Annotated in this window: 53 protein-coding genes and 1 tRNA gene (1 of these 54 only partly in view); 25 read left to right on the plus strand and 29 right to left on the minus strand. The window is 61.1% G+C overall.

Annotated elements, in window-relative coordinates; all coding sequences use genetic code 11:
* Positions 1–719: 719 nt before the first annotated feature.
* A complete protein-coding gene (locus MOV80_RS18975) occupies positions 720–1,139 on the plus strand; it encodes a hypothetical protein (protein ID WP_249605387.1) in 420 nt (139 codons plus the stop codon).
* A gap of 344 nt (positions 1,140–1,483) precedes the next feature.
* Here MOV80_RS18975 and MOV80_RS18980 read toward each other — a convergent pair whose 3' ends face one another.
* From MOV80_RS18980 to ispB, 15 genes are all read right to left on the minus strand, one after another.
* Positions 1,484–1,918 (minus strand): hypothetical protein, encoded by a 435-nt coding sequence (locus MOV80_RS18980; protein ID WP_249605388.1) that lies wholly within the window; start codon positions 1,916–1,918, stop codon positions 1,484–1,486.
* A 106-nt stretch (positions 1,919–2,024) separates the two neighbouring features.
* Positions 2,025–2,573: a hypothetical protein gene (locus MOV80_RS18985; protein ID WP_249605389.1), complete on the minus strand. Its 549-nt coding sequence runs from the start codon at positions 2,571–2,573 to the stop codon at positions 2,025–2,027.
* A 369-nt stretch (positions 2,574–2,942) separates the two neighbouring features.
* A complete protein-coding gene (locus MOV80_RS23570; RefSeq protein WP_249605390.1) occupies positions 2,943–4,556 on the minus strand; it encodes a sensor domain-containing diguanylate cyclase in 1,614 nt (537 codons plus the stop codon).
* 572 nt (positions 4,557–5,128) lie between these two features.
* Positions 5,129–6,898 (minus strand): retron Ec67 family RNA-directed DNA polymerase/endonuclease, encoded by a 1,770-nt coding sequence (locus tag MOV80_RS18995; RefSeq protein WP_249605391.1) that lies wholly within the window; start codon positions 6,896–6,898, stop codon positions 5,129–5,131.
* A gap of 1,019 nt (positions 6,899–7,917) precedes the next feature.
* The gene (locus tag MOV80_RS19000) at positions 7,918–10,719 is read right to left on the minus strand and encodes a toprim domain-containing protein (RefSeq protein WP_249605392.1); all 2,802 of its coding nucleotides are present in this window, start codon (positions 10,717–10,719) and stop codon (positions 7,918–7,920) included.
* 10 nt (positions 10,720–10,729) lie between these two features.
* Positions 10,730–11,038 carry a DUF1484 family protein gene (locus MOV80_RS19005; RefSeq protein WP_118268187.1) on the minus strand — a complete coding sequence of 103 codons (309 nt, stop codon included), beginning with the start codon at positions 11,036–11,038 and terminating at the stop codon, positions 10,730–10,732.
* Positions 11,035–11,208 (minus strand): hypothetical protein, encoded by a 174-nt coding sequence (locus tag MOV80_RS19010; RefSeq protein WP_249605393.1) that lies wholly within the window; start codon positions 11,206–11,208, stop codon positions 11,035–11,037. Before MOV80_RS19010 ends, MOV80_RS19005 begins: the two co-directional genes overlap by 4 nt.
* A gap of 548 nt (positions 11,209–11,756) precedes the next feature.
* On the minus strand, positions 11,757–12,035 hold the full coding sequence (locus tag MOV80_RS19015; protein WP_249605394.1) for an ogr/Delta-like zinc finger family protein: 279 nt from the start codon (positions 12,033–12,035) through the stop codon (positions 11,757–11,759).
* A gap of 13 nt (positions 12,036–12,048) precedes the next feature.
* Positions 12,049–13,026 carry a P2 family phage major capsid protein gene (locus MOV80_RS19020; RefSeq protein WP_249605395.1) on the minus strand — a complete coding sequence of 326 codons (978 nt, stop codon included), beginning with the start codon at positions 13,024–13,026 and terminating at the stop codon, positions 12,049–12,051.
* A 12-nt stretch (positions 13,027–13,038) separates the two neighbouring features.
* Positions 13,039–13,764, minus strand: a complete 726-nt coding sequence (locus tag MOV80_RS19025) for a hypothetical protein (RefSeq protein WP_249605396.1) — start codon at positions 13,762–13,764, stop codon at positions 13,039–13,041.
* A 25-nt stretch (positions 13,765–13,789) separates the two neighbouring features.
* Positions 13,790–14,008, minus strand: a complete 219-nt coding sequence (locus MOV80_RS19030; protein ID WP_019100960.1) for an AlpA family transcriptional regulator — start codon at positions 14,006–14,008, stop codon at positions 13,790–13,792.
* Between the two features lie 645 nt (positions 14,009–14,653).
* Positions 14,654–15,445 (minus strand): hypothetical protein, encoded by a 792-nt coding sequence (locus MOV80_RS19035; protein ID WP_249605397.1) that lies wholly within the window; start codon positions 15,443–15,445, stop codon positions 14,654–14,656.
* Between the two features lie 98 nt (positions 15,446–15,543).
* Positions 15,544–16,746, minus strand: coding sequence for an integrase arm-type DNA-binding domain-containing protein (locus MOV80_RS19040; RefSeq protein WP_249605398.1), 1,203 nt, complete (start codon positions 16,744–16,746; stop codon positions 15,544–15,546).
* Positions 16,747–16,931: 185 nt separating this feature from the next.
* Positions 16,932–17,006: transfer RNA gene (locus MOV80_RS19045), tRNA-Arg, on the minus strand.
* 19 nt (positions 17,007–17,025) lie between these two features.
* On the minus strand, positions 17,026–17,994 hold the full coding sequence (gene ispB, locus MOV80_RS19050) for an octaprenyl diphosphate synthase (RefSeq protein WP_039753140.1): 969 nt from the start codon (positions 17,992–17,994) through the stop codon (positions 17,026–17,028).
* A 191-nt stretch (positions 17,995–18,185) separates the two neighbouring features.
* On the opposite strand from ispB, the gene rplU reads away from it, so the two are divergent.
* From rplU to MOV80_RS19090, 8 genes are all read left to right on the plus strand, one after another.
* Positions 18,186–18,497 (plus strand): 50S ribosomal protein L21, encoded by a 312-nt coding sequence (gene rplU, locus MOV80_RS19055; RefSeq protein ID WP_039753142.1) that lies wholly within the window; start codon positions 18,186–18,188, stop codon positions 18,495–18,497.
* A 12-nt stretch (positions 18,498–18,509) separates the two neighbouring features.
* Positions 18,510–18,785 (plus strand): 50S ribosomal protein L27, encoded by a 276-nt coding sequence (rpmA, locus tag MOV80_RS19060; RefSeq protein WP_019099926.1) that lies wholly within the window; start codon positions 18,510–18,512, stop codon positions 18,783–18,785.
* Between the two features lie 130 nt (positions 18,786–18,915).
* Entirely contained in the window at positions 18,916–20,076 is a 1,161-nt protein-coding gene (gene obgE / locus MOV80_RS19065; protein WP_019099927.1) for a GTPase ObgE, read from the plus strand.
* Positions 20,077–20,528: 452 nt separating this feature from the next.
* Positions 20,529–21,308, plus strand: a complete 780-nt coding sequence (locus MOV80_RS19070) for an ABC transporter substrate-binding protein (RefSeq protein WP_081575147.1) — start codon at positions 20,529–20,531, stop codon at positions 21,306–21,308.
* A 204-nt stretch (positions 21,309–21,512) separates the two neighbouring features.
* On the plus strand, positions 21,513–22,202 hold the full coding sequence (gene hisQ, locus MOV80_RS19075) for a histidine ABC transporter permease HisQ (protein WP_039755483.1): 690 nt from the start codon (positions 21,513–21,515) through the stop codon (positions 22,200–22,202).
* Positions 22,199–22,912, plus strand: coding sequence for an ABC transporter permease (locus MOV80_RS19080; RefSeq protein WP_019102446.1), 714 nt, complete (start codon positions 22,199–22,201; stop codon positions 22,910–22,912). Before hisQ ends, MOV80_RS19080 begins: the two co-directional genes overlap by 4 nt.
* A 16-nt stretch (positions 22,913–22,928) precedes the next feature.
* Positions 22,929–23,696: an ATP-binding cassette domain-containing protein gene (locus tag MOV80_RS19085; RefSeq protein ID WP_019102445.1), complete on the plus strand. Its 768-nt coding sequence runs from the start codon at positions 22,929–22,931 to the stop codon at positions 23,694–23,696.
* A gap of 91 nt (positions 23,697–23,787) precedes the next feature.
* On the plus strand, positions 23,788–23,946 hold the full coding sequence (locus MOV80_RS19090) for a hypothetical protein (RefSeq protein WP_176218461.1): 159 nt from the start codon (positions 23,788–23,790) through the stop codon (positions 23,944–23,946).
* Between the two features lie 27 nt (positions 23,947–23,973).
* Here MOV80_RS19090 and MOV80_RS19095 read toward each other — a convergent pair whose 3' ends face one another.
* Together MOV80_RS19095 and MOV80_RS19100 are read right to left on the minus strand one after the other, a co-directional pair.
* Complete coding sequence (locus tag MOV80_RS19095; RefSeq protein ID WP_019104223.1) at positions 23,974–24,210, minus strand: DUF333 domain-containing protein; 237 nt, start codon at positions 24,208–24,210, stop codon at positions 23,974–23,976.
* A gap of 17 nt (positions 24,211–24,227) precedes the next feature.
* Positions 24,228–25,355 carry a succinylglutamate desuccinylase/aspartoacylase family protein gene (locus tag MOV80_RS19100; RefSeq protein WP_249605399.1) on the minus strand — a complete coding sequence of 376 codons (1,128 nt, stop codon included), beginning with the start codon at positions 25,353–25,355 and terminating at the stop codon, positions 24,228–24,230.
* Positions 25,356–25,509: 154 nt separating this feature from the next.
* On the opposite strand from MOV80_RS19100, the gene MOV80_RS19105 reads away from it, so the two are divergent.
* Genes MOV80_RS19105 through MOV80_RS19115 form a run of 3 tightly spaced genes read left to right on the plus strand, consistent with a single transcriptional unit; the run spans position 25,510 to position 30,361 of the window.
* Positions 25,510–26,787, plus strand: a complete 1,278-nt coding sequence (locus MOV80_RS19105) for a hypothetical protein (protein WP_232060427.1) — start codon at positions 25,510–25,512, stop codon at positions 26,785–26,787.
* Complete coding sequence (locus tag MOV80_RS19110) at positions 26,787–27,551, plus strand: hypothetical protein (RefSeq protein ID WP_019104220.1); 765 nt, start codon at positions 26,787–26,789, stop codon at positions 27,549–27,551. Before MOV80_RS19105 ends, MOV80_RS19110 begins: the two co-directional genes overlap by 1 nt.
* A complete protein-coding gene (locus MOV80_RS19115; protein WP_043589832.1) occupies positions 27,551–30,361 on the plus strand; it encodes an AAA family ATPase in 2,811 nt (936 codons plus the stop codon). Before MOV80_RS19110 ends, MOV80_RS19115 begins: the two co-directional genes overlap by 1 nt.
* Before the next feature lie 58 nt (positions 30,362–30,419).
* Here the strand turns inward: MOV80_RS19115 and MOV80_RS19120 are convergent, their stop codons facing one another.
* Positions 30,420–30,827, minus strand: a complete 408-nt coding sequence (locus tag MOV80_RS19120) for a hypothetical protein (protein ID WP_019104218.1) — start codon at positions 30,825–30,827, stop codon at positions 30,420–30,422.
* Between the two features lie 316 nt (positions 30,828–31,143).
* Here MOV80_RS19120 and MOV80_RS19125 point away from each other — a divergent pair, with 316 nt between their 5' ends.
* Both MOV80_RS19125 and MOV80_RS19130 read left to right on the plus strand, forming a co-directional pair.
* Positions 31,144–31,413 (plus strand): hypothetical protein, encoded by a 270-nt coding sequence (locus MOV80_RS19125; protein ID WP_019104217.1) that lies wholly within the window; start codon positions 31,144–31,146, stop codon positions 31,411–31,413.
* Between the two features lie 693 nt (positions 31,414–32,106).
* Entirely contained in the window at positions 32,107–32,445 is a 339-nt protein-coding gene (locus MOV80_RS19130; protein WP_019104215.1) for a DUF1484 family protein, read from the plus strand.
* Between the two features lie 229 nt (positions 32,446–32,674).
* Here the strand turns inward: MOV80_RS19130 and MOV80_RS19135 are convergent, their stop codons facing one another.
* The 3 genes from MOV80_RS19135 to MOV80_RS19145 form a co-directional block, all read right to left on the minus strand.
* Complete coding sequence (locus tag MOV80_RS19135; protein ID WP_043589836.1) at positions 32,675–33,142, minus strand: DUF1842 domain-containing protein; 468 nt, start codon at positions 33,140–33,142, stop codon at positions 32,675–32,677.
* A 247-nt stretch (positions 33,143–33,389) separates the two neighbouring features.
* The gene (locus MOV80_RS19140; RefSeq protein WP_019104213.1) at positions 33,390–33,917 is read right to left on the minus strand and encodes an RDD family protein; all 528 of its coding nucleotides are present in this window, start codon (positions 33,915–33,917) and stop codon (positions 33,390–33,392) included.
* A gap of 2 nt (positions 33,918–33,919) precedes the next feature.
* The gene (locus MOV80_RS19145; RefSeq protein WP_019104212.1) at positions 33,920–34,465 is read right to left on the minus strand and encodes a gamma carbonic anhydrase family protein; all 546 of its coding nucleotides are present in this window, start codon (positions 34,463–34,465) and stop codon (positions 33,920–33,922) included.
* Positions 34,466–34,524: 59 nt separating this feature from the next.
* Between MOV80_RS19145 and MOV80_RS19150 the strand changes: the two genes are divergently transcribed.
* A complete protein-coding gene (locus tag MOV80_RS19150; protein ID WP_107732902.1) occupies positions 34,525–36,558 on the plus strand; it encodes a M3 family metallopeptidase in 2,034 nt (677 codons plus the stop codon).
* Positions 36,559–36,767: 209 nt separating this feature from the next.
* Here MOV80_RS19150 and MOV80_RS19155 read toward each other — a convergent pair whose 3' ends face one another.
* On the minus strand, positions 36,768–36,944 hold the full coding sequence (locus tag MOV80_RS19155; RefSeq protein WP_156038958.1) for a hypothetical protein: 177 nt from the start codon (positions 36,942–36,944) through the stop codon (positions 36,768–36,770).
* 220 nt (positions 36,945–37,164) lie between these two features.
* Here MOV80_RS19155 and xth point away from each other — a divergent pair, with 220 nt between their 5' ends.
* The 4 genes from xth (at position 37,165) to MOV80_RS19175 (ending at position 40,785) form a co-directional block, all read left to right on the plus strand.
* The gene (gene xth / locus MOV80_RS19160; protein WP_107732901.1) at positions 37,165–37,938 is read left to right on the plus strand and encodes an exodeoxyribonuclease III; all 774 of its coding nucleotides are present in this window, start codon (positions 37,165–37,167) and stop codon (positions 37,936–37,938) included.
* 124 nt (positions 37,939–38,062) lie between these two features.
* A complete protein-coding gene (gene rquA / locus MOV80_RS19165; protein WP_019104209.1) occupies positions 38,063–38,770 on the plus strand; it encodes a rhodoquinone biosynthesis methyltransferase RquA in 708 nt (235 codons plus the stop codon).
* Between the two features lie 155 nt (positions 38,771–38,925).
* The gene (locus MOV80_RS19170) at positions 38,926–39,444 is read left to right on the plus strand and encodes an acid shock protein (RefSeq protein ID WP_161524307.1); all 519 of its coding nucleotides are present in this window, start codon (positions 38,926–38,928) and stop codon (positions 39,442–39,444) included.
* Between the two features lie 213 nt (positions 39,445–39,657).
* Positions 39,658–40,785 carry an alanine--glyoxylate aminotransferase family protein gene (locus MOV80_RS19175; RefSeq protein ID WP_249605400.1) on the plus strand — a complete coding sequence of 376 codons (1,128 nt, stop codon included), beginning with the start codon at positions 39,658–39,660 and terminating at the stop codon, positions 40,783–40,785.
* A 79-nt stretch (positions 40,786–40,864) separates the two neighbouring features.
* Here MOV80_RS19175 and MOV80_RS19180 read toward each other — a convergent pair whose 3' ends face one another.
* The 3 genes from MOV80_RS19180 to MOV80_RS19190 form a co-directional block, all read right to left on the minus strand.
* Entirely contained in the window at positions 40,865–41,647 is a 783-nt protein-coding gene (locus MOV80_RS19180) for a ferredoxin--NADP reductase (RefSeq protein WP_019104206.1), read from the minus strand.
* Positions 41,648–42,366: 719 nt separating this feature from the next.
* Entirely contained in the window at positions 42,367–43,407 is a 1,041-nt protein-coding gene (locus MOV80_RS19185; protein WP_249605401.1) for a glycosyltransferase family 1 protein, read from the minus strand.
* Complete coding sequence (locus MOV80_RS19190; protein WP_118268352.1) at positions 43,395–44,225, minus strand: UDP-2,3-diacylglucosamine diphosphatase; 831 nt, start codon at positions 44,223–44,225, stop codon at positions 43,395–43,397. Before MOV80_RS19190 ends, MOV80_RS19185 begins: the two co-directional genes overlap by 13 nt.
* A 221-nt stretch (positions 44,226–44,446) precedes the next feature.
* Between MOV80_RS19190 and MOV80_RS19195 the strand changes: the two genes are divergently transcribed.
* Both MOV80_RS19195 and MOV80_RS19200 read left to right on the plus strand, forming a co-directional pair.
* Positions 44,447–45,109 carry a response regulator gene (locus MOV80_RS19195; RefSeq protein ID WP_019104203.1) on the plus strand — a complete coding sequence of 221 codons (663 nt, stop codon included), beginning with the start codon at positions 44,447–44,449 and terminating at the stop codon, positions 45,107–45,109.
* Positions 45,106–46,458, plus strand: a complete 1,353-nt coding sequence (locus MOV80_RS19200) for an ATP-binding protein (RefSeq protein WP_081575138.1) — start codon at positions 45,106–45,108, stop codon at positions 46,456–46,458. Before MOV80_RS19195 ends, MOV80_RS19200 begins: the two co-directional genes overlap by 4 nt.
* 125 nt (positions 46,459–46,583) lie before the next feature.
* Here the strand turns inward: MOV80_RS19200 and MOV80_RS19205 are convergent, their stop codons facing one another.
* Both MOV80_RS19205 and MOV80_RS19210 read right to left on the minus strand, forming a co-directional pair.
* On the minus strand, positions 46,584–47,009 hold the full coding sequence (locus tag MOV80_RS19205) for a hypothetical protein (RefSeq protein WP_143330345.1): 426 nt from the start codon (positions 47,007–47,009) through the stop codon (positions 46,584–46,586).
* A gap of 50 nt (positions 47,010–47,059) precedes the next feature.
* A complete protein-coding gene (locus tag MOV80_RS19210) occupies positions 47,060–49,036 on the minus strand; it encodes a TonB-dependent copper receptor (RefSeq protein ID WP_249605402.1) in 1,977 nt (658 codons plus the stop codon).
* A gap of 120 nt (positions 49,037–49,156) precedes the next feature.
* Here MOV80_RS19210 and MOV80_RS19215 point away from each other — a divergent pair, with 120 nt between their 5' ends.
* The 4 genes from MOV80_RS19215 (at position 49,157) to MOV80_RS19230 (ending at position 55,071) form a co-directional block, all read left to right on the plus strand.
* A complete protein-coding gene (locus tag MOV80_RS19215) occupies positions 49,157–50,434 on the plus strand; it encodes an ATP-binding protein (protein WP_043589859.1) in 1,278 nt (425 codons plus the stop codon).
* Positions 50,434–50,958 (plus strand): response regulator, encoded by a 525-nt coding sequence (locus MOV80_RS19220; RefSeq protein WP_019104198.1) that lies wholly within the window; start codon positions 50,434–50,436, stop codon positions 50,956–50,958. The genes MOV80_RS19215 and MOV80_RS19220 overlap by 1 nt, the downstream gene beginning before the upstream one ends.
* 205 nt (positions 50,959–51,163) lie before the next feature.
* Entirely contained in the window at positions 51,164–52,792 is a 1,629-nt protein-coding gene (locus tag MOV80_RS19225) for a 3-(methylthio)propionyl-CoA ligase (RefSeq protein WP_081950259.1), read from the plus strand.
* 401 nt (positions 52,793–53,193) lie between these two features.
* Positions 53,194–55,071, plus strand: coding sequence for a methyl-accepting chemotaxis protein (locus MOV80_RS19230; protein WP_107732898.1), 1,878 nt, complete (start codon positions 53,194–53,196; stop codon positions 55,069–55,071).
* 77 nt (positions 55,072–55,148) lie between these two features.
* Here MOV80_RS19230 and MOV80_RS19235 read toward each other — a convergent pair whose 3' ends face one another.
* Together MOV80_RS19235 and MOV80_RS19240 are read right to left on the minus strand one after the other, a co-directional pair.
* Positions 55,149–55,520 (minus strand): CesT family type III secretion system chaperone, encoded by a 372-nt coding sequence (locus tag MOV80_RS19235; RefSeq protein WP_019104498.1) that lies wholly within the window; start codon positions 55,518–55,520, stop codon positions 55,149–55,151.
* Between the two features lie 11 nt (positions 55,521–55,531).
* Positions 55,532–55,860, minus strand: partial view of an inositol phosphate phosphatase SopB gene (locus MOV80_RS19240; RefSeq protein ID WP_198001607.1) — the 3' end only. It continues 1,369 nt past the right edge of the window; 329 of the gene's 1,698 nt are visible here — the last part of the coding sequence; its start codon lies beyond the right edge, outside the window — the gene reads right to left on this strand; the stop codon is at positions 55,532–55,534.

A 55,860-nucleotide genomic window follows, 5' to 3' on the forward strand; every position in this document is an offset into this window, starting at 1 on the left:
GTGGTGCAGCTGCTCCATCACCGGTACAGCGGCGGGTGCGACAGTTTGGCCTGCGCAGTGAGGACAGGCGGGCGGCGGCATGGCGGGGGGAAAGGTAGAGAAGGTCATCACGGTCTCCATGTCATCTGTGGAAACCTGCCCAGGCGAGGCTGGGGCAGGCACATGACAAGGTGGCAAGACCGGCTAGCTTCTTCCAAAGAACCGGCAACCCTAACGGGTTCCCTGCCACGGCCCGCCCCGAATGGGTACGGCGTGGCAACAGACGTAACGGTGCCAAAGCGGACCGTTGTGTCTGCGGGAGAAGCTAGTTTGGGCTTGCCAGCCCTGCGCTGTGTGATTGAGCACGGCGCGGAACCAAGCCTAAACAGGCTGGGAGGGGGCGTCAAGGGTGGGGGATTCAATTTAGGTCGTGTCTCTCAGACCAAGTTTTGAGTATTGCAGTACCTTTAGCATTATGAGGGCAACGACACATCTATCCATGGCGGTAAAATTAGCGGTCTTTCATTCGGCTATTGCTTATGGGTTGTGATTTAATGGCCATGTTATGGAGGGTGTATGCATTGTTCAGCCTTCGGCTCAGAAAAAACTGTTGGACCATATGAATGATGGTTCGGATGAGGGTGCTAAAAGCTAGCTTAGCGAGAGACTCCGATTTCTCCGCTCACAATGATTATTGAAGGAAAGCTGGGCTTGTTATTTCAAAGGGATAAGGGGGGGGCATGAAGCAGTATGAATATCTATGGGATGGAACAGCTCCTGGTTGGGTGGTGATCTGCGTTCGAAAACAGGAGCTTGCTCTTTCTCTTGTCTTTTCAAGAGAGGGGCCTTCTGTGCAAGATATCAAAGCCATAAGATCAGTGCTGCCAGAATATTCCTTGCTGTCAGCAACCGCGGTGATGTCTCGCTTACGGGGGAAGGCTCTTGTAGATTTGGGTAGCTTCGAGAGCAGAGAAGGACGCCGCATCGTGGCTGCTTGTAGAGAAAAAGGCTTGGCGGTGCAGGAGCTTGTTCAGGATGGGCCGGTTTATCACCTATTTAATGAGCAGACAAAGCGTGCCTTGATCATTGAAGATGATTTGTTGGCTAAGGAAGTGCTTGAGGCTGCACTCAATTTTGGGATGCCTGTTAAGGAGCTGTAAGCATAAGTGGCGTGGTTGGCAACTATATGTAGCCGGTATTAAAAATTAGGTGTTGATTTTATGACCTTGCTGCAAAGTGTTTGGGGCTTTTTTTCTAAACAGATATGCAGTGTGATAGTTTTTGAGTCAAGTAGAGGTTTTTTTTGACAATAAATATGATTATTGAATAGGGCGCTCTACTTGGTTGTGGGCCTGGTTTTTGGCCGAAATAAACGGTAAAGTTGAGGTGTGGGTGTGGCGGTTTACGACCCTATGTGGTGCCTGGATAATTGGGGGCGGATGTTTGGGAACGTAAAAGTAACTGGGTTGCGTGCTTTGGCGCGCAGGCCCGGAGAAATAATTGGTTAGCTGTATGGTGGTTTTATGGAAAATAAAAGTTGCGAAACTTCTGCACTAATAAATTCCTTGTCCTTTAGTCCGAGAGACTTGCGTATATCAAGAGTAAAACGCGTAAATGCAAGAATCTCCGACTCGGTTTCGAGCGTTGCGCCAGCCTCCCAGAAAACTGCGAGCCGTTTGACAACGTGCTCTTCACCGAACATGCAGATGCGCGCTTTTGCGTGAGTAAGCTTAGCAAGCTGCTCTAACTCCTGTTCTCTTTTTCCAAGGCGTTGAGCCGAAGCCACAAGAGAAATGGCCTCAAAGAAATCAATATAAGCTTGGTTACGAGATTCGAGAAGCTGCTTTACCTCATTATTCTGTCGAGCAAGGTAATTCTGCAAGAACGCACCGATGACGACACCAAAAATTGATAGCAGTGAAGCAATCGCAACAGTCATGAATACTCCGTAAGTGGCTAAGATGGAAGTCACCGGCGTTGTGCGGATTTATCGCACAGCGTCCGGTAGGCCGAAGGATTGGACATCACTGTCAAAAAGCGCATGGTCATTTTTGCAAGATGGTCCATATTCCCGAGGCTACAAGTGATGATGCAACTCCCGATGCAAATGCAAATCCCGTTCGCCAATATTCCTGTCTGCGACTTACAAGAGAAATTGCATCAAGCTTCTTTCGTAGATCTTCGGTACTTTCTTTCGATGCAGACTGGAGTGCTTCGACTTGTGCCTCCAATTCGGCCTGTCGTTTTTCGCTCCTTTCGATTGTCTCTGAAATCTGCTCAAGAAACTGAGTTGAGCTAAGCAGTGCCTGTTTGGCTGCTTGTATTTGATTGAGTTGATTTCGAATGTTGCTGTATTTATCTTGGCGTTTCCTGTACCAACGCTCATACAGTCGATCAATAACGAGGGCAATGATAGGTGGTACTACAGATAATGCATATTGAGTTGCTTTTCGGTATGTGTCATCGAGGCCACTTTTATATAGGGGTAAGATTATGTAATCAACCGCCCAATCAGCATATGGATTTACTAACAATATCAAAAGAATTAGTAGAACAATTTTGACAAAATATATGGGTATCAAGAATGTTTGCATATTGTTTTTGTGGAGCCTAATATAAAATAAATGGTATTATGGTCGAATAATTCTGCTCGGGGACTGTAAATATTGGATGGCATAGCTACCAGGATATCTTGCTGATATGGGCGATCAGAAGACTCCAGGAAATATCTACGAAAATATATGGCAGTCATACGTGTAAAATTACATGACATAGTTATTGTGCCAGATACGTTTCTGTCTGTCATTCTGTAGGCATATCTTGCCTACGGCTACTTTGGAGAAACTTCCACAATGTCTGCTTCTGGCCAATAGCAGTCACGCTAGCATAAAGGCATACCCAGCCGCATGGCCAACAAGCCCTCACTCAATCAGCCACCTTACCGCAACCCCCCAATCGCTAACTCACCCCGCCCCCTCGACCCGATTCCGCCCATTCTCCTTGGCCCGATACAAAGCCTCGTCCGCGCGCTGAACGATGGTTTCGTGGGTGGCGTCGTCGTCGCGCGCGGTGGCCGCGCCTATGCTGACGGTGACCACGCCGGCCACGGTGTTGGCGGCGGCGGACACCGCCGCGCGCACCCGCTCGGCCAGCACCAGCGCGCCTTCGGCGTCGGTGTCCGGCAATAGCAGCAGAAACTCCTCGCCGCCGTAGCGGGCGGCAAAGTCGGTGGCGCGCGCCGCGCCGTTCAGGGCGGCGGCGATCTGTTGCAGCACCTGCTCGCCCACCGCATGGCCGTGGCTGTCGTTGACGCGCTTGAAGTAGTCGGCGTCCAGCAGCAGCACCGAGTAGGGCGCGCGGCTGCGGTGGAAGCGTTGGTATTCCGCCGTCAGCCGTTCCGCGGCGGCCATGCGGTTGCCCAGGCCGGTCAGCGCGTCGCTGCGCGCCAGTTGTTCCAGTTGCGTCGCTCTTTCCTCCAGTTGGCGCTTGGCTTCGCTCAGCGCTTCGGTGCGCTCTTCCACTTTTTGTTCCAGGCTGGCGTTGATGGCGGCCAGTTCGCCGCGGCGCGTCAGCAGGGTGGCGGTCATCTGTTGCATGGCTTGGGCCAGTTGTTGCAGTTCACGGGCGCCGCTGCGCAGGCTCCAGTCTGCCTGTTCGTCGCCGGCGCTGACGCGCTGGGCGGTGTGGGCCAGGGTTTCCAGCGGGCGGCAGAAGGCGGCGGCCAGCCGGTAGACCACGGCCATTAGCAGCAGAGTGACGATCCAGCCGGGCAGGCTTAGCGCGGAGCGCAGCCGGCTGAGCGTGGCCGGCGCTTGCGGCGGCGCTTGGCGGACGATGACGCGCCAGCCGGGGCCGGGGGCGTCGTCTATCTTGGCGTCGGCGTAGAGGTAGGTTTCGCCATCCGCCCAGTCGCCCTGTTGGTAGCCGGGGCCGCTCAGCGGCGTGGGCATGCCGGCTTGGTCCGGCGTGCCGGGCGGAAACAGCGGGGTGTTGTTCTGGTTGACGATGAAGACTTGCGGCGCTTCCCCGGCGCTGTTGCGCGGCAGGCGTTCGGCGATCAAGTTCGCCACCCAGGCCCAGGAGCTTTGGGCGGCCAGCGCGCCGCGCAGCTTGCCGGCCTCGTCATGCAGCGGGGCGGCGAATTCAATGCGGGGGGACGGCGCAGCGCCGCTGGCGGAGACGATGCGGCCATCCGGCGCTATCACGCCCAGCCAGGCGTAGTCCGGGTTGTGCAGCCTGATCCGCTCCAGGCCGCTGTGCAGCGCCGGGCTGTCCAGCGGGGCGCTGAGGAAAACCGGGGTTTGCGTGTGCAGCGCCAGTTCCCGCCGCCGTTGGCTGAGGCCGGCGGCCAGGGATTTGGCGATGCCGCGCGCGGTGGCTTGCAGCGCTTCGCCCTTGTCTTGCAGCAGGCCCTGGTTCAGTTGCGGCTCCAGCGCGGCGTCCAGCAAGGAGGCCAGCAGGAACAGGCCGCCAAACAGCAGGCTGAGCCGCAGCCGGAAACTGTGCGGCCAGAGGTGGGAGAGAAGCTTCATCTTGGTGCGGCCAATGGGGTGGTACAGCTTTATGTTTGTATCCACGGGCGCGGGATTGCAAGGCGGGGGGTGGGGTGGGCGATTTGAATTTGATCTGATAGTTGGGCATGGACAAAGCGGGAGACTGTCAGATGGGGTCTGAACTTCTACACAATAATCGCTTCCGCTATTTTTGATGATGGGCGTAATTTCGATCTGGCTGTGCGGAGGTTCCTAATGCCGCTTCGAACTGAGCTGCCCGCAGCCATCGTCCTGATCCGCATGCCAAGCGGGACGCAAAAAAGCCGCGCCGTTTGCCGGACGCGGCTTTTTGATTTGTGGCGTGATCTGCTTTGCAGGCAGAAGTGGCGCCCCGACAGGCGTAGAATTGGTATTTCAAATCACTGAAATGTAATATTTTTTTTGTTTGTTGAATTTCGAAGTGCCCCCGTCGATGCCCCCAGCGCAGAATCCTTGCCATCGTTGAACGGCAACTTTGAGCCCACTGCTGACCTTCGTTCGGTCACGGCTTCGTTGTCGGCTAATTGAGTGGAACCATCATCAGCTACTACCATTAGCCGGTAAGTCTTTGGTAAAGCTGACGGAATGAGTTAAATCTAGAGAAGTCCTAATTGATGTCATGTTATTGAATGATAGTGATCAATACATTTCTCGATACGCTCAAGTAACTCATGGAAGCCTGAAAAATCGATTGACGCCTTTTTTGCGAGGACTACTCTTTTAGCGAAGTATTCTTTTCCATATTCTGTCGCTTTATCGTAATTGTTATTCTTATTAAACTTTTTACCAGAGAGTTCTTCCCTTAGAGTTTCTTCTTTAAATAAATCCTCGATTGCCGACTCTGTTGCCTTATTGCCAATAGGAGTAAAAACCACATAAAGGTTGTGCATTACATGCACAAACTCGGCCTTTCTAATTTCTTTTTTTTCTTTCTTAATGGCTGTTGGGTGTGGTTGTGTTAATTTTGCCTTGATTAGCCAGGCTTCAATATCAGTAAGACCGCTGTCATTATCTAGGACGATAATTACGGGATTGGTTGGGGTTGGAGCTTTGTTGTAAAAGTTGAAATTAATGTCGTATTCGGAAATGAAGGCTTTAAGGTATGACGTTCCACCGTACAGTTGAAGCAGAAAGCGTGTACGTTTAGTGTAATTAAAAAAAGATACTAGCAGTTTGTATGGTTCAGTTGCGGTTTTTGATTTGACTAGATTTGGAAAGGATGTCGCAAGCCGGCTAATGGCTGACTTCAAATAAACGTTATCAGTCTTGCCTTCGCAGAGAATGGTTGGTTGATTATTTGAATAAAACCATCGATAGAATAGAAAACGACTAAAGGTTTTCTCCCGTCCGTTCAATAATTTACGTGTGCTGGTTCCGTGCTGAGCAAGTTGATACTCGGGATTTAATGGTTTTTTTTGACGAAGCCGATTGTGGTAATCAACTTGGTCAATGAAATTTAGCTGGCCTTCAAGCTCATAGATGTTTCCAGGGACTTCAGTGTCATTTATAGTCTTGGTGAACTTCCCACTTTTAAAGAGGGAATGACACTGTGATTTTACTGTTCGCCAATATTCACTTTTTACGCTCGGTTTTTGGTTTACAACTAGTCCGGTAACCTCTTGGCGCGAGTCCTTATATTGGATTCGTATCTTATTTTTGTTTAATTCAAAACCTGCGCGTCGTATTTCACTCTTAAGTCTCTTGCTAGGAATGTATCCTTGTTCCGTTTCCACCATCAGTCGTGACGGGAAAACCTTCTCCCTGGTGGAGAAGGTTATGTCGTCAGCGTAGCGCGAGTAGGTGCAAGAGTTAGCCTTGGCTAAAGAAGCCAATCTAATATCTAATGAATGTGTAATTAGGTTGGTAATGACGGGAGAGCAAGGACTGCCTTGTGGAAGCTTATTCTCATGGCAAGCAATTTGTGCAATTACTGTCGCAATGCTTGGATCTAATTTGAAGTTATTATTTTGTATGAAAAAACCACGAACACGCCCAAAATTAAAACTATCGAAAAAATCCTTCAAATCCACATTGAGAACATTTTTCTTATGCAAATGCATCATCGCATTGGTAAGAATCGAACGTTTGCGAATAAAGCCGTGAGCTAGCGTAGGCTGAAACGTAGTACCCACATTCTTTGAATGGTTAATTTCTTCGACACAATCTTGCAATAAATTAGAAAGTGCTGATTGCAAAGTCTTTAGGTGACCTAATGGTGCTGATATTGTTCGAGTACCACCATTTTTTTTATTAATTTGAAAGGTTTTGTACTGACTGGAAGGTTTTAATACGTATAATGTATACGTAAGAAATTGGGCTTTAACTCCAAGAAGGACTGCAAGGTCAGGTTTTGTTTTGATGGCTCGCAGGGAATCGATTTTCTTCATAGAGTCGCATTAAGCTCAAGATGGGGGATGGCTTATGGGCACTCCTACGCATCTGTCGAGGGACTATGAAGCGTCGACAAGTCATTTTCAAGGGCAATCCTATCGGACATTGTTGTCACTGGCCGCGATACGCGACCCAAAATCTGCCCATAAGCCGAAACTGATTCTATCAGTTGAAAATTATGCCTACAAGAATTTTGACCTTTCCTGACAACCATAGACACATCCACAAAGCTTACGGGCAGTCTGCTTCGGCCGATAAGCTTGATTTCGTACTACGACTACTTTTGGAGTCGAGCGGCCGTCTGAATGTCGGCGATTAATCGACAGCGACTGATCGCAACTGGCCATTAGCAGTCGATTGTAAACCGCGTCTTCCTTGCCACTCAGCCAGGCACACACACCTAAAATCCCCCCGAAACCGTGGATTGGGCCCTAAGTTGTTGTCCTGTAACGGCTTTTCATCCACGGTTTGTCCACGGCCTCACCCCCCGATTCCGTGGATGTCGCATAAACCTCAATAAAATCAATGCCATGAAGGGAAGGGCGTATCCACCATTTCCACGACTTCCGCTGGCAAACCCGTGGATTAAATTTTAAGCAGCGCGCTGAAACCGTGGATGGCCCTTGTCTTCCCTTTTCATTGCTTTTTATCTCTATCTCTTTGTTTTTAAAATAAGAAGAAGTACTTAGAGGCCGTAAAAGGCTAAAACCCCAATGTGGAAGAAATGGGGCAAACCGTGGAAGTTTGAGGGGAAACCGTGGATTCTGGAGGGCAAACCGTGGATAGGTTCTTCTCAACAATCAATGACTTAGGTCGTGAAGCGGGGTCAATCCACGGAATTTTTTTACATCCTCCCCTACCCAATGGCGCGGAAACCGGCGATTTCCGGCTGTTCTCGCTGGTTTTGTATTGTCAATGTCATATTTGGTGTGTATGAGGCTTCGCAATTTTGCAGTTTGAGCGGGGGAATGCGTGACAGCCCACACAAGGCGGGCTGTCGAGGGGGCGGGTAGGGTTAGGGTTGGATGTCCGGCGCGGCGTAGAGGCCCAGCTTTTCCAGTTGCGGCAGGCTGATCGCGGTCAGATGGCCCTGGCGGCGGCCGTGGATGGTCTTCTCGACGCCGTCGGCCAGCACCACCGGGCTTTGCAGCAGCTGATGCTTGAAGATGCGGCCAGTCTTCACCGGTAGCGCGTCGAACTTGGCGCGCAGATGCGGCGCGGTGGAGAGATGGTCCATGACGTGATTCGGTCGGAGGAACAGCGCCATCTCGCTGCGGCCGTCAGGGAGTTTGACCCGGTCCCAGCAGTGCGGGTAGTCGAAGCGGCGCGCTTCCAGCTCGGACAGCAGGATTTCCATGATCCACACCCAGGGCAGGCGGCTGCCGTCGGTGTCGACGATATGGCTGTTCATCTCCGCCATCAGGTCTTCGATGAAGCCGCCTTGCTGCGGGTCGAGGTCGGCGAACTCGCACAGCAAAGCCCAGCTGCACAGCAGGGCGGCGTAGTTCTCCATCATCCGCCGCGCGGTGGCGTCGCCGGTGGGCGCGCGGCTGTGACGTTCGCACAGGTCCAGGTAATGGCGGTGCAGGTCGCGCAGCCGGGCCGGCTCGACGTCGGCCAGAAACTGCAGCCACGGCCACAGCGGGAAGGCCGGCAGATCATGCGGAATCAACGCGCCTTGTCGCGCCACCGACAGGCTGCTGCGACACAGCTTGGACTGTAGGCTCTGCACGTCCACTTCCTCGCCGGCCAGCAGCACCGGCGCGCACATCAGGTAGGGCGTCAGGCTGGCCCCGACGCGGGTGAACTCGAAACGATAGGTCGACTGCAGCAGCGCGTCGATGTCGGACAGCACCGCTTTCGGCAGCTTGGAGAATTCATCCCAGCCCACCGGCTGCGAGGTGAACGACACCGAGGCGCGGCGGCGGTGGTCGGTCTTCAGCATCTGCCCGGACAGCACCTGAAACGCCAGGGTGGTTTGCAGACTTTCCAGCAGCTTGGATTTGCCTGAGCCCTTCTCGGCCTGCATCTGGAAGTGCGGATAGAAGCCCAGCAGGGTTTTGAGGTGCGCGCCCAAGGCCCACACCAGGGGGATGGCGGCCGCATTGTCGCGGAAGGTGTCCTGATAGGCTTGGATCACGGTGCGCGCCTGTTGCGGCGTGCCGCGCGGGAAGGTCAGGTTGTAGTACAGGCATTGCTTCTGCGGCTCGACGAAATAGCAGTCCTGCCCCTCCTGCGCCGTCAGCGCGCCGGCCTTCCACGCCAGGCCGACGAAGTTGACCACGTCGCGCGCGCCCAGGTCGGCCGCCCGCTCCATCAGGTTGACCAGGCGCTGGAACTGCGCCGGCTTCCAGATCGCGCCGAAGCGGCTTTTCCACCATTCCAGGTTGTACAGCTTGTCGTCGGTGGCCACCTCTCGATGCAAGACCGTGCCATGGCGCGCCAGCTGGGCGCTGACGCCGAACACGGTTTCCGGCTGATGGTCGGCCGCGCCGCTGATGGTGGCCAGATGGCTTTGAATGCGCAGCCGCGACAGGCTGGCCACACGGAAGGAACACAGGTCGCCCAGCGTCTCGGAACGGTTGCCGTCGTCGTCGGTCTTGAACTCGTCGACGTATTGGGTGAAGTCCTCCTTCACCCGGAAACGCCAGTACACCGCCCAGTCATGGCCGGGCAGTTGCACCCGCCGCGTGCCCTCCAGCCGTTCGCCGCCGCCGGGCATGCCGGGCAACAGCCACGGCTCCAGCTTGCGCAGCCGGCCGCGCAGCCCGTCCGCGCCGTGCTGGCGCAACACGTCGTTGAGGTCTTCGCCTTCGTCCCAGTCCTGCATGTCCACCAGCAGATGGCCGATGTCCGCCGCCGTCAGCTTCTCCGACAAGCGCCAGGCCGCCGCCAGCCCCGGCCGCACGCCGCTGGCCGGGTTGACCGGGTCGCTATGGTCCAGCGCCACCCGCACCGCCTTACCACGCAACACCGTCCAATCGAGGCTGTCGACATTGCCGACGCCGCGCAGCGCCAGCGCCGCCACGTCCGGCGGGGTGCAACTCTCCACCGACAGCGCATTGATTGGGCTTTCCACCAAGTAGACCAGGCGGGCGCGTTGCAGCCGTTGCGGGTCGCTGCACCAGCCGTGGCCCTCGCGCGCGCCTTGGCATTGGGTCTTCACGCCACCGTTCAAGGCCGGATCGACATAGCGCAGATCCACCGCCGCCAACCGGCCGCCGCTGCGCACCAGGAAGGCGACGGCCGCGCCGCCGTGGCCCACTTCGCCGGCGGCGATCTTGGCGCTGTGCCAATCGTTCCAGCCCAGCGTCTTGCAGCGCAGCGCGCGCCGGATCACCGCTTCCTCAATGCCCCGGCCAGTCAGGTAGGCGATGGCCGCATCGGCTTGGGCCAGGCAGCGTTCGCCAATGTAGTCGAGGGTGGACTTGCGCACCGGCACGGCCTTGTCCTTCATCGCGGGTTTCGGTTGCGGCAGGCCGTACCAGTCGCCCAGCAGGCGCGCGGCCGCCAACGGCGTGTCCAGCTCCGGTTGGCAGTAGCGCAGCAAGTCGATGCAACTGCCGCCGGCGTCGCCGCTCCAGTCCTTCCAGCCGCGGCCGTCGGCGAAGATCGACAGTGACGCTTGGCGGTCCGGGTGATGCGGGCTGTGATAGTTGCCCTTGCCCTGTCGCTTCAGGCCCAGCCGGGCCGCCAGGTCGTGCAAGTCGATCTGTTCCTTGAGCTGGTCGAACCATTGGCCCAGGGCGGTCGGCGCGCCGCCAGACAAGCCGGGGGCGTCTCGCCCGGTACGCGGGAGAGGGATTCTTGCGGTCATGGTCTTGTCCTTAGAGCAGTTGGCCGATGTCGGCGCTGGCGTCGATGACTTGTTGCTGCAGCGGCGCCAGCAGCCCGGCCAGGCGTTGCGCCGGCAGCGGTTGGTTCTCGGCGCAGTCCAGCAGCTCGACCAGGCCCTGCAGGCCGTCGCCGGTGCGCGTCAGGCGCGAGACGCCGGCGCTGACGGTGTGTTCGATGCGGCGGCACAGGCTGGCCAGTTGGCTCAGCGGCTCGCGCAGCGCGGCATGTTCGGGGGTGTCGGCCAGCTGCTGCAGCTGGGCCAGTTGGTGATGGACGGCGGACAGAATGAGGGCGTTCATGCCAGCACCTCCACGGCGAAACCGGCGGCGGTGCGATGAATCAAGGCGCGTTGCCCCTGGGCGACCAGCAAGGCGGCGAGCGCACGGGCTTCGGCTTCGTTGGGTAAGACGGAAACAGGGATAACGGACGCGGGGAAAAAGCGAGATAAGACGCGGGAAAGCTTAGGCATGGATGCCTCCATAGTGTGCGATTAAGCCCAACTCCTCGCCGCCAAGCGGGGAGACAGGCAGATGATAGGGTTGGCGGACCGGCACTATGGAACCGGCGCGTGCAAGCACGCCCCCACCACTGCCCGCCATAGAAATGGACGCACCAATGGTGTTTCTAACGGACGTAAAAATAGCCGCGATAATAAAAAGGCGGCTGTCCGCCATAGTGTTCGGGCCGCCAAGCCCGGTCGCTGTTTTGAAAGCGATGTGAAGATGGTGCAGCAATCGAGCGGGCTTGTCAATTCGCTTGCGGGGGTGGGCAATCAGGTTCGCGCAGTTCATCGGGGGTGATATTTCTAAAGCGTGGGACTGAGTCATGGGCGATAAGAGGGCGGTCTTAAACTCGGCTGGGGACCATTTAAATGGGGAGTCGGTAGCATTTTTATGAGTCGTTCTAATCTGATAGCGATTCAATAGTAAATAAGTAAATTAAATCCATTTCAGCCGACGCGATTCAAGGTCAATTTCAGGGGGACTACATGGCCCGCCGGCCGGCGAGCCATGGCGCTTAGCCCAAGACGCGATGACGCACGCGGCCGGGCGTGACGATCAGCGCTTGCCGAGGCGAGGGCGACAGGCCCGGCAAGGTGCGCAGCCGCTCCGGCGGAATCCGCGCGCCGCCGTGGATGGGCTGGGCCAGGGTGATCGGCTCGCCTTCCAGCGTCTTGAACTGGTGGCAGCAGTCATCGTTGCTGCAGTTGTAGTAATTCTCCTTGGTCGCGGCGCTGAGCATGCGGCTGGTCCGCACCCGCGACACCGCGCCGCATAAGGGGCAAGGGAAGGCCATATTGCACTCTCCTTCAGTCGACGATTTCAACGGCGTCAATCAGCACGCAGGCGGCGAGGTTTTCGATGACGTAGGCATCGTGGCTGGAATGGTAGAACTCCACCCGGTTCAGCGACGGCTCCTCGTGGTAGTGGTAGCGGCTGGCGTGTGGATTGAAGTACAGCGACAGGTTGTCCAGCCGGGTAATCAAGATGCTATCGCCGGGGAAGAAGGCGGCGCTGGCGGCCTGCAGCCCGCCCAGGCGCTGTTTGTGAAACACCAGGTCGTCCTGGGGATTCGCGTCGCAGACCGCATCCGGCAGCAAGTCCGCGCCCACCAGCACAACCAGGCCGGGATCATCGCGCCACGCCGGCGCAAGCCGTTGCTTGAGCGCATAGCGCACCAGGCGATGCAGCGAGCGGAAGCGTTCGCTCTCGCCGATGCGGGCGCCCTCGATCCAGTGTTGCGGCGCTTGCTCGCGGATCTGCTGCAGCCAGCCGAGATTGACGTCTTCCAACAGCGGATGGGTCTCTCGGTTCGAGTTCGGCGCGCGCTGCAGACCGTGGAAACCGATCATGATGCGGTCCAGCAGGATGCGGCGTTCCAGCGCCTGCCGCGCGCGGTCTTCAAAGCCGGCCGGGGTCTGGCTCTCGCTCCACCAGGCGTCCAGCGTGTCGTAACTGAAGGCGGCGTCGAAGTTGGTTTGCTGGCAGTGGTACTGCGCCGGCCGCCAGGTCTTGCCGGCCGGCTGGCGTTCATGGCGCTGGGTGTCGACGGTGGCGGCCAAGGTGCCGGCGATATCGAAGTGCTTGGCCTGCCCGCGGATCTCGGAGACGCCGAGCAGGTTGATCGCGGACAGCAGCCGGCTGCGCGCCTTCAGCGCGTTGAGGCGGGCTTGTGCCGCTTGGGGTGTGGGGGTGGCGTACAGGCTGTCCTGGGCGCGGTACTGCTCCAACTCGTGGTAATAGCGGTCGATGAACTGGTTCAGTGCGTGGCGGGTGGGGTTCTGCATGTTTCGTCTCAGTTAGCGGTTGATCAGGGCTTGGTACTGCGCGTCACGCTGGGCTTGGTATCGCTGTCGGGCAATCACGTTGTGCTGCTGTAGTGGCGGGGTGGCCAGCGGCGGCAGCGGCTGGTTCAAGCGGGCGAGCAGGTCGTCTGGGGCCGCCGGCGAAGCGCGGCACAGCGTCTGCTGCAGCGCACCGGGCTTGAGCACGGCCTGGACTTGCTCTTCTTCGCGGTGCCAGTCGGCGCAGCCGAACACGCGCTCGATGCAGGCCGGCGGCGCTTGGGTCAGCAACAGCGTCAGTACCGGCAGTTGCTCGCCCCACTGGGGCAGGTGGTCGTCGAGTACCGCGTCCCAGTACTGGCGCTGCAGCGCGTCGCGCGCCTCGGCCAGCGCCTTGCGCTGCTCGAACAGCGCTTCATGCTGGATCTCGGCTTGAAGCTTCTCTTCCTCGGCGATCTTCAACGTTTCCTCGGCCAATTCCAGGTTGGCCATCTCCTTGTGCTTCAACTCGCGCACCGCCTTGGTGGGAATGCCCAAGGTCGAGCGCATCGCCTGGCGGCAGTCCTTGCGCGCCTGCTCGGCCTCCATGCGCAGCGCGGCGGCGGTGTGCTCGCGGCGCGTGGTCTGGCTGGTCAACTGCTGCCAGGCGTCGAGCGCGTGCTCAAAAGCGCTCTGGCGTTCGGCCAACTCGGCCACGGCGGCGGCGAGACGGGTTTGGGTGGTGGGGTTCTGGATATGCATGGTCTGAGTCCGGGAAGTTGCGGGGTTAGGCGCGGCGGGCCGCGATGCGTGCCGCCATCCAGCTCTCGATTTCAGAGGACAGCCAGGCCACGCTCTTGCCGCCCAGCGGCACCGGTGCCGGGAAACGGCCCTGCTTGATGGCGTCGTACACCGACGAGCGGGACAGGCCGCAAGTGGCGATGACTTCCGGCAAGCGCAGAAAGCGCAGCGGTTGAGAAGAGGGCGAAGCGGCAACAGCGGTCATGAAGCGTCCTTGTCAGTGGAGGTGGATATCAGTGGATGGCATCGGATACGCCGATCAGCGAACGCAGTATTGCGGAAATTACAAACGGGGTTTTGGGGTTGGGTTGTGCCGCGCTCCCACACAACAAAAAAATTTGAAACGCCCAAAAAACGCGGATTTTGCTATTGACGACGGGCGGGAAAACAGGAACACGGGCGCAAAATGGCCCGCCATGGAACAGCATCGGACGGCGGTGGACGGGCTAGGACGGACTCAGCGGCAAGGAAACGGGGGACAGCAGGAAAACGCGAAGCGGGGGCGGTCAGCGAACAGGGCGACTGCATGCATAGCGTGCATGAAAACGCATGAATCCGGGCGGGGGGACAAGGGTGCGCCAGGCCATACGGCATGGGCCTGGCACGGGTTCATGCAGCTGCATGATTAGCGGCCCATGAAGTGCGGGGGCGAGGCGGGGCTTCGATAGCGCGCGCTGGGAACAGAGGAGAGCTATGAGCTACAAGAGTTTGAAGGCTCATGATGTTTTTGGAAATGCCATATGGCTTAATTTATTGAATAGTATAGTTGGCGAGTTGCTTGTACTGATTACCGACGATTGATGTTTATTTGATTGGTAATTGAAGGCTGCTTTTCGGTAGGGAGGGGAATTTATCTGATGTTTGTAAGTCCATTGTGATGTTTTTGTAATCCACTATGTAACGAGGAAAGTATTTCGGGGATGGATAGTATCTCGATGTGTGGTATTTCAATAAGCTTGGTTTTTGTGTTCAAAAATCCTTTTTCCCTTCTTTGTTTGAGAAGGAGGCCTGGAGTATAGGTTTCTATAAAAAAACCTTCAAAAACTAGGCAGATTGAATGGTGTTTGCTTTGGGGTGGGTATCGTGAAAATGGTGAAAAAATCATGTCTTTTAAGTTTTTTGAAGAAAATCCATTGCTATGGGATGTGTCAATTAGCTTGGAGATTTTTATTGTGAAATCAAGGCTGGGTAAGTGCTGTTTTTTTAATAATGCGTTGCGTAGAAGTTCCGTTTTTCCTTTGTCAAGGTGTGTTGATGCATATGCCGGATGGTCTGATAAAGATGCCCTCCAAATTATGGATAAAATATATAGTTGAATGATTTTTGTGTTGACTCCTGAGAGGAGGGTTGATGCGCTTTCCTTGGTGATTTTGATGCCCTGTCCACGAAAAGCACCTATAGAATAGGTTTCATAGTTGTTGGCTAGATGTTGTTCGCAATCATAGCAAAGTTGTTCTTTAGCCCAGCTATCACTTGATTGAATAATTTTTGAGTGGCTATCGCTTTTAAATGAAATGGCTTTTCCGTGATTTTTCTTAAGTATTTTTTTGAATATTGAATTTGGTATCGCGTGTGAATTTCTTAGTGGTTTGTCTTCCTGGCAAAGTGCGCAAAGTATTTTTTGTGCGTCTTCATTTTTCATTTGGGGTTCCTGTGTCGTGTTGTTTCAGGTTTTATTTGTGCTCTAGAAGTTATATTTTTGGAAATGCTTTGGTGTCGGTGTGGTGAACTATATGTGTGTTAAATGCGGATTTTTTCTAGAAACTCTGCCCACCATTGCATCATCTTTTTACGCTCTTCAAAGTACTCTGCTCGATTGTAAGCAGCTCGTACTTTGTTTGTTTCAATGTGTGATAACTGACGCTCAATGGCATCAGGGTTGTAACCTTCTTCATTCAATATAGTGGATGCTGTCGAGCGGAAGCCGTGGACATCAGCTTTGCCCCTGAAGCCCATGCTGTGAAGGGCACGGCGTAGGGTTTCCGGAGACATTGACCGGCGAGGGCTGTTGCGGTTAGGAAAAATGTGCTCGCGGCCGCCACTGATGGTGTGAAGCTGGCGCAGCACGTCCAGGGCTTGCTTGGATAGCGGTACGAGATGCGGAGGTGCGGTTTTCTTGGATTTCTCAGGCAGCTTGCGATGCTCTGGAGGGATGGTCCACAGAGCCTTGTCGAAGTCGATCTCTTCCCATCGGGCCATAGCCATTTCTCCGACGCGGGTGAAGGTCAGAAGTATCAACTTCATCATCAGCTTGGTTTGCAGATTGCCGTCGTATTTCTCCAGAGCTTCCAGAAAGCTGGGGATGTCCTCGCGCATCAGCGCCTTGCGCGGGGTGGATTGCTGGCTCTTTAGAGCATCTGTCAGCGGTGCGGCCGGGTCGCTGTCGCTGCGGCCGGTCAGGATGGCTAGGCGGAAGACGGCTGAGCAGCGTTGCCGTAGGCGTTTGGTGGTGTCGATGTTGCCGGCGCTTTCCACCTTGCGCAGCACCTCCAGCAATTCAAGTGGGCGGATGTCGTTGATGGGTCTGTCGCCGATGTAAGGGAAAATGTGGGCCCTCATGGCCGACAAAACGCGCTCACTGTGGGCGGCGGACCATTCGTGGCTTTCTCTTTCATGCCACTCCAGCGCGATGGCTTCAAACGTGTTGGCCGTCGCGGCCTGCTTCAGCATCTTTACCAGCTTGCGCTGCTCGCCTGGGTCTTCTCCATTGGCCAGCAGCCGACGGGCATCGTCTCGTTTCTGACGTGCCTCCTTCAGCGTGGTCTCTGGGTAGACGCCGAGGGCCAGGCGCTTTTCCTTGGCGTTGAAGCGGTACTTCAGCCGCCAGTATTTGGAGCCGTTGGGCATGACTTCCAGGTACATGCCTTTTTCGTCGGACAGGCGAAGTGGCTTGCCGTCCTCTCTCGGTTTGGCCGTCTTGCAGGCAGTATCGGTCAGGGGCATGGGCGGGGTCTCGGGTGCATTTGGGGGCATCGAAATGTGCCCCCTTTAGTGATTCCCCCAAGTATGCCCCCATGTGCCCCCGGCTTTCAATGGACCTGTTTGGACGACTTTGGACGTAAAAAAACCCGCAAATCCTTATTTGGCGCGGGTTTGTGGACTTTATCGGACTACTTTGGAAGTGTAAGTGGCGCCCCCGACAGGAATCGAACCTGTAACTGCCCCTTAGGAGGGGGCCGTTATATCCATTTAACTACGGAGACGCTTAGAGAAACTGCTGGGTCAGGCGCTGCGGTCCACCGACAGACGGGCCAATTCCACCAAGGCCTGGCGGGTGTCCGATTCCGGAATCGGCGCCAGCGCGGCGACTGCTTGTTCGGCCACCTTGACCGCTTCGGCCCGGGCGTAGTCCAGCGCGCCGCAGGATTGTACCGCAGCCAGCACGTCCTGGAAACGATCGCGGCTGGCGTGTTCCAGCGCCTCGCGCACGGTGGCGGAGGCTTCCGGATTGCCGTTGCGCATGGTGTAGATCAGCGGCAGCGTCGGCTTGCCTTCGGCCAGGTCGTCGCCCAGGCTTTTGCCTATGGTGTCGGCGTCGCCGCTGTAGTCCAGCACGTCGTCGATGATCTGGAAGGCGGTGCCCAGGTACATGCCGTATTCGGCCATCGCCTGCACCTGCTCGGCGCTGGCGCCGGCGCTGAGCGCGCCCACGCGGGCGGAGGCTTCAAACAGCTTGGCGGTCTTGTACTTGATCACGCGCAGGTATTCGTCTTCGGTGACGTCGGTGTTGCCGATGTTGAGCAGCTGCAGCACTTCGCCCTCGGCGATGATGTTGGTGGCTTCCGCCATCACCGCCAGGATGTCCATATTGCGGGTGGTCACCATCATCTGGAAGGCGCGGGTGTAGAGGAAGTCGCCCACCAGCACGCTGGCGGCGTTGCCGAACAGCGCGTTGGCGGTTTCGCGGCCGCGGCGCAGGTCGGATTCGTCCACCACGTCGTCGTGCAGCAAGGTGGCGGTGTGGATGAATTCGATCATCGCCGCCAGCTCGTGCAATTGTTCGCCGCCGTGGCCCAGCGCGCGGCCGGACAATAGCGTCAGCACCGGGCGCAGGCGTTTGCCGCCGGCGGAAATGATGTATTCCGCTACCTGGCGGATCAGGACGACATCAGAGTGCAGCCGGGCGCGGATGACGCGGTCTACGGCCTGCATGTCGTCGGCTATCAGTGTACGGAAAAGCGGGGTGGACACGATTTCAACCAGTTATTTGAGATGGGTACGCCAAAGCCAAGAATGTTACCAGAAAAGCCCCTCCAGCCGCCACGGCGCGTACTCCTTAGGACTAAGTCGATGAAATCATTGACAACTTGACGGTCTGTCCGTATAGTTTCGCGTTCTCCCGCGATAGGCGGCGAGATTTTTATATTCAGGAGCTCATGCGAATGTATGCGGTCATAAAAACCGGCGGCAAGCAGTACAAAGTTGTCGTTGGTGAAAAACTCAAAGTAGAACAGATACCTGCAGACGTCGACAGCCAGATCGTACTTGAAGAAGTGCTGATGATTGCTGACGGTGAACAGGTTGTTGTAGGCGCCCCGATGATTGCCGGCGCCACTGTTAAGGCCACCGTTGTTTCCCACGGTCGTGGCGACAAGATCCGCATCTTCAAGATGCGTCGTCGCAAGCACTACCAGAAACATCAGGGTCATCGTCAAAACTTCACCGAAATCCGCATCGACGCGATTTCGAAGTAAGGATAAACAGTCATGGCACACAAAAAAGCAGGCGGTAGCTCCCGCAACGGTCGTGACTCCGAAGCCAAACGCTTGGGCGTTAAGGTTTACGGCAGCGAACTGATTCCGGCAGGTTCCATCATCGTGCGTCAGCGCGGCACCCGCTTCCATGCTGGTGAGAACGTTGGTCAGGGCAAGGATCACACCTTGTTCGCCAAGGTTGACGGCTACGTTGAATTCACCATCAAAGGTGCAATGAAGCGCAAGATCGTTAATGTGGTTCCGTACACCGGCGTAGACGGCGAATAATTTTTCGCTTTCTAGTGACCGAGAAAGCCCTATCCTGCGATAGGGCTTTTTTTATACCGAGGGGCAAGGCGTGAGGGTTGAAGCGTGTCAATCCTGACCCCTGACTCCTCGCCAGACAGAGGTTGAAAACATGAAGTTTATTGATGAAGCCCGCATTGAAGTGTTCGCGGGCCGCGGCGGCAACGGCGTGGCCAGTTTCCGCCGAGAGAAGTTCGTTCCCTTCGGCGGCCCGGACGGCGGCGACGGCGGCAAGGGTGGCAGCGTGTACGCGGTGGCGGATGAAAACGTCAACACTTTGGTGGAGTTCCGTTTCGTTAAAAAATACCTGGCGGAACACGGCGAACGCGGCCGCGGCGCCGATTGCTACGGCAAGGGCGGCGACGATATCGAACTGAAGATGCCGGTGGGCACGGTGATTACCGACCACGACACGGGCGAGTTGGTGGCGGACTTGACCCACCACGGCCAGCGCATCATGATTGCGCGCGGCGGCAAGGGCGGCCTGGGCAACATTCATTTCAAATCCTCCACCAACCGCGCGCCGCGCCAATGCACGCCGGGCGAGCAGGGCGAGCAGCGCACTTTGAAGCTGGAGCTGAAGGTGCTGGCGGACGTGGGCCTGCTGGGCATGCCCAACGCGGGCAAGTCCACCTTTATCCGCGCGGTGTCGGCGGCGCGTCCCAAGGTGGCGGATTATCCGTTCACCACGCTGCATCCCAACTTGGGCGTGGTGCGGATGGACGATACGCGCAGCTTTGTGATCGCGGATATTCCGGGGCTGATTGAAGGCGCGGCGGAAGGCGCCGGTTTGGGTCACCGCTTCCTCAAGCATTTGCAGCGCACGGGCCTGTTGTTGCACGTGGTGGACGTGGCTCCGTTTGATCCGGACGTTGATCCGGTGCGCGAGGCGCGCGCCATCGTCGAGGAATTGAAGAAGTACGACGAGGAGCTGCACGGTAAGCCGCGCTGGCTGGTGTTGAACAAGGTGGATATGCTGCCTCCGGACGAGCGCGAGCTGACGGTGTCCGCCTTCCTTAAAGCCTATGGCTGGCCGGAAGAGCAACCGGACGACCGTTTCGGCTTCGATATCAAGGCGCCGCGTGTATTCAGCATCTCCGCGCTGAACCACGAAGGCACCCGCGAGCTGACTTTCGCCATCATGTCCTACCTGGACGTGGTGCGCGCCGAGCAGCGCAAGCTGGCGGACGAGGCGCAGCAGCAAGCCGCCGCCGCGCGCCAAACCGTGATTACGCCGGATGCGGCCATGCATCAGGATACGACCGAAGAATAAGAGTCCGTCCAAGCCCGCCGCGCGTCGGCATTCACGGCAAGCAACAAGGCCAGTCTAGCGACTGGCCTTTTTGCATGCGGTTTCTGCCTGCGCCCATCTTCCCCTTCCTTTTCTCGTACGTGGATACCAAGCGTTACTTGAGTTGGCACCTGGATGTTGTATTTTTTCCTCAATAAAGCGCAGGTTTGTGCCGCTCCCTGGAATCTAAAGTCATTAATCGCGTTGCTTGGCATGACAAAGAGCTGGCTGGGCGCGTCATGGTATCCGGGCGTGAGAGACGGTATAGACAAATTGCTCTATTTATATAACATGAACCGCTCAGCCCCTTGCGGAGCTGGAGCAAATCTAGAGGGCAAAAGCCCCAAGCGCTTTATCTTGTGAAATACCTATGCCCGGCCGTCGGCCCGGGGTTTTCACCGTTGGCTGTAGATGAAGTCTATGAGGAGAAGCAAATGAAGAAAGCATTGGCTGTGATGGCCCTGGGTCTGATGACCGCGTCTATCGGAGCATGGGCCAAGGATTGGAAGGAAGTCCGCTTCGGCGTGGACGCCAGTTACGCGCCGTTTGAATCCAAAGCGCCCAATGGCCAGTTGGTGGGCTTCGACATCGATCTGGGCAATGAAATCTGTAAGCGCCTGAAAGCCAAGTGCGTGTGGGTGGAAAACGATTTCGACGGCATGATCCCGGCCTTGAAAGCCAAGAAATTCGACGGCGTGCTGTCCTCGATGTCGGTGACGGAAGCGCGGATGAAGGAAATCAGCTTTTCCTCCAAATTGTTCAACACTCCTACCCGCATGGTGGCCAAGAGCGGTTCCGGCCTGCTGCCCACCCCGGCCTCGCTGAAGGGCAAGCGCGTGGGCGTGGAGCAGGGCACCATCCAGGAAGCCTACGCCAAGAAACACTGGGCGCCGGCCGGCGTGGAAGTGGTGCCTTACCAGAACCAGACCCAAGTGCTGTCCGACCTGACGGCGGGCCGCCTGGACGCCTCGCTGCAAGACGCGGTGCAGGCGGATGAAGGCTTCCTGAAGAAGCCGGAAGGCAAGGGCTTCGCTTTTGCCGGCAAAGAACTGGTGGACCCGAAAACCCTGGGCGAAGGCGCCGCCATCGGCTTGCGCAAAGAAGACAAGGAACTGAAGGCCGACATCGACAAAGCCATCGCCGGCATGCTCAAAGACGGCACTTACCAGAAGATTGAAAAGAAATATTTCAACTTCGACGTTTACGGCAAGTAAACCGTAAGAGCCTGTTCAGAGTCGTATCGCCGCAGTGCGGCAGACTTTGAGCCGGCTCTTGTAAGCCGCCGACAAAACCGTTGCATTGGAACCCGCAGCGCCTCCGTGGCCGGAGTTGGCCATCCGTTTTGTCGGCGGCTCGTCTTTTGCGCAAGTCAGGAACGGCCCGACGCCCACCGTCGCCGTTCCTGAAAGGGGATGAGCATGTTTTTGCATGGATTTGGTTCCATTATCTGGGACGGCACGCTGGTGACGCTGGAGCTGGCGGTGCTGTCCTTGCTGCTGGCTTTTCTCATCGGCCTCATCGGGGCCGGGGCCAAGCTGTCCAGCAATCCCTTGCTGAGCGGCGTGTCCACGTTGTACACCACCTTGATCCGCGGGGTGCCGGACCTGGTGCTGATGCTGCTGATTTTTTACAGCCTGCAGATCGGCATCAACCATCTGACCGAATGGCAAGGCATGGAGCGGATTGATCTCAATCCCTTTGTGTCCGGCGTGGTGACCCTGGGCTTCATCTATGGCGCCTACTTTACCGAAACGCTGCGCGGCGCCTTCATCTCCGTGCCCAAGGGCCAACTGGAGGCCGGCACCGCTTACGGCATGAGCCACTGGCAGGTGTTTTCCCGCATCCAGTTCCCGCAGATGATGCGCTTCGCCTTGCCCGGCATTTCCAATAACTGGCAGGTGATGCTGAAAGCCACCGCTCTGGTGTCCATCATCGGCCTGACCGATGTGGTCAAAGTGTCGATAGACGCAGGCAAGAGCACTTACAAAGTGTTCTTCTTCACCTTGGTGGCCGGGGCGATCTACCTGCTGCTCACCACGGTGTCCAACTTCGTGCTGATGTGGCTGGAGCGCCGTTATTCCATGGGCGTGCGGGAGGCCGAGCTATGATTGACATCATTCAACAATACTGGCGTCCCTTCCTGTGGTCGGACGGCTACCATCTCTCCGGCCTCGCCGTCACCATGTGGCTGCTGGTGCTGTCCATCGCCTTCGGCTTTGTCGTGTCCATCCCGCTGGCGGTGGCGCGGGTATCCAAGGTCAAGTGGCTGGCGCGCAGCGTCTGGTTCTACACCTATGTGTTCCGCGGCACGCCGCTCTATGTGCAGCTGCTGTTCTTCTACACCGGCATGTACAGCCTGGACGCGGTGCGGGAGGTGGGGTTCCTCAACCACTTCTTCCGCGAGGGTTACAACTGCACCATCCTGGCGTTCGCGCTCAACACCTGCGCTTACACCACCGAGATCTTCGCCGGAGCGATCAAGGCCACCCCTTACGGCGAGATTGAGGCAGGGCGGGCTTACGGCATGAGCAAGTTCACCCTCTACCGCCGGGTGATCATTCCATCCGCGCTGCGCCGCGCGCTGCCGGCGTACAGCAATGAAGTGATCCTGATGCTGCACGCCACTACCGTGGCCTTTACCGCCACCGTGCCGGACGTGCTGAAAGTGGCGCGGGACGTCAACGCCGCCACCTACGACTCCTTCAACGCCTTCGGTCTGGCCGCCCTGATCTATCTGGGCGTCACCTTCGTCCTGGTGGGCCTGTTCCGCAAGGCCGAGACCAGATGGCTGGCCTATTTGCAGCCGGCGAAAACCTGAGAAACGGATTAAGAAGATGGACAAGCTGAATATCCAGAACATTCACAAGAGCTACGGCAGTCACGAGGTGCTCAAAGGCGTTTCGCTGACGGCCAAGGCCGGCGACGTGATCAGCATCATCGGTTCGTCAGGCTCAGGCAAAAGCACCTTTCTGCGTTGCATCAACTTCCTGGAAAAGCCGAATCAGGGCAGCATCAGCCTCAATGGCGAGCCCATCCGCCTGGCCACCACCAAGAACGGCGAGCTGACGCCGGCGGACCAGAAGCAGCTGCAAGGCATGCGCACCAAGCTGGCCATGGTGTTTCAGCACTTTAATCTGTGGGCGCACATGACGGTGCTGGAGAACGTGATCGAAGCGCCGGTGCACGTGTTGGGGATTTCCAAGGAGGAGGCCACCCAGCGTGCGGTCAAATACCTGCGCAAGGTGGGCCTGGACGAGCACGCGCAGGGAAAGTACCCGGCGCATTTGTCTGGCGGCCAGCAACAGCGGGTGGCAATTGCGCGCGCGTTGGCGATGGAGCCGGAAGTCATGCTGTTTGACGAGCCCACCTCGGCGCTGGACCCGGAACTGGTGGGCGAGGTGCTGAAAGTGATGCAGGCGCTGGCCGAGGAGGGCCGTACCATGATCGTGGTTACCCACGAGATGGGCTTCGCCCGCAATGTGTCCAACCACGTGATGTTCCTGCATCAGGGGCGGGTGGAGGAGGAGGGCTGCCCGGACGAGGTGTTCGGCAATACCAAGAGCGAGCGGCTGAAGGCTTTCTTGTCCGGCAGCCTGAAGTGATCTTAGAACGTGTTTACGATCTTGCGAGCTAAGGCGAGCTAAGGCGAGACAAGGCGGAAACGGCTGAGAAAGCGGAATGTACGCGTGGTACATGAGCATTTCGAAGATGTTTTCAACGCCGTATCGCCGACGCGCAGCAGATCGTAAACCGGTTCTTAGTTTTACCCTGCTCAAGGGGGATACAGCCCGCCGGCGCATCATGACCGGCGGGTTCGTTGTTTTCAGGCTTGTGGATAAATCAGGAAAATGAAAAAGGCTGTGGATAAGCCGGGCGCGGCTATTGGGGATGGTCGGCGCGGAACAGCGTCCATTCTTCCACCGTGCGGCCGTCCGGCAGCTGGCACAGCGCGTACTCATTGCCCTGAGCGTCTTTTTGCGGCAACAGCTTGCCGCCTTTTTCCACGCAATACACCGAGGCTGGATTAGCCATGCCCACCGCTGGGCGCTCCGGGGCCTTGGTCTGGCTGCAGGCGCTCAGGCCCAGCAGCGCGGCGGCGCAAATCAAGATTCTCATGCGGTTTCCTTTCAAGGTCAGGCCGACAACAGCTTGCCGGATTTAAAGGCCTCGCGGCTGGCCACCTTGGCCAGCGACAGGCCGGTGGTGGTGTAGGTGCGGGCGCTGGTGGCGTACAACATGCCCGGGCGGTTGGCGCGGATCTCGCTGCAGCGATCGCTGATCGGGTCGATGACTTCGGCCAGCAGTTCGCCGCTGGCCACCTCGCTGCCCGGTTGGGCGTGATACACCACCACGCCAGCATGTGGTGCGTACAGGTTTTCCGAACCTGCCAGCGGCGTGGCGGGGAAGGGCAGTTCCGGCAGCGGCGGCGCGGCTTCGGCGATGACGCCGCGGTGGCGCAGGAAGTTGAGGATGCCTTCCGCGTCCTGGCGCGCGTAATCGTGATGGACGTCGCTTTCGCCGCGCAGTTCCACCGTTACCGCCAGGCAGGCCATGTCGATCTGCGCGTCCAGGCCTTCAGCCGTCGCCAGATCGCGCAGTTGCCACCACAGCTGGCTGCAGGCTTCGTCGAAGGGATGGTCGCCGGAGTCGGTGGCCAGCAGGGTGGCGCAAGCGCCCAGATAGCGCGACAGCGGCTCGCATTGTTCCCATAGCGGGGTGCCGGTGTACAGGTGCAGGTCGGCGCGGCAGTCGCAGTGCAGATCCAGCACCACGTCAGCGTCGAAGGCCAGCTTCATCAGCGTGTGGCGCAGCGACTGCAGCTCGCTGTCGGCGCGCAGCGCGCCCAATTGCTGGCGCGCTTCCGCGCGGATCAGCGCGGTATTGGCCTTGCCGTCGCGGCCCAGCTGTCCTTTCACCGCCTCGAAAATCGTTTCGGACAGCACCGGGTAATAGCGGTTGAAGTTCTGGCCGGTTTGCAGATCGAAACGCCCCAGCAGCTTTTCGCTCTGGTTCTGGTTCAGGCCGATGGGGTTGGCCACCGGCACCAGGATCACCTCGCCGCGCAGCAGGCCGGCGGCGTCCAGTCGCTGCAAGCCTTGCTTCAAGTGCCAGGCGGTCAGCATGCCGGGCAATTCGTCGGCGTGCAGGCTGGCCTGGATATAGATTTTCTGGCCGCTTTGCGGCACGCCGAAATGGAAGCTGGTCAGATCGCGCTGGCTGCCCAGGCTGGGCGACAGCAAGGGCTGGCGGTGGGTGTACATGGGTTCTCCTCTTACGGTGTGCGGCTCGGTCGTGGAATCTTATTCCAAACCTGCCGAGGCAAGATAGGGCCGCCGCGCGGACATGCGTTGACGAACGACCATGCCCCCCGGACAATCATGGCTTTTGCCATTCCACGCCCGCGTGCGTGGTGGAGTGCCCTTGGATTCTCTCTCCGACTTCTTCCAGCCCGGCATCGAGCCCGCCTCCTTGCAGGCGGTGTCGCGCCTGACCGGCGCCTGGCCTTATCTCGCCGTCTTCGTCACCCTGTTCCGCGGCGGCGACGAAGAAGTGCTGATGCGGCTGCTGGTGTTGCGGGAACTGGGCGGCCGAGCCGAAGCGCCGCTATGGACGCCGCAGGAAATCGCCCAGCGTTTCGCCTATTTGAACGACACCAAGCTGGCCACCATTCTGGGCCGGCTGCGCGAAGGCGGCCTTCTGGTTTACGACAGCGACGGCGGCGTCTACCAGCTGTCCGAAGGCGCGCGCGTCGCGCTGGCGGCGCTGGCCACCATGGTGGATTTTGCCGGCGACGATGTGGAGCTGGGCTATCTGACCAGCCAAGTGGCCGCCGGCCAGGCGGTGGGCCAGGTGTCCGACGAGGCGCTCAAACACCTGCTGGCGCGCTTGAACGAACTGTACGCGGAATTCGAGGAAGCGCTGGAGTCGCAATCCGAATTCCGTATCCGCGCCGCCCAGCACCGCTTGGAAGCGGTGTGGCGCTGGGTGGCCAAATCCACCGAAGTGGTCAAGAGCCTGACCCAGGACGACACGCTGAGCCTGCTGGTGCTCAATCAGGCCCAGGCCATCGCGCTGGCGCAAAGCCGCATGCTGGCGCTGGCCGGCACGTTTGAGCGCCGGCTGGCGCAATTGGCCTCGCAGCGCGTGCACCTGGGCGGCTCCGGCCTCACCTCCACCGACATCGCGGACTGGCTGCGCCGCATGGCGGCCGGCCAGCTGGCGCACAAGCTGGACGCCTGTCTGTCCATCGCCCCCGAGCCCGCCTTCCTGTCCACGCCGGAGCTGGCCGACGTGGCTGAATTCGAACTGCTGGCGCGGGAGCGCGCCAAGGCCGGCTCCATGACGCTGCCGGGCGGGGAAGCCGCGCCGCTGGCCGACGCGCCGGAAATGGAGCGCTTGCTGGAGGCCGAGGCCATGTACGACGCCTTGCTGGAGCTGGGCATGTCCGGCGCGGCCGACGCCCACATCAGCCAGGCTGTGCTGGCCGACAGTTACAACGAAACCGCCTACCGGCTGTCGCTGCTGTCTTTGATCGGCGACCCGGAAACCAGTAACGACCAAAGCATCGTCGCCGCGCTGGCCAAGCTGCCGTTCAGCCTGCAAGGCGGCGAGCGCGTGATCGAGCCGGACCACCCGGAAGTGGCGTCGCTGTCCGACGCGCGCTTGGTGGCCGCGGCGCAAAAAGGTTCTTAATGGAAACAGAAATCAAAACCCTGACCGCCCGTCTGCTGGCGCACCGGGTGGTGCCGCGCGGCGACGCGCTGGCGAAGAAGGCGCTGCTGGACGACAGCTTCCGCCTAGAGTTGGACAAGAGCCTGGCCGCCGTCGGCCTGCGCTTGGTGGAGAACCCCTACGCCGAGCATGTGGCCGTGGCGCTGCTGCCGGAAATGACCGAGCCGGTGTTTGGCTCCGGCGACGCCTGGCTCAACAACAACCTGGGCCTGCCGCGCGACGGCGTGGCGTTGCTGGTCATCCTGTGGTCCTTGATCATTCTGCCCAAGCGCGAGCGCCAGATCGCCCGCGTGGAGGCCGGCAAGGAAAATCAGAGCGATATGTTCGGCGCGCAAAAGCCGCTGGAAACCGGCGAGGCCGTGTCCACCGGCGTGTCCGAGGACGCGCTTTACGCCGACTTCGGCAAGGCGCTGGGCGGCCGCACCCGTTTCAACGCCAACCTGGGCCGCCTGGTCAACCTGGGCTTCATCGTGCGCCGCAACCGCTGGCTGGACGAAGGGCCGATGCTGGACCTGATGATCGACTACGCCCAGCTGGCGCCGCGCATCATCGAAGGCGCGCTGGCCGATGTGCTGCTGCGCCGCGAAGGCCGCGACGCGCTGGCCGACAAGCGCGCGGAAGCGACCGAGGACGAGGCAGATGCCGCCGCGGACGCCGACGACTCCGCCGGCCCGCTGTTTGACCTGCCGCCGGACGAGGACGCGGCCCACGAGGAGACGCGCTGATGTTCCAGATGAAATCGGTGGAAATGGTGCACTGGGACTTCTGGCAGCGGCTGACCGTGCCGTTGGACGCGCAGATCGTCACCATCATCGGCCCCAACGGCTCCGGCAAGACCACCTTGCTGGACGCGATGCGCACCCTGTTGGCGATCAAATGCTCGGGCAAGCGAGATTACAAGCGCTACGTTCGCAACAACAAAGAGCCCTTCGCCTATCTGCGCGGCGTGGTGGACAACCCGCGTCGCCCCAGCGGCGGCCTGTATCCGACGCCCTTCTTCCCCATCGTCGCGGACGCTGTCACCTTGCTGTGCCGGGTCAAGAAGCAAGGCGGGGACTGGGTGCGCCACTACGCCATTCTGGACGGCGACGTGCCGCTGGAGCAGGCCGAAGGCCAGGCCCAATGGCTGGGCGTGCAGGAATACCGCCGCCGGTTGGAAATGGCTGGCCTGACCCCGGCGGTAGCCGAAGTGCTGGCGTTGGAACAGGGCGATACCGACAAACTCACCGAATACAGCCCGCGCCAACTGCTGGACCTGGTGTTCCAGGTTTTTGGCGATAAGGACGTGCTGGACAACTACCAGCGCGCCCGCGACGAGCAACGCGCCACCGAGCTGGAACTGGAATCGCTGAGCCGTCAGGAAGAAGCGCTGCAGACGCGGGTGGAAACCATGAAGACCCGCGCCAACCGCTATCTGGAATGGCGGCAGCTGAATACCGGCATCGCCCGGCTGCGCGACGAGGCGCTGCCGGTGCTGGCCTATCTGGACGCCAAGTCCGCGCTCGGCAATGTCTGGAAAAACTACCGGGGCAATTTCCACTCGCTGAACCAGGCCCGGGGCGAGCATGCCGACACCTTGCAGCTGGTGGCCAAGCTCAAGGCCGCGGAAGTGGCCGCCGACGCCTCGCGCAAGGCGGCGGAAACCGCCCGCGTCGGCGCGCAGGAAGCCTTCATGGCGGCCAAGGGCGAGCACGCAGGCGTGGCCGGTCAGCTCAAGGAACGGGACCGGCTGCAAGCGCTGGCCAGCAAGGAATACGGCGCCGACGCCGCCCAGTTGGCCGATAAGCTGGCCGCGCTGCGCGGCGAAGCCGAGCAATTGAAGGACGGCCTGCGCGAACTGAAAAAGCAGCGCCAGGACAGCTCCCAGCATCTGGAGGCGCTGGAAATCGGCCGCGGCCGCGCGCCGGAAGACGTGCGCCAGTTCAAGGCCGCGCTGGACGAGGCCGGCATTGGCCATCTGATGTTGTCCGATATCGTGGAAGTGCTGGACCCGAACTGGCAGGCGGCGGTGGAAGCGCTGTTGCGCGGCTATCGCCATGTGGTGCTGCTGGAACGCGAAAGCGACCGCCGCGAAGCCTGGCGCATCGGCGAGAAACTGCGTTATCGCCACTTCGTGGTGCCGGAGCGCTGCAGCCCGCCGCGCGCCAACGCCGGCAGCCTGATGGAAGTGGTGCGCTTCTCCGCCGACGCGCCCGAGTGGCTGTACCGGCAGTTGAACAGCGTCAGCCGCGTAGACAGCGCGGAGCAGGGCGCCGACGTCAGCGGAGACTGGATCACCCGCGACGGCTACTTCCGCGAACGTCGCGGCGCGCGCCACATCGGCGTGCCGGCGCATGAGTTCGCCTTCGGCGAAGCCGCGCGCCAATCGCGGCTGCTGGCGGTGCGCGAAGCCTTGAAGGCGTTGAACACGCGCATCCTGGCCGACGAAGAGCGCTTGGTGGCGGCCACCCGCGAGGCCGCCGGCTTGGCTGAATACCTGGGCGGCATGGACGCCATCCGCCAACTGGACAGCCGCGCCGAAGAGTTTGCCGCGTTGGAAACGCGCAAGCAGGGGCTGGAAAGCGAAATCGCCCGCTTGGGCGCGGCGCTGGGCCTTGTCAGCGCGGAGAAGGAAGCCGCCGATCAGCGCTACAGCGACGCTCGGTTGGCGCACGACCGCGTTTGCCAGCGCGAACAGGACAGCCTGGCCGCCTTCCGCCAAAAACAACAGGAAGTGGAGCAGGCGCGTCGCCAAGTGCGACGCCTGCTGTCCGAACTGCGCGAATGGGCGGAGCGTCTGCCTGATGCGGCGCTAGCGCCGGATAACGTCGCAGCGCTCGAAAGCGAGTTCGATACCGCCGCGGATGCCAAGCATCAGCTCAACTACCTGGAAGAGCGGCTGCAAAACGGCGATTGGGAGCAGGACGAAGCCGTGCTGGCCTTGAAGGACAAGCTGGTGGAGGATCTGACCGCTCTGGACCGCGAACGTCAGCGCCGCCAGAGTGAAGTGGACCGCTCGCGTGAACTCACCGACGAAGCGCGCGCCGCCTATATGGGCAAGTTGCGCGCCACCGTCCGCGTCTACGGCCAAAACGTCAAGCGTCTGGGCGAGCTGGCCGGTATCCAGGTGGAAGTGGAACTGCCGCAGCTGTCCAACGACGACGCCGCGCTGGCCCAGGCAGGGCTGGTGCTCAGGTTCAACTTCGACCAGAAGGGCCTGATGGGCATGAACGATGGCGAGGCCTCCGGCGGCCAGCAGGTGATGAAGTCGCTAATCCTGTTGATCGGCCTGATGATGGACGAGTCCAACCCGTCCGGCTTCGTCTTCATCGACGAACCGTTCGCCCATCTGGACATCTTCAACATCGACCGCGTCGCCGGCTTCCTCAAAGCCACCGAGGCGCAGTACCTGATCACTACGCCGAATACCCACAACATCAATATCTTCGCGCCGTCGGAGCTGACGCTGGCCACCCGCAAGAAGCGGCCGGGCGAGCAATGGGCGCCGCCCATTCTGCAAACCCGCCGCCGAGTGGACGGCGGCGAGCCGGTTTGAGCCAGACCGCGCAGCCGCCCCTAGGGGCGGCTTTTTTCTATTGGGCGGGCACCGCCGCTCATGGCTGGTTGTAGCTGTACTCGATGCCGTTGATCGTGGACTTGAAGCCGTATCGCGGGAAGGCCGGATTCGGGTTCTTGGCGATGTAAGCGTCCGCCAGCGCCTCGGCCGCCTGGCGGTAGAACTTGGTCTGGTTCTTGTTGTACCAAGGGTCGTCGTGGGGGTTGGGGTTGAATTTGTAGCTCTGGTCCCGGCCGCCGGCGATGTAAATGCGGATGCCGCGCGCGCCGGGGCCGGAGCCGCCGCTCTTTTGCTCCACGTAGTTAAAGGTGATACCGCTGTTTTTGTAATTGGGCAGGCTGCCGCTGATGTTGGCCGCCAGCGCGCCGCCGGCGGTCAGAGACAGCGCGCTGACGGCCAGCAAGGCCGCGACGCGGCGGAACAGGAAGTTGAGTGGGGGATTCATGGCATTCCTTCAGGTAATGGTTGAGAACCGTCGGCAAGCGGGCTGCCTTGCCGGCGAGGCGTTAGCGTCGTGAAATGGCGCTTAAATGTCGCCTACTTATACAAATGGCAATTATCTTTCATTTTATTAATGCCATTTGCTTGTGAAGATAGGCGAGCGCGGAGCGATCAGCAAGCGCCGCATGCCAGTCCTTAATACCGGGGCGGGCAAGCGGCGATGGCGCGCTTGAGCGGGACAGGGACGCTTGAATGGCGGTCCGCCGTCTCTGGCCTATGCTGAGGAGGAGGCATGGGCGTAGTGAGAAGGCGGGTTTGAAATGGAAGAACGCGACTTGGTGGGCAGCGCCATTCCCATGGCGCAGCTCAAGCTGGAACTGCGGACGAATGGCGTATTGGTCATTTCCGTGTACGAGATCGACGACGAAGAGCCGTTTTTCGTCTACGAGTCCGACAACGACTTTGACCCTGAGGCGATTTTGAGCGCCGCGGAGCGGCGTCTGGACCCGGTGCGGCTGGATGTGTTCAAGCATGTGTTCTTCCAGGCCCGGGACGATGTCGAGGATGGTCGGGAAGAGGACGATAGGTAGAGAACTTCCGAGCAGCTTTGTCCATTGCTGGCCAACGCCCCGCCAGGCGGGGTGTTGATTTTTACGCCGACCGCCATGGCTTTGACCCTGATGAACCGGCAAGTACAATCTTGGTCGGGTTGTTCAATTGGCGGAGCCGGATTTGGCGCCCTAAATGTATTGATTCCTCTGTCGAGAGTGGTTTTCTCGCATCTATTTAAAGCAACGTAGTTGTGTTTCCTATGGCAGGCAGTGGCAGGGAGACCTTGATGGTCTGCCGGTTCTCAGTGCGCCGGTTCGCTAACCCTGTCACGTGCCTGTTTTTCCCCATGTGTGGTGGAGTTCTCGCTGCTTAGCCGGGAACGGTGGCCGCCATGGCCTTGACCCTGATGGATAGGCAAGCAACAATCCTTGCCGTGCCGCCGCCATAGCGGCACCGGGAGTGGAAACCCGTATTGCTATTAAGAAGGCAGACGCGTTGTATGCGCGCGTCTGAGCCGTTCCACGTCTGCAAGGCGGGGGGTGGCAGGGAGGCCTAGCGCCTGCCGATTGCCTTCTTGTCGGTTTTCCACCCCTGCCGCCTGCCCGCCACCCGAGTGGAAACGGGTGTCGGGCCGATCTTTTCGAAGAAGGAGGCCCCATGCTCATCCGCTATTTGTCTCATTTCTCATTACCATCCCCTTTGCTATCTCCGCACTCTGAGGAGGCCCGGCCATGACTGCGCTGCCGCTTGCCGCTTCGTCCCAGAGCCCGCGTCGGGAGCTGGCCCGCACCTTGAACCGTCTGCATCAGATGCGGATGGAGCACGAGAGCCTGGCCTTGATCGACACTCAACTAGCCTGGCTGGACCACGCGATCGGTGAAATCGACGACATCCTGGACCACGTCATCCAGTGCAAGCAGGCTTTGGCCTTGCTGCTGCAACTGCTGAGCTTGAGCGGACAGGCGCAATTGCCGGGCCGTACGCTGTGGGCCTTGCTGGAGCCGGTGCAGCAACGCTTGGCCGAGGCTTGCCAGGCGTTGGACGATCAGTTCGACGGAATACGCGCCTGAGCCAGCGCCAAAACGCCCGAAGCCCGCCTGGGGGCGGGCTTCGGGTACTGATGGATGGCCCGGTTAGGGAACCGGGTGCATGCGCTTAGAACCATGTTTACGATCTGCTGCGCGTCGGCGATACGGCGTTGAAATCCGCTTCGAAATGCTCATGTACCACTCGTACATTCCGCTTTCTCAGCCGTTTTCGCCTTGTCTCGCCTTAGCTTGCGAGATCGTAAACGTGTTCTTAGCGCAGGTTCAGCGCTTTGATCGCGTTGTTGATTTCATCCGCCAGCCGTACTTCCTGACCCAGCTGCTCGTGCCATTGCTGGTTCTGGAAGAAGGCGTAGCGCGCCTTGGAGTTGTTGCCGGCTTGCCAGCCGTCTTTCAGTTGACCGTCGAAGAAGAACTGTTCCAGCAGCGCGTGGCCGGCGGCGTGGGCCTGGTTTTGCGCGTGCTGCTCGTGCAGGCGCGGCGCGCCCACCAGATGCAGTTCGATGTCGCGGCCCTGCTCTTCGTAGCGGCCCTGGATCGGGTGCTCGAACACCAGCGGCTGCAGCGTGGCGTGGGTGATGGTGGCGCGGCCGGTGATATGGCGCGACGGGGTGTACACGGTCAGGTCCAGCCGAAGGTTCAGGCCGCCCGCCTGGCCGGGTTTGTTGACGTTGTAGCTGACGATGAACAGGCCGGATTTTTGATCGCGATCGATAGTCATGTTTGGACTCCTTGAGATCAATAACATCAGATGAGAAGTTGGAGCGTCTGGTGGGACGTCCAGGCCCAATGGCGATGTGCGAGCCGCGGCGGTAACCGCTGCTGCCCTGTAGTTATATAACCTTTGATTTTATTTTCAGCCGTACTTAATGGCAGTTGGAAATAAAGAGGGGATGGGGCTTGCGCGCGGGCTTAGGGTGGGGAGGGGTAGAAAATCGCGCCGCCGGGGCTGGCGGCGCGAGGGAAAATCAGGCTTGTTGCTCAAAGCGCACAGGCTGTTTGCCCAGGCGCTTGGCCCGCACCACCACGGTGCCGGCGATCTTGTCGTGCCAACCCTGTTTGCGGGCGTCCAGGCCTACCCAGATCAGGCCCAGCAAGAAGGGGAAGCAGGATACGAAGTAGCCTAGATAGCGCAGCGCCGCTTGCCCCGGCGTCATCGGCGCGCCGGTTTTGGCGTCCACGATGCGAGCGCCCAGCAGCATCTTGCCCGGCGTGCTGCTCTTGAACCACCAGAAGGCCAGCACCGCCGCCGCGGGCAGCACCCAGTTGATCATCAGGCCGGCCAACGGGCTCAACTCAAAGCGGCCTTGCATCATGAAGGCCTGCATCATCCAGCCGTCGCCGCTTTCCGCCACGCGGCTGGTTTCGCCGCCTGCGCTGGCCAGCAGCCAGATCGCCGGAGCCAACACGAGGCACAGCAGCAGGGTGTCGACCAGACTGGCCAGCACCCGCAGCCAGAAGCCGACGTATTCCAGTTCTTCCGCGCCCTCTTGCATCTTCAGTCCTCCAGATTGGGTTTGTGCTTGGCCGCCACGCGCAGGTAGTGTTCGGCGGAGTATTGGAAGTAGGCCAGTTCTTTTTCGGTCAGCGGCCGCGCCTGTTTGACCGGATTGCCCAGATAAAGATAGCCGGACTCCAGCCGCTTGCCCGGCGGCACCAGGCTGCCGGCGCCGATCAGCACCCGCGGTTCAATCACCGCGCGGTCCAGCACGATGCTGCCGATGCCGACCAACACTTCGTCGCCTATGGTGCAGCCGTGCAGGGTGACGTGGTGGCCGATGGTGACGTTGCGGCCTATCACCAGCGGCGCGCCGGCCGGGTCCGCGGCGCTTCTGTGGCTGACGTGCAGCATGGCGAAATCCTGGATGTTGGAGTTCTCGCCTATGCTGATGGCGTTGACGTCGCCGCGGATCACGGCACAGGGCCAGACCGACGCGCCTTCCGCCAACGAGACTTCGCCGATGACCACCGCCGCCGGGTCGATGTAGCAGCTGTCGTGGATTTGCGGCTGATGCCCGTCATAAGGGCGGATATTGCTTTTCATCGGTCTGTCCTCATCTGAAATCGGGTAAAGTTCCCATCATACCCCCACAGGATGCCAATATGAGCCAGAACCCCTTGCTGGACTTTTCCGGACTGACCCGTTTCGCGGAGATCAAACCGGAGCACATTTCCCCCGCCATCGACGAATTGCTGTCCGCCGCGCGCGCCGCGGTGGCGCGGCTGACCGCGGAGCAGGGCGCGCCCAGCTGGGAAAGCTTCGTCGATCCGCTGACCGACGCCACCGAGCATCTCAGCCGCGCCTGGGGCGTGGTGGGCCATCTGAACGCGGTGGTGAACACGCCGGAGCTGCGCGAGGCTTACAACGCCAATATTCCTCGCATTTCCGAGTTCTGGACCGAGATGGGCCAGAACCTGGATTTGTACGCTCGCTTCAAGGCGCTGGCGGCCAGTCCCGAGCATGACGGCTACAGCGCGGCGCGCAAGAAAATCGTTTCCAACGATCTGCGTGATTTCCGCCTGTCCGGCGCGGAACTGCCGCAGGCGGAGAAAGAGCGTTTCGCCGCCATTCAGACGCGGCTGGCCGAGCTGTCCGCCAAGTTCGAGCAGAATGTGCTGGACGCCACCGACGCCTTCAGCCTGTACATCGAGGACAAGGCCGAGCTGTCCGGCGTGCCCGAGGATTCGCTGGAACTGTTCGCCGCCGCCGCGGCCGGCGACGACAAGAGCGGCTACAAGATCACGCTGCAATTCCCGTTCTACTTCCCGGTGTTGCAGTACGCGGACAACCGCGCGCTGCGCGAAAAGCTGTACCAGGCCAATGTGCAGCGGGCATCGGAGTTCGGCCCGGCCGAACGCGACAACAGCCCCATCATCCGCGAAAAGCTGAAACTGGCGCGCGAGGAGGCACAGCTGCTGGGCTTCGCCAACTTCGCCGAACTATCGCTGTTCACCAAGATGGCGGAAAGCCCGGAACAGGTGATTGCCTTCCTGCGCGACCTGGCCGCGCGCGCCAAACCGTTCGCGGTCAAGGACCGCCAGGAACTGGAAGCCTTCGCCGCCGCCGAACTGGGTCTGGCCAAGCTGGAAGCCTGGGATCTGGCCTACGCCGCGGAAAAGCTGCGCGTGGCGCGCTACGCCTTCTCCGAGCAGGAGGTCAAACAGTACTTCCCGGAAAGCAAGGTGCTGCCCGGCCTGTTCGGCGTGGTGTCCACACTGTTTGGCGTGGAAGTGCGCCCAAGCAGCGCGCCGGTCTGGCATCCGGACGTGCGCTTCTTCGACATCCATAAGGACGGCCAGTTGGTCGGCAGCTTCTATTTCGACCTGTACGCCCGCGACGGCAAGCGTTCCGGCGCCTGGATGGACGACGCGCGCGGCCGCCGCAGCAAGAGCGGCCAGGTGCAGACGCCTATAGCCTATCTGACCTGCAACTTCACCCGTCCGGTGGGCGACAAGCCGGCGCTGTTCACCCACGACGAAGTGATCACTTTGTTCCACGAGTTCGGCCACGGTCTGCATCACATGCTGACCCGCGTCGATGAATTGGGCGTGGCGGGCATCAACGGCGTGGAGTGGGACGCGGTGGAGTTGCCCAGCCAGTTCCTGGAAAACTTCGCCTGGGAATGGGACGTGGTGCAGGGCATGACTAGCCATGTGGACAGCGGGGCGACTTTACCGCGCGAGCTGTTCGACAAGATGCTGGCGGCCAAGAACTTCCAGAGCGGCATGGCCACGGTGCGTCAGCTGGAGTTCGCGCTGTTCGACCTGCAGCTGTACAGCGTATTCGACGCCGACAAGGGCGACTGGCTGGCCCTGTTGGAAGAGGTGCGCGGCGAGGTGGCGGTGAATTTCCCGCCGGCTTACAACCGCTTTCCCAACAGCTTCAGCCATATCTTCGCCGGCGGCTATTCGGCCGGCTATTACAGCTACAAATGGGCGGAAGTGCTGTCCGCGGACGCCTATGCGGCTTTCGAGGAGGCCGGCGGCGCTAACCCGGACACTGGCAAGCGCTTCTGGGACGAGATTCTGGCGGTGGGCGGCAGCCGCCCGGCGCTGGAGTCCTTCCGCGCTTTCCGCGGCCGCGACCCGCAGATCGACGCCTTGCTGCGCCATTCCGGCATGGTGGAGACGGTTTGAAACGGCCGTTTTATGCCGGGGGAAAAATATTCCGGTCTTTGTCGGAACTCTGGTGAAGTGTCGCGGCTCTAATTTTTTGCTCAGTGGGTTATCTCCAGAGCAGCAAGCGAGCCAGACGCATATCAGGGTAGATTGATATAGTGTCTATTGCGCGCCTCCGTGTAGACGGAGGCGCCTTTTTTTTGCCGCGGATCGCGCGGCTAAAAGATTCAGCTATCTCGCTCTGGTTTGGCGGACGGCGTCAGCGGCTGCAAGATGTGGCGGCGCTGGAAGGTGGGAGTTCGCATCGAGAAGGGCGGCGTCAACGGCGCCAGACGAGGACGGTTGGGATTGCGCGTCGGGCATAATGCCTGTTGCGCGTCGTGCTGCTTGTGCTTGATAGTCAAGAACTTGCTCCGGTTACAACGACGCTTTCGATCATAGGCGGGCATTCCGGGCCTTGGCAAATTCCCGTCGTCCGGCTGTTGTTTATTTGTTTAAACACTTTTGTTTAATCAACCATTAAATAATCGACGTCAGAGACTGTCGCCGCCCAAAGCTTGGCAGTGCCGCGCGCTGCGGTTATGGTGTCGGCCTTTGCATGAAAAACATTTGGAGAGCCCACCGATGCGTTTTGCCACCTGGAACGTCAATTCCCTCAAGGTCCGCCTGCCGCAGGTGATCCAATGGCTGTCCGACAGCCCGGTGGACGTGCTCTGCCTGCAAGAACTGAAAATGGATCAGGATGTGTTTCCGCTGGCCGATATCGAAGCGGCCGGCTACCGCGCCGCCTGGTTCGGCCAGAAAACCTACAACGGCGTGGCCATTCTGGTCCGCGCGCCGCTGGAGCTGGAGGACGTGGTGTGCGGCATCCCGGATTACGGAGACGAGCAGCGCCGGGTGATTGCCGCCACGGTGAACGGCATCCGGGTGATCTGCGGCTATTTCGTCAACGGCGAGGCGGTGGATTCGCCCAAGTATCCGTACAAGCTGGAATGGCTGGCCAATCTGGAGCGCTATGTCGCCGCCGAGTTGCAGCGCCACCCGCAGCTGCTGCTGTTGGGCGACTACAATATCGCTCCGGAAGACCGCGATGTGTATGACCCGGAAAGCTGGCACGAGCAAGTGCTGTGCAGCACGCCGGAGCGCGACTCCTTCCGCCGTCTGATCGCGTTGGGCCTGAGCGACAGCTTCCGACTGTTCAATCAGGAGGAGAAGCAATACAGCTGGTGGGATTACCGCGCGATGATGTTCCGCCGCAACAAGGGCGTGCGCATCGACCATATCCTGGTAAGCGACGCGTTGAAGCCGCGGGCGCTGGACTGCGTGATCGACAAGGCGCCGCGCAAGTGGGAGCGGCCGTCGGACCATACTCCGGTGGTGCTGACGCTGGCGGATTGAGTGTCTCCGCCATTCTAAAGGCCGGCTGCCGCCGGCCTATCCGCCAGCTTTCTTGGCTTGCCTCAAAAATATCGCCGGCCGGTTTTGCTAGTCTGGAGCTTTCTTGCTTTCAGATGGCTGCGCGATGACCCAAAACCACCCCAAGCTGCCGGTAGACCCGTATTACGAGGGCGTGCCGGAATATATGACCCAGGTATACGACTGGGCTTACGTCAACCCGCGCAAGGCCGGCTGGCTGGATCGCAACCTGGTTGTGCGCGTGTTGCTGTTCTTCAACGATCAAAGACTGATGCGCGCCTATCTTGAGCAGATCCGGCCCGGCGACAAGGTGTGGCAGGTAGCCCATGTCTACGGCGACCTGGTGCAGCGGGCCGCGGACCGGGCGGGCCAGGACGGGCGCTTCGTGCTCACCGACATCACCCCGGTGCAGATAGAACACGCCGAGCGCAAGCTGCGCGATCGTCCTCAAGCCGCGGTGGTGCGCGCCAACGCCGGCAATTACCGGCTGGAATCCGACGATTTCAACTTGATTTGCAGCTTCTTCCTGCTGCACGAGGTGCCGGATCATCTGAAGCGCGCCATCGTCGACAATATGCTGTCGCAAGTGCCGCCCGGCGGCCGCGCGGTCTTCGTCGACTACCATAGGCCCAAGCCGTGGCAACCGATAGGCTGGCTGCTTAAATGGGTGAACCGCGCGCTGGAGCCGTTCGCCGAGGCGCTGTGGAATCATGAGATCCGCGACTATGCGCAAGAGGCCGACGGTTTCGACTGGAGCAAGCGCACCTTGTTCGGCGGGGTGTATCAGGTGACGACGGCTAAGAGGAAGCCTTGAGGGCGCGCCGTACTTGACGTTACACGGGCTTACAAGCGACTAACAGACCCGGGAAGGGGGCAGGGCTAGGATACGTCTCAAGGAAGCGCCGAATCCGGCGCGATTGATCGGTGAACGGGAGCCCAGGCTCCCAAGCCTGAAACTGGAGATGCATCATGAACAAACTGACTCTGCTTGCCCTGACCGCCGCTTTCGGCCTGAGCTCCGCCGCTGGTTTCGCCGCCGAAACCGCCAAGCCGGCCGCTTCCGCTCCGGTAGCCAAAATGGCTCCGGCCGCCAAGAAAGTTGAAAAGCACCCGGCCAAGATCCACCACGCCAAGAAAGGCGAAAAGGTAGCCGCTTCCGCTCCAGCGCAAAAAGCACAGGCCGCCAAGGCTGAAGCCTCCTCTCCGGCCAAGAAGCACGCCGCTAAGAAGCCGCATGCGAAGAAGGCCGCTTCCGCCGCCGCTCAGAAAGCCCAGGCCGCCAAGGCCGAAGCTTCCGCTCCGGCCAAGAAGCACGCCGCTAAAAAGCCGCACGCCAAGCACGCCAAGAAAGTAGCTTCCGCTCCGGCTCAAAAAGCCCAGGCCGCCAAGGCCGAAGCTTCCGCACCGGCTAAGAAGGTCGAGAAGAAAGCCGCTCACAAGAAGCACGCCGGCAAGGCCAAGAAGGCCGCTGCATCGGCTGCCAAATAAACCGGACTTCGCGTCTGGCTCGCTAAAAAAACAGGCCCCTCAGGGAGGCTAAGACTCAAAGGAGGCTTCGGCCTCCTTTTTCTTTGTGAACGGGACCGCCGGCGGGACAGGCGCGCCCGGTGGCCTTATGCTGTTACACTCGAGTGGTTCGATGCCGGTCGCATGCTCCGGCCTTGAAACCGCTTTCGTTCATTTCGCGCTTAAGGAGCTTCCATGTTAGCCGCCCCGCAAGTTTCAGCCTTCCTGCCGCCGCGCCGCATTCTGATGGGACCGGGTCCGTCCGACGTTTATCCGGAAGTGCTGGCCGCTCAGGCCCGCCCCACCGTCGGCCATCTGGACCCGCTGTTCGTCGGCATGATGGACGAGGTGAAAAGTCTGCTGCAATACGCGTTCCAAACTGCAAATCCGATGACAGTGGCGCTGTCTGCGCCGGGCTCCGCCGGCATGGAGGCCTGCTTCGTCAACCTGGTTGAGCCGGGCGAGAAAGTCATCGTTTGTCGCAACGGCGTGTTCGGCGAGCGCATGCGCCAGAATGTAGTGCGGCTGGGCGCGGTGCCGGTATTGGTGGACAGCCCCTGGGGCCAGCCGGTGGACCCGGACGCGGTGGAGAGCGCGCTGAAAGCCAATCCGGATGCTCGTTTCCTGGCTTTTGTCCACGCCGAAACCTCCACCGGCGCGCTGTCCGACGCCAAGACGCTGTGCGCGCTGGCCAAGAGCCACGGCTGCCTGAGCATCGTCGACGCGGTGACTTCGCTGGGCGGGGTGGAGCTGCGGGTGGACGAATGGGGCGTGGACGCGGTGTATTCCGGCAGCCAGAAGTGTTTGTCCTGCGTGCCTGGGCTGTCGCCGCTGTCGTTCTCGCCGGCGGCGGTGGACAAGCTGCAGGCGCGGCAAAGCCCGGTGCCTAGCTGGTTCCTGGACCAGACCCTGGTGATGGCCTACTGGGGCGGCGGCAAGCGCAGCTACCATCACACCGCGCCGGTGAACGCCTTGTACGCGTTGCATGAGTCGTTGCGTCAGTTGGCCGGCGAGGGGCTGGAGGCAGCCTGGCAGCGCCATCGCGATATGCATCTGATTCTGCGCGACGGCTTGGAAAAGTTGGGGCTGAAGTTTGTGGTGGACGCCGCGGCGCGGCTGCCGCAGTTGAACGCGGTCTATATTCCCGAAGGCATAGACGACGCCGCCGCGCGCAATCGTTTGTTGCAGGAGTACAACCTGGAGATAGGCGGCGGCCTGGGTGATTTCGCCGGCAAGGCCTGGCGCATCGGCCTGATGGGTTACGGCGCGCGCCGCGAGAACGTGGCCTTGTGTCTGAAAGCGCTGGAGAGCGTGCTGAAGTAAGCGCCGGCCCGCCATTGGAATAGAAAAACGCCATCCGTGAAGGATGGCGTTTTTATTGCGGCGGCGGTCTGGCGCCGGCTTATTTTTCGACGAAGGCGCGTTCGATCGCGTAGTCGGCCGGTTCGCCCATGCGCGGCGATTCCTTGAAGCCCATGCCGTTCAGGATCTCGCACAGGTCGTGCAGCATGGACGGGCTGCCGCAGATCAGCGCGCGGTCGTGTTCCGGGTTCATTTGCGGCAGGCCGATGTCGGCGCACAGTTTGCCGCTGGTGATCAGATCGGTCAGTCGGCCCTGATTGCGGAACGGTTCGCGAGTCACGGTCGGATAGTAGATCAGTTTTTCGCGCACCATCTCGCCGAAGAATTCGTTTTCCGGCAGTTCTTTGGTGATGTAGTCGTGGTAGCCCAGCTCGCTGACCCAGCGCACGCCGTGGGTCAAAATCACTTTGTCGTAACGCTCGTACACGTCCGGATCTTTGATGATGGACATGAAGGGGGCGAGGCCGGTGCCGGTGGACAGCAGGTAGAGATTCTTGCCGGGCAGCAGATTGTCCTGCACCAGGGTGCCGGTGGGCTTCTTGCTGATCATCACGGTGTCGCCCACCTTCAGGTGCTGCAGGCGGGAGGTCAGCGGACCGTCCTGAACCTTGATGCTGTAGAACTCCATGTGTTCTTCGTAGTTGGAGCTAACGATGGAGTAGGCGCGCATCAGCGGCTTGCCGTTGACTTCCAGACCTATCATCACGAACTGGCCGTTGATGAAGCGCAGGCCGGCGTCGCGGGTGCAGGTGAAGCTGAACAGGGTGTCGTTCCAGTGATGGACGGACAGGACCTTTTCGGAGGTCAGGTTGGGAGAGGACATAAGGTTTGCTGCTCGCTAATTTATGAAGTAGAAGCTCGAAAAGTATTGGGGCCGATTTTAACCGGTTTGTCGCTTCGCCGCTCGCTCTTGCTGGGAAAATCCGGAGCAATCGGCGTTAAATTCAATTGGAACAGCATGTTAACCGACATTGCGGACGTAGCTGAACGATTGTTTTCTGATGTGTTTATCGCTGAGCGTTATTTGCCGATTCGCCATAACGAAAGAGGGCGTCACCATGGCGGGACGCCCTCTCAGACAACATACGGAGAAATACTGTGCGCTTTACCCTTGCTGGCTTCACTACCACTACTACTGCCGCAAGGCCGTTACCAAAGAGCGGGCTGTCGAAGACAGCTCAATGACGTTGCCGTGTTGAGGCGGAGCCATCATCATGACGGGCTGCCGCGCATGTGTCCTTGATGGACATCACAGAAAGACCAACCGCTTCTTTCTTATTTGGCAAATCGACAAACGGTAATTTCAAGTTTGCTAACTCTGAATTTGGCGGACCGGCCGGGCCGGGACTGCTGATGCTCCGTCTTGGAGGCTGGCTTGGCGTTGCGGACTGTGCCGATTTGGCTGGCCGTGGTTATTGGCCGATGCTCAACGCGTGTATCACTGGATGGCCGCCGGCATTCTGCCGTGAAAGCATTCGGAACCCTCCCTGTCGTGTTGACCATTCCACTATAAGACTCTGCCGCGCCCAATGCAAGAGGGGTTCAGCCGGCCTTTGGGTCTGGCAGCGGGGCGGCCAGCGCCAGCCGCGCGGGGCGCAAATGTTGTTCGAACTGGCGGCTGGCGGCCTGCCAGGAATAACGTTCCGCGACGGCGCGAACATGGCCGCGGTCCAGCTCCAGCGCCTTGAGGCAGGCGGCGCGCAGATCCGCGTCCAGCACGCCGGCGCCGCTGTCGCCCACTACGTCCAGAGGGCCTGCCACTGGATAGGCGGCCACCGGCGTGCCGCAGGCCATCGCCTCCAGCAGCACCAGGCCGAAGGTGTCGGTCAGGCTGGGGAACACGAAGACGTCGGCTGCGCGGTAGAAACGCGCCAGCTCATGCTGGGGAAAGATGCCGGCAAAGTGGACGTCCTGATATTGCTGTTTCAGCCGCGCCAGTTGTGGGCCGTCGCCCACCACCCATTTGCTGCCCGGCAAGTCCAGCTTGAGGAAGGCTTCGATGTTCTTTTCCACCGCCACCCGGCCGATGTAGACGAAGCGCGGCGGCGCGGTGCCGTCCAGCCGATCGCGCGGGCCGGGGCTGAACAGCGCGGTGTCCACGCCGCGGCTCCACAGCTTGACGTTGCGGAAGCCGCGGGCGGTCAAATCGTCGGCGATGGATTGGGTGGGCACCATCACGCAATGGGCGGCGTTGTGGAAGCGGCGCATCCAGGTGTAACTGACCGCCAGCGGCAGCCGGCAGCGGGCGTGCACGTATTCCGGAAAGCGAGTGTGGTAGGCGGTGGAGAAGGCCAGGCCGTGGCGCAGGCAATAGCGGCGAGCGGCCAGGCCCAGCGGTCCCTCGGTGGCGATGTGGACGGCGTCCGGGGCGAAGGCGGCGATGCGCGCAGCCACTTTGCTGTAGGGGAACAGCGACAGCCGGATGTCGGGGTAAGTGGGGCAGGGCAGAGTGCGAAAGGCCTGCGGGGTGATCATTTCCACCTGGTGTCCGAAGCCGGCCAGTTCACGGGCGGTTTCGGTCAGCGAGCGGACCACGCCGTTGACCTGGGGCAGCCAGGCGTCGGTGACGATCAGGATGCGCATGTCGGTTCCTTGTGGTCGGCTTGCGCCGCTTGGGGTTGCGGCGCGGCGGCTGGCTGGCCCAGCTGGGTCCAGTACAGCACTTCCAGCCGTCCGTCGGGGTGTTCCACCAGCGCGGACAGGCTTTCCACCCAGTCGCCGCTGTTGCCGTAGAGGATGCCGTCGATATCGCGTACCTCGGCCTTGTGGATATGGCCGCAGATCACGCCGTCGAAGCCGCGCCGGCGCGCTTCTCCGGCGAGAATGGTTTCGAAGTTGCTGATGAAGTTGACCGCGTTTTTGACCTTGTGTTTCAGGTATTGCGACAGCGACCAGTACGGCAGGCCCAGTTTCAGCCGCGCCCAGTTGAAGCCGCGGTTCAGTTCCAGGATCAGGGTGTATAGGGTGTCGCCGACGTAGGCCAGCCATTTGGCGTATTGAATCACGCCGTCGAACTCGTCGCCGTGCAGGATCAGCAGCCGCTTGCCGTCGGCGGTGCGGTGCTCGGCCTCCTGGCGGATGGCGATGCCGCCGAAGTCCAGTCCGGCGTATTGGCGCGCCGCCTCGTCGTGGTTGCCGGGCACGTAGATCACCTTGGTGCCCTTGCGAGCCTTGCGCAGCACTTTCTGTACCACATCGTTGTGGCTTTGTTTCCAGTACCAGGATTTTTTCAGTTGCCAGCCGTCGACGATGTCGCCGACCAGGTACAGGTATTCGGATTCGTGGAAACGCAGGAAATCCAGCAGGTGGTCGGCGCGGCAGCCGGAGGTGCCGAGGTGGACGTCGGAAATCCAGATCGCGCGCAGTTGTCGGGCGCTGTCGGGGGCGGGGTCTGGCTGCATGGCGGCTCCGTCGGCCTGTGGACTGCTGGCGATGCTGCCAGCGGCAGGTGACAGCCGCGTGAGATTTCAGTGACGAGGCGATGAAATTTCTTGAGCGCAGCCTTTAAGATTGTCTTAAGCGCAGGCTGCTGCAATCAAGGTTTTGCGGCGGGCGCTTGTTACGGCGGCGAGAGCGCGCTAGGCTGCCGGGACCTTGAACGCCCGGCGGCGGGGAGACGGATATGCGGGTTTTGGTGGTGGAGGACGACGCTCAGATCGGCGACGGGTTGAAGATGGGCCTGGAGCAGCTGGGTTTCGTCGCGGATTGGTTTCGCGACGGCAAGCAGGGCCTGGCGGCGCTTGGCGCCGCGCCTTACGACGCGGTGGTGCTGGACCTGGGGCTGCCAGGCATGGACGGCATGGATATCTTGTCCGCCTGGCGGCGCGGCGGCCAGGATGTGCCGGTGCTGGTGTTGACCGCGCGCGACGCGCTGGCAGACCGCGTGGGCGGCCTGGACGCCGGCGCCGACGATTACTTGGTCAAGCCGTTCGCGCTGACGGAGGTGGCGGCGCGGCTGCGCGCGCTCCATCGTCGCCGCCACGGCCAGAGTCATCCGGAATGGCGGCATGGCCGTCTCTGTCTGGACCCGGTGGCGCGCGCGGCCACGCTGGACGGCGCGCCGCTTGAGTTGACCGCGCGCGAGCTGGCGCTGCTTGAGCTGCTGCTCAGCCATAAGGGACGGGTGCTGCCGCGCGAGCTGATCGAGGACAAGCTCTACGGTTGGGGCCAGGAGCTGGAAAGCAACGCGGTGGAGGTGCATGTGCATCATTTGCGCAAGAAGCTGGGCAGCGCCTTCATCCGCACGCTGCGCGGCGTCGGCTATACCTTGGGAGATCCGGCATGAGAGGACCGCGCAGCTTGCAGGCGCGGCTATTGCTGCTGCTGTTGTTGATTGTGCCGGTGATCTGGCTGGTGGCTTCCGCCACCGCGGCCTGGTTGGCGCATGAGGAGGTGGACGAGCTGTTCGACACCCAGATGGGCCAGTTCGCCCGGCAGCTGCTGCTGGTGGATGTCGGCGACGAGGAGGTGATCGATCTGCCCAAGCTCAAGCATCTGCTCAAGCACGCGGACAAGGGGCAGTTGGACAACGACGATTTCGGCCTGGCGGTATGGGACCGCCACGGCCGGTTGCTGCTCAGCGACGGCCGCGGCCGTCGTTTCGATTTCGAGCCGGAACGGCGCGGCTTCTACGATTACCGCGGTAAGGACAGCGATCACGACTGGCGGCTGATTTACCTGGCGGCGCCGGACGGTTCGCGGCTGGTGGCGGTGGGGCAGAAGCAGGGCTTGCGACACGACATGGTGCTGAAGGTGGTGTCCGCCCAACTGCTGCCGTGGCTGCTGGGTCTGCCTGTGATGCTGTTGCTGATCCTGCTGGCGGTGCGCCGCGAACTGGGGCCGCTCAAGCGCCTGGCCGCCGGCCTCGCCCAGCGCGCGCCGGACGACAGCGAGCCGGTGTCGCGCGAGGTGCCGAGGGAAGTGATGCCGTTGGTGGACGCGCTCAACGCCTTGTTCGCTCGCATTGCCTCCACGCTGGAACATGAGCGCCGCTTCACCGCCGACGCCGCGCACGAGCTGCGCACGCCGCTGGCGGCGCTGAAAGTGCAGGCCGAGGTGTTGGAGCTGTTGCCGGACGAGGGACGGCGCAAGCATGCGCTGCGGCAGCTGATGTTGGGCATAGACCGCGCCACGAGGCTGGTGGAGCAGTTGCTGGCGCTGTCGCGGCTGGATCCGCTTAGCCGGCCGGGACAGGGGCAGCCCATCGCCTGGGCGACGCTGGCGGAGCGCTTGCTGGCGGAGATGGCGGCGGAGGCTGCGCTCAAGGGGGTGAAGCTGGAGACGGAATGGCGTTGCGTGCCGGAGCGGGCCTTGCCCTTGAGCGGCGACGAAACCCTGGTGGGGCTGATGCTGCGCAATCTGCTGGAGAACGCCATCCGCTACGGCGCCGAGGGCGGCGAGGCGCGGTTGGTGCTGGCCGAGGACGCGGTCAGCGTGCTGGACCGCGGCCCGGGCGTGGCGGCGGAATGGCTGGCACGGATACGCGAGCGCTTCTTCCGGCCGCCGGGCCAGGACGTGGCCGGCAGCGGGCTGGGCCTGTCCATCGTCGAGCGGGTGGCGGAGCTGCACGGCTTGAGCTTGAGCCTGGCCAACCGCGAGGGCGGCGGGCTGGAAGCCGGCTTGAGGCGGCGCTGAGACTGCGGCAATTCGCCGCATGGGAGCGCCTGGCGAATCCGGCTATGCTGGCTGTGCTGGCCCTGACGCAGCCAGCGTTCTACATTTGGTTGCGGCCCGCCGGTTTCGGCGGGCTTTCTTTTTGCCTAGTCGGGTCGGGACGGCGCGCCAAAGCGCATCAGCCAGAACAGCGCGTTGCAGACGCCGCCGGCCATCGCGCCAAGGTAGAGGTTCATCAGGTCGTTGTACAGCAGCGGCTCGGCCAGCCTGGCGTAGACGAAGGTAACCGCGCTGCCGCTGAAGGCGCCGGGCAGGAAGGCGACCAAGGCCAATAGCCAGCGCGGCCATCCCTGCTGCCAGCCAGCGATGGGACGGGCCAGCAACATGCGCAGCAGGCAGAGCAGCAGACCGAATCCCAGCGCCGGGATCGCACCCATCAAATAAGCCATCATCGGCACCACGCCGCTGGCCAGCAAGGCCACCAGCGGGCCGAGCAGGATGAACAGGGTCAGGCCGCAAGCGAGGATTTTCAGATAGGGCGTTTTCATCCGGCGGGGAGAGGGCGGTGGCAAAAGGCCTCCAGCCTAGCAGACTGGAGGCACGGCGGCGAGAGGGCGAGGAATCAGAACTGTAATTGCACGCGGCCCCACACCGTACGGCCGGGCTCGTTGACCTGCAGGCTGCGGTCGTAACCGGCCACCATCGCGCCGCCCTTGCTGACGCTTTCGGCGTAGGCCTTGTTGAACAGGTTGTCCACGCCGAACAGCAGTTTTGCGTGTTTGTTCAAGCGCAGGCCGCCGTCCAGCGATACCACGCCGAAGCCCGGCGTCGCGCCGATATCGGTGCCGACGATATTGCCCTGGCCCGGCGCCACGCGGTCCTGGCGCTGCACGCCTCGCACGGTCAGGCCGGCCGCGTATTTGCCGTTGTCCCATTTCAGCGCCGCCTTGGCGTCCAGCGGCGGAGTCTGGCCCAGCGGGCGGTTCTCATCGAGGTTGGCGGCCCAGACCCAGGCCAGGCTGCCGGACAGCGTCCATTCCGGCGCAAAGCGCCAGCTGAGGTCGCCTTCGAAACCGTAGCGGCGCGCGTCGATGTTGCGGGCCTTGCCGCCGATTGCGCCGGCCTCGCCTTCCACCAGAATGAAGTTCTGCACGCGGCTGGCGTAGGCGGACAGCGAGCCTTGCAGTTTGTCGTCGCGGTAGAGTAGGCCGGCGTCCAGTTGGCGGTTGGTCTCGCTGTTCAGGCTGGGGCTTTTATTGCGTTCCCAGAAGTCCGGCGCGCGTTCGGCTTGGCCCAGGCCGACGTAGCGGGTCCAACTGCCCGCCGTGTGTTCGTAGCGCAGGAAGCCGGCGTTGAGCTGGTACTGGGTTTCCTGGCGCGCTTGGGCCGGCTTGCCCATGGCCGCGGCCTTGGGCTCGAACACCGCCTGGGTCTGGTCGCGGCGCAGACCGGCAATCAGCTTGCCGCCGGCGCCCAGCGGGTGGCTGGCTTCGGCGTAGACGCCGTGATTGTCGAAGCTTTGGTTGGGCGCGCGCGGCTGGTCCACGTATTGGCCGGCATTGACGCCTTTGCCCATGCGGCTGCGGTGGCGGTCGCTGAGCCAGTCGAACCCGGCGCTCACTTCCCAGTCGCCAAACGCCATGTCGGCGGCCAGGCGGCCGGTGTCGGCGCTGCGGTCCGGGTTCATCGCGGAACGGCTGGCCGGGGCGGTCTGCGGACGCAGGGAGTAGTTGTCCATCACGTGGTCGACATAGCTATGACCCAGTTGCAGCCGCAGCGCGTCCAGCCAACCGCTGAGGTTGCGGCGCTCGGCTTTGAAGCTCCAGGCGTCGCGGTCGAACTTGCTGCCGTCCATGCCTCGGTCCGCGTAGGCGGCCTGGCCGCGGCTGCGGTCCAGAGCCAGTTCCAGCGTGGTGTCCCGGTCCGGAGTCAGTCCGGCGATCAGGGTCTGGCTGTCGCGGTCGAAGCTGGAGTGGACCTTGGCGCCGTTGCCGTCCTTGTAGTCGCCGCCGTGATTGCGGCTGGCGATGGCGCGCACATAGCCCTGGCTGGAGCCGAAGGCGGCGTCGGCGTAGACGTCGTTGCGGTCGGCGTTGCCGCCGGTCAGGCTGCCGTTGAAGCGCACGCCGGCCTCGTCGAAGCGCTTGGTCTTGCGCTCGAAGTTGACGCCGCCGCTGATCAGGCCGGGCCCGAGTTTGACGCTTTGCGGACCCTTGACCACGTTCACTTCGTCATAGGCGTCCGGGTAAAGATAGGCGGTGGGCGGGTCCATGCGGCCGCCGCAGCCGCCGAACACGAAATTGCCGTCGGCGAGAATGGCCAGGCGCGAGCCGCCCAGGCCGCGCAGCAGCGGATCGCCGGAGGCGCCGCCCTTGCGGATGACGTTGAAACCGGGCAAGCCCTTGAGCAAGCCGGCGCCGTCGGCGGACGGCAGCGGCTGGCGCGGCGCGCGCGGGTCCACCGACATTTTCAGCGGCTGTTCCTCCTTGGCGGCGGTGACCAGCACTTCCTCGCCGCGGAATTCCGGCAGCTCCTGGGCAAAGGCGTGGCCGACGGCGAGCGCCAGCGGGATAGGCAGCAAATAGTGTTTTTTAGACATTTTTTAGAAACTAACGTTAACAAATTTGAGGGTGACAATTCTAAATTGCATGATGTCCCGCCCCAATGCGGCAAAGTGTCGCAGCGCCCCTGCTTGCCGCATGGTGATAAAGTGTCGGCCATGATTGCCGGATTCCCTGTTTCCTCTCCGCGGCTGGGCCTGACCGCGGACATCGCGCGCTCGGCGCGGCTGATAGGCTGGCTGCGCTGGCTGATGTTGCTGCTGGGCTCGACGGTGGCCTTGGCCTGCTGGTGGCAGCATGTTTATCTGCCCTGGCCTTTGCTCTCCCAAGCGCTGCTGACGCTGGCCGCGGTCAACGTCTGTCTGCCGTGGTGGCTGCGCCATGGCGGCGACCCCCTGCTGGCTCTGCGCCTGGGACTGGCCGCAGACGTATTGGTGTTGACCGAACTGTTGGCTTTCACCGGCGGCGCGGCCAATCCGCTCGCTTCGCTGTTTCTGCCACCGGTGTTGTTCGCCGCCTTGCTGTCGCCGGGGCTGTTCGCCTGGGCCCTGGCGCTGGCCAGCGTCGCGGCCTACGGCCTGTTGTTCGAGTGGCATCTGTCATGGCCGGTGGACCACGGCAACGCGCTGCATATCTTTTCCATGCATTTGACCGGGATGTGGTTGAGCTTCGCGCTGTCGGCGCTGTTGATCGCCGGCTTCGTATCCTGGCTGGCGCGGCAGCTGGCGTTGAGAGAAGCGGCGCTGGCGACGGCGCGGGAGACCCAGTTGCGCGACGAGCAACTGTTGGCGGTGGGCATGCAGGCGGCCGGAGCCGCCCACTCGCTGTCCACGCCGTTGAACACCATGACTCTGCTGGTGGACGAGTTGCTGGCCACCCGGCAGCGGGACGCCGAGTTGATGGAGGACTTGCGGCTGATGAAGGCGCAACTGGCCAATTGTGGCAGCGCGTTGGCGCGCTTGAAGCTGGGGTCGGAGTCCGCGCCGGGCGAGAGCGGGCTGTTCGCCGCGTTGGCCGAGCGGCTGGCCGGCTGGCGTTCATTGCGGCCGGACGTGCGGCTGGATTGGCAGGCGCCGCAGGGACCGGACCCGCTGGTGGCGCTGGACCCGGCGTTCTGGCCGGCGTTTTTCAATCTGATCAACAACGCGGCCGAGGCCGGCGGCGGAGAACTGACGGTGGCGGCGCGGCTGGAGCAGGGGGCCTTGCTGCTAGACATCGTCAACCACCAAGGCTGTTTGACCGACCAGCAGCTGGAGCGCGCCGGTCTGACCCCGTTGCCGTCCGACAAGCCGGTGGGCATGGGGCTGGGCGTGATGCTGAGCCACGCCACGCTGGCGCGGCTGGGCGGTTCGCTGCGCTTGCTGAACCGGCCGGAGGGCGGCGTGCATGCGCAGGTGCGCCTGCCCTTGCTGGTGGATGATAAGGACGGAGCCTGATGCTGGATTTTCTTTTGGTGGACGACGACGAAGCCTTTGTCGCCATTTTGGCGCGCTCGCTTAGCCGGCGCGGTTTTAAGGTGGCGGCGGCTCAGACCTCCGAGCAAGCTTTGGAACTGGCCGGCGAAGCGCCGGCGCGCATCGTGCTGGACTTGAATCTGGACGGCGACAGCGGGCTGCGCTTGCTGCCGGCGCTGCATGCCGCCTGTCCGCACAGCGCCATTCTGATCCTGACCGGCTACGCCAGCATCGCCACCGCGGTGGAGGCCACCAAGCTGGGCGCGGTGCAATACCTGGCCAAGCCGGCGACGGTGGATGAAATCCTGGCGGCTTTCGAGCAACAGCGGGCCAATCCGGAACTGCCTCTTACACCGCAACCGATGTCGCTGCGACGGGTGACCTGGGAGCATCTACAACGGGTGCTTAGCGAGAACGACGGCAATATCTCCGCCACCGCGCGCGCCTTGAACATGCACCGTCGCACTTTGCAACGGATGCTGGCGAAGAAACCGGTGAAGAGTTGAATGCGGGCCTGTTGCATTGCTACAGCGTCTTCCGACCGCCGGCAATTGGCTGGATGCGGACTGTAGCGGTCTTTGTTCTTCAATTACCGGGCAATGACGGGGGTATAAATCCGGCTTGGCCACGCCATCAGAAAAATTGATTGGAGCGTCCACTCTAGCCGCCGTATGGTGAATGTCCATAACCATGCCAATGGAGGGGACAACCATGCTTCGCGGACAGATGATGGACCGGCCTTTGCTGATTTCCGACTTGCTGCGCCACGCCGAAACCTATCACGGCGACACGCCCATCGTGTCGCGCACCGTGGAGGGGCCCATCCATCGCTACACCTATCGCGAAGCGGCGCGGCGCGCGCGCCAGCTGGCCAACGCGCTGGCGGCGCTGGGCGTGCGCCAGGGCGATTGCGTGGGTACCCTGGCCTGGAACGGCTACCGCCATTACGAAACCTATTTCGCCGTGTCCGGCTACGGCGCGGTATGCCACACGGTAAACCCGCGGCTGTTCGCGGAGCAGATCGCCTGGATCGTCAACCACGCGGAAGACAAGGTGCTGATGTTCGACCTGAGCTTCCTGCCGCTGGTGGAGCAGATCGCGTCGCAGCTGGGCACGGTGGAAACCTTCGTGTTGATGACGGACAAGGCGCATATGCCGGCGCAGACGCCGCTGGCCAACCTGCTGTGCTACGAAGACCTGGTCAACAGCCACAGCGACCAGTACCAGTGGCCGTTGCTGGACGAAAACGCAGCGTCCAGCCTGTGCTACACCTCCGGCACCACCGGCAACCCCAAGGGCGTGCTGTTCTCGCATCGTTCCACTGTGCTGCACGCCTACGGCAGCGCCTTGCCGGACAGCTTCGACATCTCGGCGCGCGCCTGCGTGATGCCGGTGGTGCCGATGTTCCATGTCAACGCCTGGGGCCTGCCTTACAGTTGCACCATGAACGGCAGCAAGCTGGTGCTGCCGGGGCCCAAGTTGGACGGGGTCAATCTGTACGAACTGATCGAAAGCGAGCAGGTGACCGTGACAGCCGGGGTGCCGACGGTGTGGATGATGCTGTTGCAGCATTGCCAGAAGAACCATCTGAAACTGCATTCCCTGAAGCGGGTGATCGCCGGCGGCTCGGCGGTGCCGGAAAGCATGATCGAACAACTGGCCGAGCACGGCGTGGAAATGCGTCAACTATGGGGCATGACCGAGCTGTCGCCATGCGGCACCACCGGCACGCCCAAGCTCAAGCATGAAGGCCTGGACCAGGCCGGACTCAACGCCTTGCTCAGCAAGCAAGGGCGGCCGATTTACGGCATCGAGCTTCGCATCGTCGACGACGCCGGCAAGCCTCTGCCGCACGACGGCGTGGCCTTCGGGAATTTGCAAGTGCGCGGCCTGTGGGTATTGTCGCAATACTTCCGCCGCGAACTGGACGCCAGCCACAGCGCCGACGGCTGGTTCAACACCGGCGACGTGGTGACCATAGACGCCGATGGTTTCATGCGCATCACCGACCGCACCAAGGACGTGATCAAGTCCGGTGGCGAGTGGATCAGCTCCATCGAACTGGAGAATATCCTGGTGGGCCACCCGGCGGTGGCGGAGGCTGCGGCCATCGGCATTCCGCATCCCAAGTGGGACGAGCGGCCGCTGATGGTGGTGGTGCTCAAGCCCGGCGCCGGGGCCACGGTGGAAGAATTGCTGGGCTTCTACGAAGGCAAGATCGCCAAGTGGTGGACGCCGGACGATGTGGTCTTTGTTGAGGAGTTGCCGCACACCGCCACCGGCAAATTGCAGAAAGTGCGGCTGCGCGAGCAGTTCCGCGATTATCGCTGGCGTTCCTGACGCCGGCGGAGGAATAGGCTGGACTGAATAGAGTAATTACGCTACAGTGGCGGCTGCACTGAAAACCGTATGGTTTTGAGGTGTTAGCCCCTCGAAATGTCGGCCGGTCCGCCGGACGACGTTTCTTCCTCGTGTTGGCCCCTGCCGTTGTCAAACCGCAGGGGGTTTTTTTGCCCGTCGCACCGGCTGGCCATGTCCCTATCCTCCTGCGTTTGATCAAACAAAATCATAATCTGTCACAACTGTACCCATATTTGATATTTATAACGGGTGACTTCCGTTAAACTGGCCGGATATAAATCAACAATAACAATTGGCTGCCAACGGTATGGGGAGTGTCGCCGGCAACGCGCGGCATTGGAGCCATGGTTGTCAATCACGCGAGAAAAAAAGGACTGTTCATGAAATCTCTTCGTAGCCGGCTGATCGCCTTGAACGCGCTATTGATGGCATTGTTCGGGCTGGTGCTCGTCGTCATCGTCTTCGTGCAGATGCGCACGGAAATACTGCAGGGTCTGGACCAGGAGTTCGAGGCCAGCCTTAAGGGGCAAAGCTCGGTGGTGACCACCTGGCTGGGAGAGAAGAAGCAGCAAATCGTCGCGCAAAGCACAATGGCGTCCGAGTCCGACGCCATTCGTTTTCTGAAAACCGGCGCCAAGGCCGGCGGCTTCAACGTGAACTACGCCGGCTACGCCGACGGCCGGTCGCTGTTTTCCGATGACTGGACCGCGCCGGCGGACTACAAGGTAGCCGACCGCGATTGGTACAAGCGCGCGAAGGATAGCGGCCAGGCCGTGGTGACCGACCCGTACCTGGACGAAGCCACCAAGAAACTGACGGTGACCATTTCCGCGCCCTTCAACCACAACGGCGCTTTCGCCGGCGTGGTGGGCGGCGACGTGATGGTGGACGCGCTGGTGAAATCGGTACTGGGCCTGAAGGTGCGCGGCAACGGCTACGCCTTCATCATGGACAAGAAGGGCACGGTGATCGCCCATCCGCAAACCGACCTGGCCTTGAAGCCCATCACCAGCGTGGCGCCGGAACTGACGCCAGAGCGCTTGGCCGACATCGTTAGCCACGACCAGGCGTCGGAAGTGCAGATCGGGGGCCAGGCCATGTTGCTGTCCGCGCAGGAAATCCCCGGCACCAACTGGGTGATGGCCTTGGCGGCGGACCGCGCCACCGTGCTGGCGCCGTTGACCACCTTGCTGTACACCATCGCCGGCCTTACCGCGCTGGTGTTTGTGCTGATGATTCCGTTGGCGAGCCTGGTGATCGGCCGCATGTTGGCCGGTTTGGTGCGCCTGAAAAACGCGATGGAGGACATTTCCCACGGCGAAGGCGATCTGACCTTGCGGTTGAAGGACGACGGCCAGGATGAGATAGCCGCCACCGCGCGCGCCTTCAACACCTTTGTCGCTCAATTGGCCCAGCTGTTCCGCGGCCTGAAGCAGGACGCCGCAGGGGTGGTCAACGGGGTGCAGGACGCCAGTCAGTTGGTGGCCGGCGTGGCGGACAGCTCGCGCCACATTTCGGACGTGTCCTCGTCCAACGCGGCCACGCTGGAGCAGATCACGGTGTCGATCTCCCACATCGCGGACAGCGCGCGCCAGGCGGACGAACTGACCAGCCTGACCGGCGCCAGCCTGGAAGCCAGCGCCAGCAATATGCAGCGCCTGTCCAGCGGTATGGAGGGCACGGTGCAGTCGGTGCGCGGCCTGGAGTCCATGCTGTCCTCGCTGGACAAGCGCTCGCAGGAAATCTCCGGCATCACCAATGTGATTCGCGACATCGCGGACCAGACTAATCTGTTGGCCTTGAACGCGGCGATCGAGGCGGCGCGCGCCGGCGAACAGGGCCGCGGCTTCGCCGTGGTGGCCGACGAAGTGCGCAAGCTGGCCGAGCGCACCGCCCAGGCCACGCTGGAGATATCCAATATGGTCAGCGCGATCCGCGACGAAACGGGCCGCGCGGTCAACGACGTCAACCAGACCGTGGCCGCGGTGGACGAGGGCGTGGAACTGACCCGAGAAGCCGTGGCCAAGATAGAGGAAATCCGCGCCTCCATGCTGGACGTGGTGGCCAAGATGAACGAGATTTCCGATTCCACCAGCGAACAGCACAAGGCGACCACCTTGATCGCGCAAAGCTCGGAGGCGATCAACGGCCATGTGCTGGAAAACGACGACTCCTTGCAGAACGTCAGCAGCACACTGACCGGCTTGTCGCTCAATGCCAGCAAGATGAATGCGGAGTTCAACAAGTTCCGCCTCTAAACAATGTTCATAGTCGGCGGCTGACGCGAGAAACGGCCGGGGAGGTTTGCTCCCCGGCCGTTTTCATGTGTTGCCTATCAGCCGGCTTGCGCATCCAAGCGGCCGCCCAGCCCCAGATCGACCTGCAGGCCGCGGGCGGCTCCGACCAGGAACTCCAACCCGGCTTGCAGTTCGGCGCCGCTGCTGTCGTCCGGCAGCCGCAGCAGCGCCAGCAGCAGCTCGCCGTCAGCGTCCGCCGCCAGCGTGACCCGATTGGCGAAGTTGTGCTGCAACAGGCGCTGCAGCGTGCCGGCATCGGTGGGCAGCGCGCCCAGCGGGCACACCATTTCCAAGCCGGCGGCGCTTTCCTCGAAGTGCACCGCGAAGTCGTCGCCGAAGAACAGCACCGGCTCCTCGTCGTCCAGCGTCAGTCCCAAGGTGTCGTACAAACTGAGCATCAGCGTATTCATCGCGCACCTCCTCAGGATTTGAGCAGGGTGGATAAGCCCTGCGCCTGCTGCCAGGCCGCGACGTCGCCGACACGCCGGGCGTAGGACAGATTGAGCAGCGAGCCGAAGGGTAGCTGCTTCATCACCTTGTTGCCGGGCGCGCCGGTGTTGTAGGCCTGCACTTCCAGATTGCCGCCCTGGGTCAGCACCTTGCCGAACAGCTCGCGCATCTCCGGGTCCAGCGCCACTCCCGGCCGGCTGGGCGCGCGTCCCTGATGCTGGGCAATCGCCTCGCGCTTGATCTCCGCATCCAGCATGCCGGTGCGATCCTTGCCGCTCTTGCAGTTCCAGCACGGCACCG

The organism is Chromobacterium sp. IRSSSOUMB001 (genome assembly GCF_023507765.1).
In the GTDB taxonomy this organism is placed as follows: Bacteria; Pseudomonadota; Gammaproteobacteria; order Burkholderiales; family Chromobacteriaceae; genus Chromobacterium; species Chromobacterium haemolyticum.

Excerpts from the sequence above, each read along its gene's own strand:
- MOV80_RS18975 (WP_249605387.1), top strand. The coding sequence starts at position 720 with ATGAAGCAGTATGAATATCTATGGGATGGAACAGCTCCTGGTTGGGTG.
- MOV80_RS18980 (WP_249605388.1), bottom strand. The coding sequence starts at position 1,918 with ATGACTGTTGCGATTGCTTCACTGCTATCAATTTTTGGTGTCGTCATC.
- MOV80_RS18985 (WP_249605389.1), bottom strand. The coding sequence starts at position 2,573 with ATGCAAACATTCTTGATACCCATATATTTTGTCAAAATTGTTCTACTA.
- MOV80_RS18995 (WP_249605391.1), bottom strand. The coding sequence starts at position 6,898 with ATGAAGAAAATCGATTCCCTGCGAGCCATCAAAACAAAACCTGACCTT.
- MOV80_RS19000 (WP_249605392.1), bottom strand. The coding sequence starts at position 10,719 with ATGACCGCAAGAATCCCTCTCCCGCGTACCGGGCGAGACGCCCCCGGC.
- MOV80_RS19005 (WP_118268187.1), bottom strand. The coding sequence starts at position 11,038 with ATGAACGCCCTCATTCTGTCCGCCGTCCATCACCAACTGGCCCAGCTG.
- MOV80_RS19010 (WP_249605393.1), bottom strand. The coding sequence starts at position 11,208 with ATGCCTAAGCTTTCCCGCGTCTTATCTCGCTTTTTCCCCGCGTCCGTT.
- MOV80_RS19015 (WP_249605394.1), bottom strand. The coding sequence starts at position 12,035 with ATGGCCTTCCCTTGCCCCTTATGCGGCGCGGTGTCGCGGGTGCGGACC.
- MOV80_RS19020 (WP_249605395.1), bottom strand. The coding sequence starts at position 13,026 with ATGCAGAACCCCACCCGCCACGCACTGAACCAGTTCATCGACCGCTAT.
- MOV80_RS19025 (WP_249605396.1), bottom strand. The coding sequence starts at position 13,764 with ATGCATATCCAGAACCCCACCACCCAAACCCGTCTCGCCGCCGCCGTG.
- MOV80_RS19030 (WP_019100960.1), bottom strand. The coding sequence starts at position 14,008 with ATGACCGCTGTTGCCGCTTCGCCCTCTTCTCAACCGCTGCGCTTTCTG.
- MOV80_RS19035 (WP_249605397.1), bottom strand. The coding sequence starts at position 15,445 with ATGAAAAATGAAGACGCACAAAAAATACTTTGCGCACTTTGCCAGGAA.
- MOV80_RS19040 (WP_249605398.1), bottom strand. The coding sequence starts at position 16,746 with ATGCCCCTGACCGATACTGCCTGCAAGACGGCCAAACCGAGAGAGGAC.
- rplU (WP_039753142.1), top strand. The coding sequence starts at position 18,186 with ATGTATGCGGTCATAAAAACCGGCGGCAAGCAGTACAAAGTTGTCGTT.
- rpmA (WP_019099926.1), top strand. The coding sequence starts at position 18,510 with ATGGCACACAAAAAAGCAGGCGGTAGCTCCCGCAACGGTCGTGACTCC.
- obgE (WP_019099927.1), top strand. The coding sequence starts at position 18,916 with ATGAAGTTTATTGATGAAGCCCGCATTGAAGTGTTCGCGGGCCGCGGC.
- MOV80_RS19070 (WP_081575147.1), top strand. The coding sequence starts at position 20,529 with ATGAAGAAAGCATTGGCTGTGATGGCCCTGGGTCTGATGACCGCGTCT.
- hisQ (WP_039755483.1), top strand. The coding sequence starts at position 21,513 with ATGTTTTTGCATGGATTTGGTTCCATTATCTGGGACGGCACGCTGGTG.
- MOV80_RS19080 (WP_019102446.1), top strand. The coding sequence starts at position 22,199 with ATGATTGACATCATTCAACAATACTGGCGTCCCTTCCTGTGGTCGGAC.
- MOV80_RS19085 (WP_019102445.1), top strand. The coding sequence starts at position 22,929 with ATGGACAAGCTGAATATCCAGAACATTCACAAGAGCTACGGCAGTCAC.
- MOV80_RS19090 (WP_176218461.1), top strand. The coding sequence starts at position 23,788 with ATGAGCATTTCGAAGATGTTTTCAACGCCGTATCGCCGACGCGCAGCA.
- MOV80_RS19095 (WP_019104223.1), bottom strand. The coding sequence starts at position 24,210 with ATGAGAATCTTGATTTGCGCCGCCGCGCTGCTGGGCCTGAGCGCCTGC.
- MOV80_RS19100 (WP_249605399.1), bottom strand. The coding sequence starts at position 25,355 with ATGTACACCCACCGCCAGCCCTTGCTGTCGCCCAGCCTGGGCAGCCAG.
- MOV80_RS19110 (WP_019104220.1), top strand. The coding sequence starts at position 26,787 with ATGGAAACAGAAATCAAAACCCTGACCGCCCGTCTGCTGGCGCACCGG.
- MOV80_RS19115 (WP_043589832.1), top strand. The coding sequence starts at position 27,551 with ATGTTCCAGATGAAATCGGTGGAAATGGTGCACTGGGACTTCTGGCAG.
- MOV80_RS19120 (WP_019104218.1), bottom strand. The coding sequence starts at position 30,827 with ATGAATCCCCCACTCAACTTCCTGTTCCGCCGCGTCGCGGCCTTGCTG.
- MOV80_RS19125 (WP_019104217.1), top strand. The coding sequence starts at position 31,144 with ATGGAAGAACGCGACTTGGTGGGCAGCGCCATTCCCATGGCGCAGCTC.
- MOV80_RS19130 (WP_019104215.1), top strand. The coding sequence starts at position 32,107 with ATGACTGCGCTGCCGCTTGCCGCTTCGTCCCAGAGCCCGCGTCGGGAG.
- MOV80_RS19135 (WP_043589836.1), bottom strand. The coding sequence starts at position 33,142 with ATGACTATCGATCGCGATCAAAAATCCGGCCTGTTCATCGTCAGCTAC.
- MOV80_RS19140 (WP_019104213.1), bottom strand. The coding sequence starts at position 33,917 with ATGCAAGAGGGCGCGGAAGAACTGGAATACGTCGGCTTCTGGCTGCGG.
- MOV80_RS19145 (WP_019104212.1), bottom strand. The coding sequence starts at position 34,465 with ATGAAAAGCAATATCCGCCCTTATGACGGGCATCAGCCGCAAATCCAC.
- MOV80_RS19150 (WP_107732902.1), top strand. The coding sequence starts at position 34,525 with ATGAGCCAGAACCCCTTGCTGGACTTTTCCGGACTGACCCGTTTCGCG.
- xth (WP_107732901.1), top strand. The coding sequence starts at position 37,165 with ATGCGTTTTGCCACCTGGAACGTCAATTCCCTCAAGGTCCGCCTGCCG.
- rquA (WP_019104209.1), top strand. The coding sequence starts at position 38,063 with ATGACCCAAAACCACCCCAAGCTGCCGGTAGACCCGTATTACGAGGGC.
- MOV80_RS19170 (WP_161524307.1), top strand. The coding sequence starts at position 38,926 with ATGAACAAACTGACTCTGCTTGCCCTGACCGCCGCTTTCGGCCTGAGC.
- MOV80_RS19175 (WP_249605400.1), top strand. The coding sequence starts at position 39,658 with ATGTTAGCCGCCCCGCAAGTTTCAGCCTTCCTGCCGCCGCGCCGCATT.
- MOV80_RS19180 (WP_019104206.1), bottom strand. The coding sequence starts at position 41,647 with ATGTCCTCTCCCAACCTGACCTCCGAAAAGGTCCTGTCCGTCCATCAC.
- MOV80_RS19185 (WP_249605401.1), bottom strand. The coding sequence starts at position 43,407 with ATGCGCATCCTGATCGTCACCGACGCCTGGCTGCCCCAGGTCAACGGC.
- MOV80_RS19190 (WP_118268352.1), bottom strand. The coding sequence starts at position 44,225 with ATGCAGCCAGACCCCGCCCCCGACAGCGCCCGACAACTGCGCGCGATC.
- MOV80_RS19195 (WP_019104203.1), top strand. The coding sequence starts at position 44,447 with ATGCGGGTTTTGGTGGTGGAGGACGACGCTCAGATCGGCGACGGGTTG.
- MOV80_RS19200 (WP_081575138.1), top strand. The coding sequence starts at position 45,106 with ATGAGAGGACCGCGCAGCTTGCAGGCGCGGCTATTGCTGCTGCTGTTG.
- MOV80_RS19210 (WP_249605402.1), bottom strand. The coding sequence starts at position 49,036 with ATGTCTAAAAAACACTATTTGCTGCCTATCCCGCTGGCGCTCGCCGTC.
- MOV80_RS19215 (WP_043589859.1), top strand. The coding sequence starts at position 49,157 with ATGATTGCCGGATTCCCTGTTTCCTCTCCGCGGCTGGGCCTGACCGCG.
- MOV80_RS19220 (WP_019104198.1), top strand. The coding sequence starts at position 50,434 with ATGCTGGATTTTCTTTTGGTGGACGACGACGAAGCCTTTGTCGCCATT.
- MOV80_RS19225 (WP_081950259.1), top strand. The coding sequence starts at position 51,164 with ATGCTTCGCGGACAGATGATGGACCGGCCTTTGCTGATTTCCGACTTG.
- MOV80_RS19230 (WP_107732898.1), top strand. The coding sequence starts at position 53,194 with ATGAAATCTCTTCGTAGCCGGCTGATCGCCTTGAACGCGCTATTGATG.
- MOV80_RS19235 (WP_019104498.1), bottom strand. The coding sequence starts at position 55,520 with ATGAATACGCTGATGCTCAGTTTGTACGACACCTTGGGACTGACGCTG.